Origin of the sequence: Pedobacter fastidiosus, assembly GCF_014306625.1 — a bacterium.
Classification (GTDB): domain Bacteria; phylum Bacteroidota; class Bacteroidia; order Sphingobacteriales; family Sphingobacteriaceae; genus Pedobacter; species Pedobacter fastidiosus.
Genome location: NZ_JACRYL010000010.1, coordinates 104313 through 161983, shown reverse-complemented (window position 1 = coordinate 161983; position 57671 = coordinate 104313). Strand labels below are relative to the sequence as shown.

The 57671-nt window shown below is 37.0% G+C and carries 41 protein-coding genes (2 of these 41 cut by a window edge); 21 read left to right on the top strand and 20 right to left on the bottom strand.

The annotated features are described in order from the left end of the window. Together H7U22_RS12920 and H7U22_RS12915 are read right to left on the bottom strand one after the other, a co-directional pair. Window positions 1-645 carry the start of a hypothetical protein gene (locus tag H7U22_RS12920; protein ID WP_187071770.1) on the bottom strand. The gene continues 3870 nt to the left of window position 1, outside the view, so only the first 645 of its 4515 coding nucleotides appear in the window; its start codon is at window positions 643-645; the stop codon falls past the left edge of the window. A gap of 492 nt (window positions 646-1137) precedes the next feature. Further along, window positions 1138-2529, bottom strand: coding sequence for a DASH family cryptochrome (locus H7U22_RS12915; RefSeq protein WP_187071769.1), 1392 nt, complete (start codon window positions 2527-2529; stop codon window positions 1138-1140). A 375-nt stretch (window positions 2530-2904) separates the two neighbouring features. Between H7U22_RS12915 and H7U22_RS12910 the strand changes: the two genes are divergently transcribed. The 5 genes from H7U22_RS12910 to H7U22_RS12890 all read left to right on the top strand — a co-directional run bounded on the left by H7U22_RS12910 (window position 2905) and on the right by H7U22_RS12890 (window position 8591). Then, on the top strand, window positions 2905-3876 hold the full coding sequence (locus H7U22_RS12910) for an aldo/keto reductase (protein WP_187071768.1): 972 nt from the start codon (window positions 2905-2907) through the stop codon (window positions 3874-3876). A gap of 2 nt (window positions 3877-3878) precedes the next feature. Then, complete coding sequence (locus H7U22_RS12905; RefSeq protein WP_187071767.1) at window positions 3879-4703, top strand: helix-turn-helix domain-containing protein; 825 nt, start codon at window positions 3879-3881, stop codon at window positions 4701-4703. 245 nt (window positions 4704-4948) lie between these two features. Then, on the top strand, window positions 4949-6784 hold the full coding sequence (locus tag H7U22_RS12900; protein WP_187071766.1) for an alpha-L-rhamnosidase C-terminal domain-containing protein: 1836 nt from the start codon (window positions 4949-4951) through the stop codon (window positions 6782-6784). A gap of 56 nt (window positions 6785-6840) precedes the next feature. After that, window positions 6841-7473 carry a hypothetical protein gene (locus H7U22_RS12895; protein WP_187071765.1) on the top strand — a complete coding sequence of 211 codons (633 nt, stop codon included), beginning with the start codon at window positions 6841-6843 and terminating at the stop codon, window positions 7471-7473. 17 nt (window positions 7474-7490) lie between these two features. Beyond that, on the top strand, window positions 7491-8591 hold the full coding sequence (locus H7U22_RS12890; RefSeq protein ID WP_187071764.1) for an acyltransferase family protein: 1101 nt from the start codon (window positions 7491-7493) through the stop codon (window positions 8589-8591). 10 nt (window positions 8592-8601) lie between these two features. Here H7U22_RS12890 and H7U22_RS12885 read toward each other — a convergent pair whose 3' ends face one another. Then, complete coding sequence (locus tag H7U22_RS12885) at window positions 8602-9438, bottom strand: PAS domain S-box protein (RefSeq protein ID WP_187071763.1); 837 nt, start codon at window positions 9436-9438, stop codon at window positions 8602-8604. A gap of 230 nt (window positions 9439-9668) precedes the next feature. Here H7U22_RS12885 and H7U22_RS12880 point away from each other — a divergent pair, with 230 nt between their 5' ends. Next, on the top strand, window positions 9669-10301 hold the full coding sequence (locus tag H7U22_RS12880) for a Crp/Fnr family transcriptional regulator (RefSeq protein WP_187071762.1): 633 nt from the start codon (window positions 9669-9671) through the stop codon (window positions 10299-10301). A gap of 23 nt (window positions 10302-10324) precedes the next feature. Here H7U22_RS12880 and H7U22_RS23090 read toward each other — a convergent pair whose 3' ends face one another. Both H7U22_RS23090 and H7U22_RS23085 read right to left on the bottom strand, forming a co-directional pair. Continuing rightward, complete coding sequence (locus H7U22_RS23090) at window positions 10325-10966, bottom strand: hypothetical protein (RefSeq protein WP_248284746.1); 642 nt, start codon at window positions 10964-10966, stop codon at window positions 10325-10327. 263 nt (window positions 10967-11229) lie between these two features. After that, a complete protein-coding gene (locus H7U22_RS23085) occupies window positions 11230-11697 on the bottom strand; it encodes a putative sensor domain DACNV-containing protein (RefSeq protein WP_248284745.1) in 468 nt (155 codons plus the stop codon). 150 nt (window positions 11698-11847) lie between these two features. Between H7U22_RS23085 and H7U22_RS12870 the strand changes: the two genes are divergently transcribed. From H7U22_RS12870 to H7U22_RS12860, 3 genes are read left to right on the top strand one after another with little or no spacing between them, the layout of a single operon-like run. Continuing rightward, window positions 11848-13029: a sensor histidine kinase gene (locus tag H7U22_RS12870; protein ID WP_187071761.1), complete on the top strand. Its 1182-nt coding sequence runs from the start codon at window positions 11848-11850 to the stop codon at window positions 13027-13029. A gap of 14 nt (window positions 13030-13043) precedes the next feature. Further along, entirely contained in the window at window positions 13044-13484 is a 441-nt protein-coding gene (locus H7U22_RS12865; protein ID WP_187071760.1) for a response regulator, read from the top strand. A gap of 8 nt (window positions 13485-13492) precedes the next feature. Then, on the top strand, window positions 13493-15103 hold the full coding sequence (locus tag H7U22_RS12860) for an ATP-binding response regulator (protein WP_187071759.1): 1611 nt from the start codon (window positions 13493-13495) through the stop codon (window positions 15101-15103). A 128-nt stretch (window positions 15104-15231) separates the two neighbouring features. On the opposite strand, the gene H7U22_RS12855 is transcribed toward H7U22_RS12860, so the two are convergent. The 6 genes from H7U22_RS12855 to H7U22_RS12830 are packed head-to-tail and all read right to left on the bottom strand — an operon-like array spanning window position 15232 to window position 27349. Continuing rightward, window positions 15232-19257, bottom strand: a complete 4026-nt coding sequence (locus H7U22_RS12855; RefSeq protein ID WP_187071758.1) for a hybrid sensor histidine kinase/response regulator — start codon at window positions 19255-19257, stop codon at window positions 15232-15234. A gap of 57 nt (window positions 19258-19314) precedes the next feature. Continuing rightward, on the bottom strand, window positions 19315-20391 hold the full coding sequence (locus H7U22_RS12850) for a glycoside hydrolase family 2 TIM barrel-domain containing protein (RefSeq protein ID WP_187071757.1): 1077 nt from the start codon (window positions 20389-20391) through the stop codon (window positions 19315-19317). A 41-nt stretch (window positions 20392-20432) separates the two neighbouring features. Further along, window positions 20433-21479, bottom strand: coding sequence for a glycoside hydrolase family 43 protein (locus H7U22_RS12845; RefSeq protein ID WP_187071756.1), 1047 nt, complete (start codon window positions 21477-21479; stop codon window positions 20433-20435). A gap of 1 nt (window position 21480) precedes the next feature. Continuing rightward, a complete protein-coding gene (locus tag H7U22_RS12840; protein WP_187071755.1) occupies window positions 21481-22572 on the bottom strand; it encodes a glycoside hydrolase family 43 protein in 1092 nt (363 codons plus the stop codon). A 56-nt stretch (window positions 22573-22628) separates the two neighbouring features. Further along, the gene (locus H7U22_RS12835; RefSeq protein WP_187071754.1) at window positions 22629-24164 is read right to left on the bottom strand and encodes a RagB/SusD family nutrient uptake outer membrane protein; all 1536 of its coding nucleotides are present in this window, start codon (window positions 24162-24164) and stop codon (window positions 22629-22631) included. 17 nt (window positions 24165-24181) lie between these two features. Continuing rightward, entirely contained in the window at window positions 24182-27349 is a 3168-nt protein-coding gene (locus H7U22_RS12830; RefSeq protein WP_187071753.1) for a SusC/RagA family TonB-linked outer membrane protein, read from the bottom strand. A 437-nt stretch (window positions 27350-27786) separates the two neighbouring features. On the opposite strand from H7U22_RS12830, the gene H7U22_RS12825 reads away from it, so the two are divergent. The 9 genes from H7U22_RS12825 to H7U22_RS12785 all read left to right on the top strand — a co-directional run bounded on the left by H7U22_RS12825 (window position 27787) and on the right by H7U22_RS12785 (window position 36560). Beyond that, window positions 27787-28608, top strand: a complete 822-nt coding sequence (locus H7U22_RS12825; protein WP_248284744.1) for an SDR family NAD(P)-dependent oxidoreductase — start codon at window positions 27787-27789, stop codon at window positions 28606-28608. A gap of 216 nt (window positions 28609-28824) precedes the next feature. Beyond that, window positions 28825-29631 carry a phytanoyl-CoA dioxygenase family protein gene (locus tag H7U22_RS12820; RefSeq protein WP_187071751.1) on the top strand — a complete coding sequence of 269 codons (807 nt, stop codon included), beginning with the start codon at window positions 28825-28827 and terminating at the stop codon, window positions 29629-29631. A gap of 2 nt (window positions 29632-29633) precedes the next feature. Beyond that, on the top strand, window positions 29634-29804 hold the full coding sequence (locus H7U22_RS12815; RefSeq protein ID WP_187071750.1) for a hypothetical protein: 171 nt from the start codon (window positions 29634-29636) through the stop codon (window positions 29802-29804). Then, window positions 29785-30477, top strand: a complete 693-nt coding sequence (locus H7U22_RS12810; RefSeq protein WP_187071749.1) for a CDP-alcohol phosphatidyltransferase family protein — start codon at window positions 29785-29787, stop codon at window positions 30475-30477. The genes H7U22_RS12815 and H7U22_RS12810 overlap by 20 nt, the downstream gene beginning before the upstream one ends. Then, on the top strand, window positions 30474-30947 hold the full coding sequence (locus H7U22_RS12805; protein WP_187071748.1) for a GtrA family protein: 474 nt from the start codon (window positions 30474-30476) through the stop codon (window positions 30945-30947). Before H7U22_RS12810 ends, H7U22_RS12805 begins: the two co-directional genes overlap by 4 nt. A gap of 10 nt (window positions 30948-30957) precedes the next feature. Then, window positions 30958-31554, top strand: coding sequence for a DUF4833 domain-containing protein (locus H7U22_RS12800; RefSeq protein WP_187071747.1), 597 nt, complete (start codon window positions 30958-30960; stop codon window positions 31552-31554). Window positions 31555-31786: 232 nt separating this feature from the next. Continuing rightward, window positions 31787-32134: a response regulator gene (locus H7U22_RS12795; RefSeq protein ID WP_187071746.1), complete on the top strand. Its 348-nt coding sequence runs from the start codon at window positions 31787-31789 to the stop codon at window positions 32132-32134. Between the two features lie 134 nt (window positions 32135-32268). Then, a complete protein-coding gene (locus H7U22_RS12790; protein ID WP_187071745.1) occupies window positions 32269-35256 on the top strand; it encodes a glycosyl hydrolase in 2988 nt (995 codons plus the stop codon). Between the two features lie 98 nt (window positions 35257-35354). Continuing rightward, window positions 35355-36560: a glycosyltransferase WbsX family protein gene (locus tag H7U22_RS12785; protein WP_187071744.1), complete on the top strand. Its 1206-nt coding sequence runs from the start codon at window positions 35355-35357 to the stop codon at window positions 36558-36560. An 87-nt stretch (window positions 36561-36647) separates the two neighbouring features. On the opposite strand, the gene galA is transcribed toward H7U22_RS12785, so the two are convergent. From galA to H7U22_RS22855, 7 genes are all read right to left on the bottom strand, one after another. Further along, on the bottom strand, window positions 36648-39044 hold the full coding sequence (galA, locus tag H7U22_RS12780) for a beta-galactosidase GalA (protein WP_187071743.1): 2397 nt from the start codon (window positions 39042-39044) through the stop codon (window positions 36648-36650). 42 nt (window positions 39045-39086) lie between these two features. Continuing rightward, window positions 39087-41630, bottom strand: a complete 2544-nt coding sequence (locus H7U22_RS12775; protein WP_187071742.1) for a membrane or secreted protein — start codon at window positions 41628-41630, stop codon at window positions 39087-39089. A 316-nt stretch (window positions 41631-41946) separates the two neighbouring features. Next, complete coding sequence (locus tag H7U22_RS12770; RefSeq protein WP_187071741.1) at window positions 41947-42999, bottom strand: glycoside hydrolase family 53 protein; 1053 nt, start codon at window positions 42997-42999, stop codon at window positions 41947-41949. A 155-nt stretch (window positions 43000-43154) separates the two neighbouring features. Beyond that, the gene (locus H7U22_RS12765) at window positions 43155-44270 is read right to left on the bottom strand and encodes a SusE domain-containing protein (RefSeq protein ID WP_187071740.1); all 1116 of its coding nucleotides are present in this window, start codon (window positions 44268-44270) and stop codon (window positions 43155-43157) included. A gap of 16 nt (window positions 44271-44286) precedes the next feature. Then, a complete protein-coding gene (locus H7U22_RS12760) occupies window positions 44287-45894 on the bottom strand; it encodes a RagB/SusD family nutrient uptake outer membrane protein (protein WP_187071739.1) in 1608 nt (535 codons plus the stop codon). 28 nt (window positions 45895-45922) lie between these two features. Then, window positions 45923-48862, bottom strand: a complete 2940-nt coding sequence (locus H7U22_RS12755) for a SusC/RagA family TonB-linked outer membrane protein (protein ID WP_248284743.1) — start codon at window positions 48860-48862, stop codon at window positions 45923-45925. A gap of 376 nt (window positions 48863-49238) precedes the next feature. Continuing rightward, window positions 49239-49433, bottom strand: coding sequence for a hypothetical protein (locus H7U22_RS22855; protein WP_222621859.1), 195 nt, complete (start codon window positions 49431-49433; stop codon window positions 49239-49241). Between the two features lie 337 nt (window positions 49434-49770). On the opposite strand from H7U22_RS22855, the gene H7U22_RS12750 reads away from it, so the two are divergent. Both H7U22_RS12750 and H7U22_RS12745 read left to right on the top strand, forming a co-directional pair. Beyond that, window positions 49771-53808 carry a hybrid sensor histidine kinase/response regulator transcription factor gene (locus tag H7U22_RS12750; RefSeq protein WP_248284742.1) on the top strand — a complete coding sequence of 1346 codons (4038 nt, stop codon included), beginning with the start codon at window positions 49771-49773 and terminating at the stop codon, window positions 53806-53808. A 394-nt stretch (window positions 53809-54202) separates the two neighbouring features. Next, window positions 54203-55090: a polysaccharide lyase gene (locus tag H7U22_RS12745; protein ID WP_187071736.1), complete on the top strand. Its 888-nt coding sequence runs from the start codon at window positions 54203-54205 to the stop codon at window positions 55088-55090. 46 nt (window positions 55091-55136) lie between these two features. Here H7U22_RS12745 and H7U22_RS12740 read toward each other — a convergent pair whose 3' ends face one another. Continuing rightward, window positions 55137-55799, bottom strand: a complete 663-nt coding sequence (locus H7U22_RS12740; RefSeq protein ID WP_187071735.1) for an NAD-dependent epimerase/dehydratase family protein — start codon at window positions 55797-55799, stop codon at window positions 55137-55139. Between the two features lie 324 nt (window positions 55800-56123). Here H7U22_RS12740 and H7U22_RS12735 point away from each other — a divergent pair, with 324 nt between their 5' ends. Next, window positions 56124-56357 carry a hypothetical protein gene (locus H7U22_RS12735; RefSeq protein WP_187071734.1) on the top strand — a complete coding sequence of 78 codons (234 nt, stop codon included), beginning with the start codon at window positions 56124-56126 and terminating at the stop codon, window positions 56355-56357. A gap of 10 nt (window positions 56358-56367) precedes the next feature. On the opposite strand, the gene H7U22_RS12730 is transcribed toward H7U22_RS12735, so the two are convergent. Beyond that, a protein-coding gene (locus tag H7U22_RS12730; RefSeq protein ID WP_187071733.1) for a CehA/McbA family metallohydrolase domain-containing protein crosses the window boundary here: on the bottom strand, window positions 56368-57671 show its 3' portion. It continues 775 nt past the right edge of the window; the window shows 1304 of its 2079 coding nt (coding positions 776-2079); its start codon lies off the right edge, out of view; it ends in the stop codon at window positions 56368-56370.

Genomic DNA, 57671 nt, shown 5'->3' with positions numbered 1-57671 from the left:
AACTGTTTTAAATGAGCCCGTAACTTTTTTGGTTTCATCCTTTATAATTTCACCTGTATTGTCACAAGGAATCAAAAGGTTTCGTGGAAAAGTAACTTCAGCAGCAAGTCCCAGCTCCTTAAATCCCTTACAGTCCATAGTAATATAGGTCAGATCGTCTATTGCCTGCCCATTGGATAAGTTGAAGCCGCCCTTTAATATAACCTTGCTATTGCCCCCGTTTATGTCTATAGGGATATCACCCAACAACATCAATTTGGCATCTCCTATTATTCCACCCTCATAGGAAAGCTTTAGCCCGCTGATACCGAAAAACAGTGAGCCAGGTTTTTGAGGAATCTCGACTTTGGCAAATACGGTAAGCTCAGCATAAGTTGAATGAAATACGGCACTGCTAATGGCTATTTTATAAGTTATATTGTTAACTGTTCGTTTTAGGCCAATGGGCAATTCATTTAAATCGGTGGGATTTAGGTATTCTGTATAATGGTTGTTTTGATCCAATTGCGCTACTGCGTTAATCGCAAAGCGCTTAACTTTCGCACTATCAGAATTTTTGCTCGACTGGGCGTAAGAAAATGAAATACATAGAAAAGATATAATGAAAGACAAAAGCCTTACACGTAATGTAAAAGTTATAGTCACAGGCGTTAATTTGTTTAATTTCCGGCTCACATTATTTCTAGTTAAGCCACATTGGGATAGCCAATTATTAAGCCAGAACGAAATGATTGATATAAACCACTTTCAAAACCTATAGAATTTTTGGGGTGGGGATTTTTGGGGAAAAATGCAAACAAAATATGGGGAAATGCCCCAACTTTTATAAAAGAAGAATGGCATCAACTTTAAATCTCACTATACTTATTTTATAAAAAATTTGAATAATCTTAAATTAAAATACAATTGGTTTGAACTAAAAAAGTAACCCTAAATGATTAAATTATTGTTCAATTTCCAAAACCTGAAGGTTCCAAAATTTCGTTTTGAATACTATGCTAATAAGTATTTTTTTATGGAAAGGGCATCCGGCAAACACAAGTGATGATTGGGAGCATCCAATGTTTGTCTCGTTTTAAATCTGAACACCAAAAGCCAACTGTTTTCTTTTCTAGATAAAAAAATTGGCATACTCAATCAAACTGTCAGTTTTTGGATTAAGCCAATTGCCCTGCCCCACTTTTTATATACTTCAATAGGTTTGGCATACGCTGGAATATCGAACGCCCAGGGGATTAGAACTTCGATGTTATTTTTTTCCAAAAGTTCTGGAACCCAGTGCCGGATAAAATCTTGTGCCTTGTATTTGTTGGATTGGTGCACAGGATTGGTATACCAAATTTCGAATGCCTGCATATGCCAGTTCATCCAATTCGAGGTGACATCATAATCGATCAATTTAGATTCAAAATAAGAAGCGCCCCAAGTCCAATCTATCTTTAAATCGTGCACGAGATAGCTGGCGCAGTTAACTCGCCCGCGATTACTCATATATCCAGTTTGGTTAAGTTGCCTCATGTGCGCATCGATAAAAGGAATTCCTGTATTACCTTGACACCATTTCGCAAACTTTAAAGGGTCGTTTTCCCAATCTATATTTTTATTTTTATAGCCTTTGGTTAGAAATATGGAACGTCCAAAACGCATTGCCTTAAATGTAAAGTAATCTCTCCACACCAGCTCAAAAACGAGCCACCAAGTACTCTGATTTTTTTTGACTTTTGCTTCGTAATCTTTAATCTTTTGGTATATTTCGCGTGGTGAAATACAGCCCAATGCTAAATATGGCGAAAATTTAGAGCTATAGTCCAGTCCATCAGATTTATTTCTGCTCCATCTATAACCTGTTAAAAGCTCCGATTTGAATGTATAATATTCTAATCTTTCCAAGGCGGCAGTTTCGCCACCCTCAACAAAAGGCTTTGCACTTTCAAATTCCTTTTTATCGAACCCGTAAAGCTTGTAAGAAGGAAAATCTTTAGTTTTTATTTTAGCAACAGAATTTAACTCAGCTGGGCGACTGAAGGTTTTACGAGGCTCTGCCTGATTTCCAACCGGAATCCGATAGGCTTTGCTTGTGAGGGGAATTTTAGAAATTTCAAAAGGGAGATCTTCTTCATGGTAAAGTGTTTTGCCCCAAAAAAAATGGAATCTTGTGTCTGGCAAAGCCTTCGCAACGCGATCAATTAACTCGAGTTCGTAAGTTGCATACTCCTTTTCGGCATATACATCTGTTATACCGTATTCCTCAATCAGCTCGGGCAAGGTAACAACCGCTGAAACATCTCCAACAATTAAGTGCGCCCCGAGAGCCTCAAGATTCTTCTTTAAATTAAGAACAGACTGTTGCATAAACTTAAATCGGATCACATCTACTCGTTGGAAGCCTAGCTGCAATTTCTCATAGTCACTTTTTTCAATGCAGTAACAAAAAAGTAGACCGTTACATTCCTCCTGCGCCCTTGTTAACGCCTCGTTATCATGCAGTCTCAAATCATTCTTAAACCAAACCAGACCGCGTTTTGCCATTTAAAATTTCTTTACAATTGTTTATGAGATAAATTTCTGTCAACATTTATTTCTTTTGATTATAGTCATTATGATATCTATAAAAAGTGAGGCGCTTATGTTAAAGTTTCGAATCTTGAAATAATATGTTGTACTAAAATAACATCGTACAAGAGTTAAAAGTTTTGGGTTGGATGTTCGCCGAAAAATTGATCTATTTTATTCCTACGGCAAAGAGAAACATTAACAGCTCAGAAAAATGGATATGTTTTTCGAAATATTATGCTGTAAATATTAACTCAACGGGTTTATTGCAAGCTTTAAGTGAGCCGTAGAGACAAGTAATTTGAGCTATACAAGAAACCCGTGACTCTTTTGAAACGAGATCTTTGTATTATGAAAAACAATACAAGAATTCAATTGGGCAAAAATGGCCCGTTAGTTTCCAGACTTGGTTTGGGCTGTATGCGAATGTCATCTATCTGGGGTGGCCCCACACCTAATGAGGCTGAAAGCATTGCTACCATCCATGAGGCTTTGGATAGTGGAATTAATTTTTTGAACACAGGAGACTTTTACGGCGCTGGCCATAATGAAATGCTGATTGGTAAAGCCATTAAGGGAAGACGTGACGATGCTTTTATCAGTGTGAAATTCGGAGCAATCTTTCACAACGGTCAGTGGCTGGGAATGGATCTTCATCCAAATGCCATCAAGAATTTTGTAAATTACTCGCTAACCCGTTTGGGTATTGAAGCCATTGACCTTTACCAGCCAAGCCGAATGGATGATAGTGTGCCAGTTGAAGACATCATCGGAACGGTTGCCGACCTAATCAAAGAAGGCAAAGTGCGTTACATCGGCGTTTCCGAAATCACACCCGATCAGCTTCGCAAGGCAAATGCTGTTCACCCCATAAGTGCTTTGGAGATTGGCTATTCGCTGGCCGATCGTGAGATAGAAAAAGAACTGCTTCCGACAGCGAGGGGATTGGGCATTGGTATAGTGGCTTTTGCCAATACTGCTGAAGGCTTACTAACGGGTGAGATGAAGGCTCCGCTTCCAGATCATGATTACCGCAATCATTTCTCTCGTTTTCAAGGAGAAAATTTAATTCATAACTTAGAAAAAGTAGAATTTTTAAAGCAATTTGCAATTAATAAAGGCTATACACCAACACAGGTTGCAATAGCTTGGGTAAAAGAGCAGGGAGAAAGCATTATGCCTTTAGTGAGTATGAGCCGAAGATCTCGCCTGCCAGAAAACATCGAAGCTATGAACATTGTATTTACGCCAGAAGAAATGCACAACTTAAACGCTACTTTTGCAAAAGGCGCTATACTTGGTGGCACTTACCTACAACGCTAAAAATGACCAGTCCAGCAGAAATTCTCCCCGGTGTAATCTTCTATTCTTATCTCTCTACAGAGCGGAAGGAGAAAGCATGCTTATGGAACTATCATACCCTGATATTGCAAGTTTCTGGGCAGTTGATACTGGAAACATCAGTGCAGCATATTTCTATGATTGGGGGAGAAATGTTGCTGATTGGCAAAAACCAATTGGGTACGCTTACCAAAACACCTTTGCCTGGCGGAAACTATGAAACCATCGTTATATCCCTTCAGGAAGATTTACTGCGCAAAATAGCATTGGAAGAAAAGCTCGAAGCAGACCAAAAATATGCTGGTCCTCCCAATATTTTAATTCCAACAAACGAATTCCTGCAAGGGTATTTTCAGTCTATTGTTCCTTATGCCCGAAGCTCTGGAGCAGAAATGACAGACGAAATGGGCATTCTTAAAGTAAAGGAGGGAGTTAAATTATTACTCCTTGCTTTACCCCAACTCCGCAACTTTTTATTTGACTTTTCAGACCACCACAAAATAGATTTGGAAAGGTTTATGCTCAGTAACTTTCATTTCAACATTCCCGTCGAAAAATTTGCACAGTTAACTGGTCGTAGCCTAGCGGCTTTCAAACGCGACTTTCAAAAAACCTTTGGCTCAGCACCACGTCATTGGTTGCAAGAAAAGCGACTAAATACCGCTAAATACTTTATTGAAACCAAGCGCCAAAAGCCTTCAGCCATTTACCTTGACTTAGGCTTTGAGAGCCTTTCGCACTTCTCGCATTCCTTCAAAAAAAGGTTTGGCATAGCGCCTACTGAACTTAATAGCACAATAATCGAATAATTAACTCAATATACATTGAGACATTTTCCTATCTAAAAGTTAAAAGGTTTCGTTAAGCATTTTTTATCCAATTGGATAAAAAAATATATCTTCGGAAATCATATCCCATATAAATGAGGCCTGAAACAGCAAATATTCAGGTTTGTAATGGTTATTTTTATTGCCATCTTTTACGGGGGGGGAAACCTAAATCAGATTGTAAAACCCTTTTTTACTTACTGAAATTAAAGAAAACCAAATAACCAATGAGCAATAGAAAACCCAAATTAATTATACAATTACCTTTCTTAATTGGCTTGTTGTGTCTTGGAATATCTGCGAGGTCGCAATTAAACATTTATCCTCCATTATCCGCCACTAAAACCGGAGTTATTAATCCGTATTCTCCAGACCCCATATTTCAATATAATTGGACAGAACCCAAAGCAACGGATGGCTTGGAGAGTTTTATACTACAACCTATTAGGTGGATCACTTCCAATCGAAATAGTTTTAACACAGTTAATTTTAAAAAAAGCAACGTAATTTTGGTCAATGGCGAAGGATATATCCGTTTTGATTTCGGCCAAACCAATGCGGGCTGGCTTGAGTTCGATAGTCCTGATTTAACTGGAAAAATAGAAATGAGCATTAGCGAATACAACCAACCACCAGACTATGCTCCAAACTATCAACCAAAAACAAGATCACCCAAAAAGTATGGCAATACTTACCGCTTGGAACTGAATCCGGAGTTGTATGAAGGGGTAAGATTTGGTTGGATTCATGTTAAATCTTTTGTAGGCCCATGGCATATTACGGGTTTAAGGTTGGTTTGTCAAACAAAACCCGTAAACTACAATGGCAGTTTTTCATGTAGTGATACTACACTCACTAAAATTTGGTACACAGGCGCTTACACGGTAAAACTAAACCTGCTTAAAGATTATCTTGGTGCAATTTTAATGAATCGTGGTGATCGATTTTCTTGGACAGGTGATGCACATCCGGCTCAGGCGGCATCAATGGTTGCGTTTGGAAACTATGACTTCATTAAAAAAAACATTGCATATACATCAACCCAGAGTAATGGCATTAAGAGCTATGCACTTTATTGGGTTTTGAGTTTAATTGATTACTATAAATATACAGGCGATAAAAATACACTTGCGAACTATTTAGAAAATGCCTGTGCTAAGTTGGATGATGCCTATAAAATTTATGGAACTAATCCCAATTTAGAGTTTTATGGTTGGGACGAACGTTTAGGTGCAGGATTTGAACATCCCAATTTACCAGAGCCACAAAATGCCTATAAAATGCTTTCTATTCGGGTTTGGAAAGAATTTGCTGAAGTGATGAAAGCCGATGGACGGATGGATTTATTTAAAAAGTACAGTGATTATACAAATGAAAAGTTAGTGGTACTTAAAAAAAATCCCCTTTGGTATCAAGAATTTGGTCTTCATGCTGGTGCGGATGCCGTAACCACTCGCCTTTTAAATCGCAATGAAATAAATGCCATCTACGAGAGCAGTTTCACGGATAAAATCAATCGGATTTCTTATTCTCCATTCAATCAATATTTTGTAATTCAAGCCTTTGCCGTGATGAAAAAATACGATGATGCATTGAGTTCGATCCAGGATTTGTGGGGTGGACAAATAAAATATGGCGGTACAACTTTTTTTGAGGATTACCGTCCATCATGGAATAATGCTGTAGGCATTAATGGCGTGGTACCGAGCAATCAATGTGGTTATACCAGTTTGTGCCATCCGTGGGGTGCAGGCGTTACAAAATGGCTGAGTGAGGAAGTGCTTGGGATAAAACCTACATCACCCGGTTTTGCAACATTTGATATTCTTCCACACCTGGGCAGAACGCTCACAAGCGTTTCGGGTAAAACACCAACTTTAAGGGGAGATATTAGCGCAAGCTTTGATGTTTCTACAGGATTGTGTTCAATTTCAACGCCTGCTGGAAGTGTTGGTAGGATAGGAATTCCGAAGGTTGAAAAAAATATTGTAAGCATAAAAGTAAATGGGAATCTGGTGTGGAATGGAACTTATCACCCGGTTAAGGGATTAACAATGCCGTAGAAGATGCTGAATTTGTTTACCTTAAAGATGTATTTCCAGGGAAATATTCGATTACTGTGAAGTACAAAGGAACTACGCCACGATATTATGAAGCTAAAGAAATTTTTGAATCGAAGTTTACCGGAATAGATACAACTACTCATGGAAACTGGGGAAAAACTTACGGAAAGGATGGTTATATACTTTGCAACTACGAAGGAAATGGGATTGATAAAAAATCTCTTCCCAATTACGTTTCTGCTATAAATTATTACAAAGTTAAAGGCAATAATCTACCATTAAATACAGTCTGGAATCCGGCAACAACCAGCCAGAACGCCCTTGCTCCCGATCGAAGAAACGGTTTTCCCAGAACCGCAGCCTGTTTATTTGCTATGGATGCAGATCAAATTGGAAATACTTTTACCACAACCATCGGCATAAAAGGGAATCAAGACTATAAGGTATCTCTATATTTTTTAGATTGGGATAATAAAGGCCGGAAAATTTCGGTGGAATTATTTGATGAAAAAACTTCAAAATTAATTGCCCCAGTTAAAATTGTAGAAAGCTGTAGCGGTGGCACGTATTTAACTTATGCATACAACAAATCTGCAAAATTTAGAATAAACCTAGTTAGGGGAGATAACCCCGTTTTGAGTGGGATCTTTTTCGATTCAGACCCGATTAAAAAAACCAGAAAAGATTAGCCCTGAAAATTTATTTTATGCACAAAACCTCCTCACAACCCGTAATTTTTACAAAGCCTCATTTTGAAATTCTAGATGGTCTTCGTGGCCTTGCTGCTGTTGCGGTAGTTATATTTCATTTTATGGAGATTGCCGTTCCAGATTATAAAGAAAATTTTATTGCACATGCTTATTTAGCAGTAGATTTCTTCTTCTGTCTTTCTGGTTTTGTAATTGCCTACGCTTATGATCAGAAACTGAAAAGCATTGGCTTGATGAACTTTTTCAAAATTCGATTGATTCGATTACATCCTTTGGTTATCATTGGCTCGATTATAGGGCTGGTTGCTTTTGCTTTCGATCCTATGAGCAACTTATTCAATGCTTACATAGGTAGAAGTTTTTGGATGTTTGTGGCTTCTTGTTTAATGATTCCATATGCGCTTGTTCATGAACGATATTTCAACTTTTTTCATCTTAACCCACCAACTTGGTCACTTTTTTGGGAATATGTAGCTAACCTAGTTTATGCATTTGTTTTAATTAAGCTAAAAAATAAAGTGTTATGGTTTTTAACAATTCTAGCTGCAATTTTGCTTGGATACGAAGCCTTTAAATCAGGAAATCTGTCTGTTGGCTGGGGAGGCGATAATTTTTTTGGTGGTGGAGCAAGAGTGTTTTTTTCCTTTTTAGCGGGTATTCTTATCTATCGTTCAAAATGGAAAATTCCTTCTAAACTTGGTTTTGCAACAATTGGCATACTATTGATTTTGGCCTTTCTTATTCCATTTTCAGAAAAATTCAATTTTATTATAGATCCATTGGTCATTGTTTTATTTTTTCCTTTCCTCATTGCTCTTGGTGCTGGAGTAAGCTTGGCGAAAAAATCGAGTTGGATCTGCCGTTTTTCAGGCGAAATTTCATACCCACTATACATGGTTCATTATCCATTTATATGGGTGTTTATGAGTTATGTAGAAAGCAAAAAACCAACGATGAATGAGATGATTCCTGTAATGGCAATTGGCGTTGTTGCACTAATCGCTTTTGCTTTTGTAGTTCTTATTTTTATTGATCTCCCAATCCGCAAAAAACTAAGAAAGATAATGGATTCTGGTTTAAAAATTACCTCAGGATAAATGCTCTGCACTAGATAAGTTCGCCAACATCTATCCCATAAACCTGTTCGAAAAGTTTTTTGAAGTACGCCCTAGAGCTGTAACCTGCTAAGTTAGCAATCTCCATTATAGTTCGGTATTTTCCAGTAGCAATAGCTTCCCATGCCATTTGCAACCTAATTATGCGGATTAAATTATTTGGTGTGATGCCCAAAATTCTATTAATCTGCCTAAATAATTGGCGTTCGCTAATGGCCATTTCACTACCAATAAAACTCAAGGTTAAATCATGCTTGCCTATATTTTTTCTTACAATAGTTTCGAAACCATTAAGCCAAGTTTGATCAGATTCTGATGGCTGACTTGTTACTTGGGAATTTTGCAGATTATGATCTTCACTTTTAGTTACCTCGCTTACACCGTGTGTACGAATTTTAAAGTTTTGAATTTGTTCCGTATTGAGGCGCATTAGGATCACAGAAATCCGTTCATACTCCTCAAATTGTTTCCTATAGGTTATGTCTTTCGCAATGGCAAAAACCACACGATCACGCTCTATCGGAATTGATGTCCAAGAGAGCCATACTGCAGTTCCATCTTTCGCTAGATATCTATTTTCGAAACGTAAAAGCGCCTCGCCTTTCCGCAATCCATCTCTACTTTTTCCGGTACGCTCCTTATCGGCAGGATGAACGAAAGAATTAATTGGAGCCGCCAATAGTTCTTCGTTGCTATAGCCTAAAGTTTTGGATACGGCTGGGTTAATTTTTTTAAAATAGCCATCATAACCTGCTACACAAAGCAAATCTGGCGATAATTCAAAAAAATATTCCAAATCAAAAGGAGCGTTATTGGATGGTTTAGGCATTAATCTTCTTTTCTACTGGGATTAGATGGGTAAAATACAAAGTTCCAAGTGAACATCTATGCCATCCTTTTTTCATTTTTTTAAAATGGAGTGCAACAAACCAAATTTTGTCAGGCTAGCACACTAATCGGGCAGTATTGTAAATGTAAAATAGTTGACTTTTGAGTGCTCTGCGCTCTGCTTTCGCCATTGCAATTTGTTCCCTTAAATTTAATTTAGACGAAATCCTCATGAGTTATAAAGACGAAGATCAATTGGCAATTTCCCTTCTACTTTCTTATTTAGGGCAATACCATGAATTATCTGAAAGCCTCGCTTCTGAATATCGACAACATTGCATTGTATCCAAAATAAAAAAAAGCAAGTACATACATTCGCCTCTAGATAATAACCTGTTCTTATATTATATTGTTACAGGCACAGCCCGTGGATTTATTAGAGACAGTGGTAAAGACATTACAACATGGTTTGCTTTTAAAAATCAAATTATTGGTACAATCCCAAATCTAAATGAGGGTGGTCTTTCTTCTCAAGAATATCTTCAGGCTTTGGAAGATTGCATCTTGGTTTGCATACCTCATTCATTTATCGATAGAATTTACAATCAATATCCTGAATCAAATATAATTGGCAGGAAAGTACTTGCACTTCAATATTTTGGCGCCTCGCAAAGATCTATTTTGGCAAGAATAACAAGAGCATCAGATCGCTACAAACAATTGTTGTTGGATAACCAAATCCTTCTGAGCCAAATTCCACTTCGCTATGTTGCAAGTTACCTCTCGATTAGATTGGAAACTCTAAGTAGAATTAGAAAAAGGGAAATTGATACTTCTTTAAAACTGATTGATAAAGTGGCCTAATTGGATTAAGCCGTAGAATTAAACTAAGAACTTTTTCTGATATTTTTGCGCCTTTGCGATTTGTTGGTTAGGTATTGCTGTGTTTTAATATTTTCCCACATAATCAGTTTATTTTCGATTTTTGAAAATGCCCGGATTTCACCATCTTGAGAAATGACCAATCCGAGAGACGAAGGATGGCTCCAACAATACGCTATCATAGATCTGTGCCTTGTGCCATAATGCCTCGGATCATGCGGACTTAATGATTTTGGAGTAGCGGTAGAAGTAGCGGAAATATAAATTTTTCGAGGCATTTTCTTCGCCCGCAATACGGCACCAAAGCCATTGGTTTCCATTCTTCGGTTAAAAAGCACCATACCATCAACACAGCTTTGGGAGGCTATAAAACTTATGGCGCCCTTTATTTCATCGGCTGTGCCCTTTTTATCGTAGAAAGAGTAAGATTCTGTTAAATAAAAATTTTTGCTAACCGATCTTTTGCCACCATTAAATTCATGTTCAATAGCGGTTTCAGACACAAAGTTATCAATAGAAGCCTTGGCATGTGAAACCATCGCTAAAGTAAGGCGCTGATAATTAATTCGGTACTTAACATCCAAATCTGCGCTATCATCGGCTATTAGTATCGCACCGCCGTGCTGGTAATTTTGAATTTTTAACACAATCTAGAGAAGGTCTGAATCCAAAGGTTATCCAAAAAATCTTCCCAATCCGCATAATTTTCTGAAGGATGTGCCTTTTCAATATATGCTCTCAACTCGAGCTTTAAAAAGTCTGCATTTTTCCTTAATATTTTTGAAATAGGCCCGATGGTTAATACATCCAAATAGCGTTTAACAAGTATATTGTGCTTTAGGGTTGCGAGTAACTCATAATCAAAAAGAACATTCAGCGTTCCAATATCGCTAATAGAAACCTGAAATAGTCAGGGCTGTTCAGAATCCGTATCCGATTCGTAGTTGAGAAAATTCTGATAATGCATCGCCTGATCTATCATGCCCCATATAAAGAGATTTCCGCTTTGATCGTAATAAACCGCCAAAGACGAACTCGAAGGATCGGCGGCTTTAGACAATTTGGCAAGTGATTTTGAAACTAATGGGATCTGTTTCTCAAAAGCAACACAACTCCACCTTTCGGGCACCTTATATTTTGGCGGATTTGGATCTGGGTTTGCAGGATCTATAAAGGTAACCGTTACTTTGATCAGTTCGCTTTCCTCTTTACACATGCTTGAAAAATATAAACAATCGAACAGGTTTTCGAGCACTGTAAGCTCTGGCACCTGCAATGCACTTATGGTAAGTTTAAGTTTATTTTGAACCAGGATGGCAAGATCCTGTGGCCTTGAATTTTCCAATTTTGATAGATATAACAATAAACAATTTAACATTAGATTAGTTTGGAGGAAAGTGCTAATGCTTGTATTTTAATATTAATGCAATAGATGAGAATATTATGTTAGCTTTATAAAAACTCCCGGGCAGTCATCTGATCTTTTCACATCTCTTTCCTTAAAATTCACTGTCTTTTATACCACAACATGACAAAAAATGATTCAGATAAGCTGATCATCGCAAATAAGGAAATTGCTTTTCAGAACGAGGAAAAGGAAAATAGAGCTGCAGAGCTTAACATTGCGAACAAGGAACTGCTTTATCAAACTAGCGAAAAAAAGAACAGAGCAGCAGAATTGGTAATTGCCAATAAAGAGTTAATCTTTCAAAATTCGGAAAAGGAAGATAGAGCTGCAGAGTTGGTTATTGCAAATAAAGAACTTGCGTTTCAAAATGAAGAGAAAGAAAAGAGAGCTCAGGAACTTATTATTGCAAACAGAGAGCTGATTTTTCAAAACGAAGAAAAGGAAAAGAGAGCTTCTGAACTCGTATTAGCAAATAAAGAACTTGCTTTTCAGAATAAGGAAAAAGAGAAAAGAGCAGTGGAGTTGTTAACCGCCAACCGAGAATTAAAGAAAGCTGAAGATGACATAAGGGTACTAAATGAGGAATTGGAACAAAAGGTAACTGAACGTACTGCACAGTTGTTGGCGGCCAATAAAGAATTAGAGTCTTTTTCTTATTCGGTATCGCACGATCTACGAGCCCCCATCAGAGCCATTAATGGGTACACAAAAATATTAGTAGAAGATTACGGCGAAAGCTTTGATGCAGATGGGGAATTGGTTCTACAATCTATCATCCATAATTCTAAAAAAATGGGTGAACTTATTGATGATCTCTTGGCTTTTTCAAAACTCGGCAGAAAGGAAGTTACATTCTCTACTGTTAATATGGATGAGTTGTTGGGAGAAGTAATTGCAGAAATATTGCCTACTGAAAATGAAAATATTCCAAAATTCGACATCAAATTACTTCCATCAGCTAAAGGGGATAAATCTTTAATTAAACAAGTTTGGATTAATCTAATTTCCAACGCGATTAAATACTCCAGCCATAAAAAAGAAACCCGCATAGAAATTGGAGCATCTTTAAAGGGAAACCAAGTTACGTATTACATTAAAGATGAAGGTGCTGGCTTTGATATGCAATATTACGATAAACTTTTTGGTGTATTCCAACGCTTGCATTCTCAAGAAGAATTTGAAGGTACAGGAATAGGTCTTGCCATTGTTCAAAAAATAATCCATCGCCACAACGGTACCATCTGGGCCGAATCAAAATTAACGGAGGGAACCTGTTTCCACTTTAGCTTGCATAAAGCATAAAAAAAATAGAAAATATGAATTACGATAATATTGAAATTTTATTTGTAGAAGACAGTACGGACGATGCAATTCTTACAATAAGAGCTCTTAAAAAAAGTGGGTTTACCAACAAACTCCATCATTTAACTGATGGTGCTGAAGCACTTGACTTTTTTTACTGCAAAGGAATTTACAGCAGTAGAAATAGTGCTGATTTACCTAAATTAATACTTTTAGATGTTAAAATGCCAAAGGTTTCGGGCATTCAGGTTTTAGAAAAATTAAAGTCAGATCCACAGCTCAGGTCAATCCCAGTTGTGATGCTTACCTCCTCAAACGAAGGTCCTGACGTTGAAAAATGCTTTGCACTTGGTGCAAATAGTTACATTGTAAAACCAGTTGATAGCGATAACTTCTTCAATGCGATTAAAGAAATTGGTCTTTATTGGATGATCCTTAATCAGCCTCCAAGCTAAACATGCCAATGCCCAATCCCTTAAAAATTCTAATTGTTGAAGACAACAAAAGTGACGCTGATTTGCTTCTCCGCGAGATCAAGAAATCGGGTATCACATTTAGTGCAGAAATTGTTCATACTCGTTCTTCATTTGAGGATGCTTTGTTATCTTTCATCCCCGATATTATTCTTTCAGATTATTCGCTACCTGCGTTTGATGCCGTAACGGCTTTCAGAATTAAGCAGAACAAATATCCTTCCATCCCTTTCATTATCGTATCTGGAGTAATTGGTGAGGAAAATGCGGTAGAGTTAATCAAAGATGGCGTAACTGATTATGTATCTAAAAATAAATTATTTACGCTCCCAATAAAGATTAATAGGGCGCTGAAAGATGTATTAGAACAAAAGGAAAAATTATTAACAGATGAAAAGCTTAGGATTCAGACTCAAGAACTTCTAATCTCAAATCGTTTATTGATTGCTGAACGGGAAAAAGTAGAATTGATAAACTTAGAACTTTTTCAGCTGAATCAAGATCTTGAAATTCGTGTAGAAAACCGTACAAAAGCACTGGCAGAAAGCGAACATCAATTTAGAAGCATGATGGAAACCATTCCGCAAATTGCTTGGACAAATACCTTGAAAGGCAAGATCATTTTCTTTAACAGGCGTTGGTTCGATTATACTGGTTTTCAAGAAAAAAACAATGACCTATTAAAAATCAATAGCTTAATACATAAGGCAGATTTGAAAATAAGTTTTGGTCTTTTTACTTCAATTCTTGATGGAAAAATTGGAGGAGAATTTCAGAGTCGCATCCTACGATCGGATGGGGAATATAGATGGCACTTAATCAGATTAATGCCTATTATGAATGAAACCAACGATATTGGAATGTGGATAGGAACGGCTACTGATATTCAAGAACTCAGATTGTTGCAACAGCAGAAAGATGATTTTATCAGCATTGCTAGTCACGAATTAAAAACACCTATTACAAGCCTTAAACTATCTTTACAACTGTTGGATAAAATTAAGGACGACCCCACCTCTCCTAGATTTCCGGCTCTTATCTCACAAGCAAATAAGGGTCTTGATAAGGTAAACGTACTTATTGAAGACCTGCTTAATACAGGCATGGCAAAAGAGGGACAGCTTCAGATCAATCAAAAAAGATGCAGTCTATCTGATTGTATTACAGATTCATGCAACAGCCTGATAAACGATTCGAGGTATTCCATAAATATTATTGGCAATGCGGATGTCGAAGTATTTTCTGATGCAATTAGAATTGGACAGGTGGTGACCAATTTCATTAATAATGCGATTAAATATGCACCAAAATCTTTTGAAATAACAATTAAGATTGAGCAAGAGCAAGACAGCGTAAAATTATCGGTTATAGATAAGGGCCCTGGTATAAGGGCAGAAAAACTTGCCTATTTATTTGATAGATATTACAGGGTAGATAATGCCGATAGTTCATATTCCGGCTTAGGGCTTGGTTTATATATATGTGAGGATATTATTAGAAAACATTTGGGCAAAATAGGTGTAGATAGCAAACTCGGCGTTGGTACTACTTTTTGGTTTACCTTGCCAATTTTTAAGAGTGCAGCAACCATTAGCATCTAAATTGGATGTTTTTACTTCAGTAAATAAAATTTTTGAAAATCCTCATTGAATCATATTGAGTTCTTAGCCATTTTCAAAATAAAATGAAAAAACATTAATCTGCTCAACTCGTATTTTAAAAACCACACCTATTCTGCATTACTGGTTTTTTTGTATTTATCTGCAAATTCGGTCGGGGTTAGTAGAAACTGCGTGTAAAAGCATTTACTGAAATAAGAATGCGAATTGAAGCCTACCATATAACCAATTTCCGAAATGGTATATTCTTGTTGCGCCAAAAGTTTTGCTGCCGTTTTTAATCTAATTAAGCGCACAAATTCATTGGGAACATGACCTGTTTTTGCTTTAATTTTTTTGTACAAACTCGATCTGCTCAACCCAACTTCCCTACCTAAATCTTCAATGGAGAGCTGAGGATCTGAAATTCTTTCTTCGATAATACTGGTAATTTTTTCCAGTAACTTCCTATCCCGATTTCCACTAATCAAAATATCAGTACTTTCAAAAGGGCTTTGAGCAAAACGTTGTTTAAGCTTAAGCTGTAATTCCAATAAATTTTTAATAATTAGGGAAAGCTGTTTCCATTTAAATGGTTTGGGAATATAGGCATCGGCACCACTTTCCAATCCTTCTATTTCTGCTTCGGTATTGGTTTTTGCGGTAAGCAAGATAACAGGCAAATGACTAAAATTAATATCGTTTTTAATGGTTTTGCAAAGCTCAACACCATCCATTATCGGCATCATTACATCAGATATTACAATATCTACATGATGTTTTTCCAACTGTTTAAGGGCTTCTACCCCATTTTTTGCTTTTACAATTTGGTAACCTTCAGCAGTGAAACTTTTAACAAGAAAATCAAGCAGGGAGGGATCATCTTCTACCAAAAGAACAGATTGCAAACCTTCCGTTTCATCTACAATTTCTTGTACATCAACAAGATTCTCCTCATTCTGATTAAATGGAATCAGCATTGTAAAAGTTGTTTTAACCCCTTCTTTACTTTCTACCCTTAACTCTCCGCCGTGTTTTTCTGTCAGTGATTTTGCCAAAGCCAAACCTATTCCTGTACCGCCCAAATTGGTGTACTGATGCTCTGGTGTAGAAACTTTAAAAAATTTCTTGAAGATAGAATCTATCTGTTCCTTCGGAATTCCAATTCCATCATCTTCCACACTGATGGAAATCATCTGCTCGCCATTCTCTGTTATGTAAAAATCATTAATTCTGATTTCGAGCTTCTTTCTAGCAAATTTGAATGCATTAATTAATAAATTGCTCAATATTTTCATCAGTGCTTCTGGATCTGCTTCGATATTAAGATGCTGAAAATGACTGCTTACAGAAAACTCAAGACCATTTTTGATCGCGATTGGCGAGAATCGATCTCTAATGCTATTCACCAAATAAATCAGTTCTAACGGTTCGGTATGGATATCGAAAATATCACTTTCTATCCGCCTAAAATCCAAGAGTTGATTAACGAGTGTAAGAAGGCGATCCGAGTTTTCTTCCATAACCTGCAACTGGTCTAAACTCTCGGGATCTGTTTGTTTTTTAGAAAGTAATCTTTCTAAGGGTGCAATAATTAAAGAAAGTGGCGTCCTTATTTCATGAGCCATTGCCGTAAAAAACTCAATCTTCTGTTTATAAAAATCCTGCTCACTTTTGTTCTTCAACCTTTCTAGTTTGATCTCGTTTCGCTTCCGTTCTTTATCATAAATGTATTTTCGCAATAAAAATGCGGTGATTATGAACACAATCAAATAAAAGAAATAGGCGATGTTGGTTTTGTAAAATGGTGGAAGAATGCGGACTTTAATGGTCGAAACTTTTCCATTATCGTGCAACAGCTCATCAGTTTCCTTCACTTTAAAAACGTAGTCTCCTGCCGGAAGATTGGTGTATGTTGCCTTTCTCTGGCTCCCAACATTATTCCAGTTTTTATCAAATCCCTCCATCTTAAAAGCATATTGGATTTTGTTGGGCGCAATAAAACTTAGCGAAGCGTATTCGATACTTAAAACCGATTGATCGTGATTTAAAACAATCTCATCCGTATAATTGATCGATTTTTTTAACGGACTATTTTCAGCATTTAAATCTAAATCCTTATTAAATAATTGGAAGTTGGTAAACGAAATTCGTGGAGTAGTCACCATACTTTTAACCTGATTAGGGTAAAAAGCATTAAATCCATTTATCCCTCCAAAATATAACTTGCCTGATAAATCCTTATAGTAAGCTTTGTAATTATATTGCTGACTTTGCAGATTATCCCATTTACCAAAACTCCTCTTCGTTTTAGATTTTGGATCGAATTCAAAAACTCCGTTATTGGTAGAAAACCACATTTTTCCAGAATCATCTTTTACTATGCCATAAACTACAGCACTTTTTACCCAGTTTCCTTCTTCGTAAACCTTAAATTTTCCAGTTTTTTTATTCAGCACATTTAAGCCTCCGCCGTCGGTTCCGAGCCATAAATTTCCGGCATCATCATCAAGCATACAGATAATTTTATTAGAGCTAATGGAACCTGCATTTTTGGAATAGGCGTATTGTGTAAGCTGTTTCTCTTGATCCATTCTAATCAAACCATTATCGTAAGTAGCTATCCAAATAACATGATCCTTATCTTGATAAACTTGATAGATACAGCTTTTCTCTAATTTTTTGCCCTTGATTCTAATAAAACAATCTTTCTGGGGATCGTAGAGGTTTAATCCAGATATGGTAGAGATCCAGATTCGGCCTTCTCGATCTTCATCAATAGAATACACACTGTTATCACTCAGCGTATTGGGGTTGGATGGATCGCTTTTATAGCGCTTAATTTTGCCAGTAATTGGGTTTAGAATGTTTAACCCACCAGTGTACATGCCAATCCAAATATTGCCAGCCTTATCTTTAAATAATGCATGAATGTTGTGATAAGACAGACTATCTTGATTGGCTGAAAAAGGAAATTTTTTAAAGGTTTTGTCAACCGCGTTAAAATAATTTAATCCTCCATCTTCCGTCCCCACCCAAATATTTCCGGGTTTTGTTTCTAAAAAAGCGCTAACGGCATTACCTGAGAGCGAATTCTTTACACCTGATGGGTAGTAAAATTCGAAGCCTAAGCTACTTTCATGGTAATAATTTAAACCACCAAAGTAAGTCCCGGCCCAAATGCCACCTTCTTTATCTTTAAAAACATTATAAACGGCATCATCATTTATGCTGAACGGATCATTATTTTTATTCTGATAAACAGTAAAGCGCTGATTTTTCAAATCGAAAATATTCAGTCCCTTTTCAGTTCCTAGATAAAGAAAGCCGGGTTTAGGCTCGTAAATTGCCCTAACAATATTATCACTGATGGAATTGCCTGCCGACTTTTGATAAACCTTGAAAGTATCATCGTTTTTTCGCCAAACGTTTAAACCGCCAGCCATGGTGCCAATCCAAATATCGCCCTGCCCATCTTTATATAAATCCAAGATTACATTGCTTGATAATTTTCCGTTAGCCGAAGATGCGCTATAATGCCTAAGTTGATGGTTGGTTGGATTTAGAACATCAATACCTTGCCCATAAGTTCCAATCCAGATATTGCCCGCATCATCTTGCAATAACTTAGAAACTTCATTCGATGATATTTTAGATGGTGATGAAGTAGAGAAATTGACGAGTTTTTTAGTTTTATTCTGAAACTGATAAACTCCTTTTTCTTTCGTGGCAATCCAGATATCGCCGTTTTTTGAACGAAGAATATCGTTAATAAAAAAATGCCCAAGCGGAGCAAATAAACTAAACTTTTCAGTTTCTAAATTGAAAATATAAATCCCCTCGTCCGTACCGATCCAAAATGTTTTTGCATTGTATTTAAATATTTTTCGGATGAAATTATTACCTAGACTTTCTGGAACGCCCTTTTGATATTGAAAGGATTTAAAATTATAGCCATCGAATCTGCTGAGCCCATATTTGGTTCCAAACCACATATAACCCTGCTCATCCTGTTCAATATCCCAAATGGTATTGGCACACAAACCATCAGTAACCGTGTAATGCCTAAAGAATATTTTTTGGGCAACAGTTGCCTGTAATAAAAACAGGCTAAAAAAAAGTAACAGGGCTATTGCCCTGCTTAATTTTTTAATCATATTAAATGGTTAGAAATACTTTAAGCCAAGATACTGATCTTTCGGTTGCTGAATGGCTTATTTTTTATCATTAAGTTTTTTAATCAGTTCTACTTCGTCCGTTTTATAAGGTGTACCATCTTTGTGGAAAACATCATGAAACCATTCTTTTGGTTCCTCTCCATTTTTCAAAGGCGTATCCCAAGCGTATTTTGTGTTCGATTTTCCATCTACAAGTCCCCAATTAATGGCGCCAATATTTTCTTTCTTCAACATGGGCATTACGTTTTCAAAACGGCTACCTCGAGTTCTGGCCATATATTCTGTACAGATCATAGGTCTTCCATGCGATCTTAACATATCAATTACCCTTTGATGCCATTGTGGTTCTTCATAATCGTGATAGGTAATTACATCAGAATTTAGTGCCTGAAAAGCATTCAGTTCTTTAAAATTCCACGCCCAAAGTCCTGCACTAATTGGCTGTTCTGGATTTACTGCTCTAGCCCAAGTAAAAACATTTTTTAATAGTGGCAACGAAGCTGTTAATTTACCCGAGTTGCCAGGTTCATTATACAAATCCCACAAAAGAATTCGTTTGTCTGCTTTAAATCGCGTTAAAACATCTTTAACATATTTTTCAAGCGCAGGAAAGTTAGCCTCTTCTTTAAAATCTGGATCTCCAGGATCTTGAACCCATCCAGAATTGTGAATGCCTAATTTTGGTTCTGGTTGCTTGCCAATTTTAGCTTGTTTATTCCAGCAATCATCAAAGAATACAAAAATGGTCTTAATGTGGTGTTTATCGGCAATGGTTAAATATTGATCCATTCTTTTCTTAAAGCCCGCCTGATCTTGCTTCCATGCCAAACTATGCAAATAAACCCTCATGGTATTAAAACCAATCCCTTCGGCCCACCCAAGTTCCTTATCAATGGTGGTTGGATCAAAACTATCTGCTTGCCACATTTCCAATTGATTAATAGCGGTACTGGGCAAAAAATCTGCTCCATTTATCCATTTATATTGTTTGTACCAAGCATTGGTTTTTTCTATTGACCATACTTTTCCAACAATTTCCGTTTTATCTTGTGCACTGGCTTCTATGGTAAAAACCGCAAGGAAAAGGAACAGGTAATTAAAATACTTTTTCATTTAATATCTTTTTAAATTATAGAATAATCGGCTTTGCTAATTTATTTTTTTTCTGACGGAATTTTTAATTTCTGATCTGTTTTTAATGGTTTACCAAAGTTTGGAGATCCATCTGCATTCCATGTAAATTTCTGTGCTCTCGGAGAACGCTGTCCGCCACAACCTTGCCCCGGGCCAGAGTTTGCGTGATAAAGAATCCAATCTTCCTTTCCATCTGGAGATTTAAAGAAAGAATTGTGTCCCGGTGCATAAACTCCATTTTCTGGCGATTGCTTAAACACTGGCTGTTTACTTTTTACCCAAGAAGAAGCATTTAAAAGATTTTTACCTTTCAAGGTTAACATGCCCAATGCATAAAAATCTGTCCAACATCCACTGGCTGAATAAATTAGAAAGACTTTCCCTTTGTTAATCAAAATCTGTGGACCTTCGTTTACATCCACATGTGGAGGGTTTTTTGGATCGTTTAAATCTCCATGTTTTTCCCAATCGAACTGTGGTGAAGATATTTTATGTCTTTCGCCATCAATTGTCCATGGATTTTTCATTTTTGCGATGTAGATTTCCTGCTTTTGATTCACATCACCTTCCCATCCTGCCCAGATCATGTAAAGCTGTTTCTGATAGATAAATACAGATCCATCAATAGCCCATTTATTGGTAACATCTCCAACTTTTCCCTTAAAAACCCAACTGCCTTTTAAAGGATCTTTATTTGAATTTTCCAATACATACATTCTATGGGTGTTATTATCGCCATCATCCGCAGCAAAATAAACATACCATTTGCCGTTTATAAAATGGATTTCTGGTGCCCATAATTCTTTCGAATACGCTTTACCAGCTGGAGGAAGGAAAATGGTCTTTTTCTCGGCCGTTTTTAAATCTGCCAAGTTTTTTGTTTTCCAAATTACCAGCTTACTCTGCATGGATTGGGTATAATAATAATATCCATCTTTGTAAATGCTCCATGGATCAGCTCCAGATGGCAATAAGGGATTTGTAAAGGTTTGAGCAAAAGAGATTGTTGTACCAAACATAGCCAGGCACATCAAAATAAATTTTAGGAAGATTTTATTGTTGCTCATTTTATTGTTCTCCGGAAGGTTTGTTTATCTGTAATCCAGTAGCTACAGGTTCCCCAAAATCGGGACTTCCATCTGCCTTGAAAGTAAATTTTTGCATCCTGATATTTCTCTTATCGGCACAGCCTTGGTTGGTTGCAGAGTTGGCATGATAAATTATCCAGTTTTCTTTTCCATCCGGAGATTTAAAAAATGAATTATGACCAGGGCCAAAAGCATTATTTTGAGGCTGTTTAGAAAATACTGGTTGTGCGGATTTTATCCAATCGGTTTTAACAAGAGGATTTCCACCTGCCTTAAGACTCAACATTCCCAATGCGTAATCATCGGTACCGCAATAACTTGCCGAATAAATTAAGAAGGGCTTATTATCTGAAGTAACCAACACTTCTGGACCTTCATTAACGCCAAAACCATTTTTCTCCCAGTTAAATTCTGGTTCGGTTAGTTTGGTTGCTGTACCTTCTAAGGTGTATGGATTTGTCATTTTTGAAATGTAGATATTCTGCGTTAGATTAACATTTGTTAAATCTGGTCTTCCACACCAAAGGAAATATCTACTTCCATTAAATTCGAAAACGGTACCGTCAATTGCCCAAAAATCTGCACTTGTGCTAAAAATACGGCCTTTATCTACCCAACTTCCAGTTGTTGGATCGGCACTACTATTTTCCAAAACCCAAGTTCTCTGACTAATATCTGCTCCATTACCGGCTGTGTAATAGATATACCATTTGCCATCAAAATAAAATATTTCGGGTGCCCAAACATTTCTTGCATTTTGTGCACCAGCTGTTGGCGTGTACACTGTTTTTGGAACCGCAGCTGCAAGTTTAGTCATTGCTGTGGTTGCATACAAAACGATTGAACTGCCATTTGTTTGCAAGTAATAATACACTCCATCCTTTTGAAAAACGGCAGGATCGGCACCATTCATTAATGGATTTGCAAATGTAGATGCAGTAGGGGGTGGTATAACTGGCTCGATTGGAGCTGGGCTACCAGATTTTCCACAAGATAGAAATGCAGAAATAACCAAACTTCCAAAAATCAAGTTTAAGGATCTGCGCTTTAAATATTTAAAATTGTTAATCATATCGGTATCTGATTAGTGGATAAGGCTAGTGGCTAAACGGCCACTAGCCTTTAAAATTAGTATTTTGGATTTTGCGTTAAATTTGGATTTAAATCTATATCGCTTTGCGGAATTGGATAAAGTTCATGTTTCCCAACTATAAAACCTGAAAAATCAGCATCTCTGGTTGCTAAAGCCGGGCCTAAATCTCCCCAACGGGCAAGATCTGCCCAGCGCCAGCCTTCGCCTGCAAGTTCGGTAAGGCGTTCGTGTTTTAATTGAGTTAAAAACTGAGCCTGAGATAAACCTGGTTTTGTTGCGGTTAAAGTTGCAAGCCCAGCACGCTGTCTCACTCTATCCACAAAAGGATAAGCTTCTGCGGTTCTGTTTAAACCGTTAAGACATTCTGCATACATCAAAAGAACATCAGCATAACGAATTAAGCGGTAATTATTTGGAGAACGGAATCCTTCCTGATTTTTCCAATGATCATTTAATAATTTACGGAACCATACGCCATTTGCATCTGGGCCATTGCCATAACGGCTTGCAAATGTTTGTCCGTAAACCAAAGTTGCTGTTGGTCCTGCCGGATTTGCGTTGTTAAAAATAAACGATGCGGCCAAACGTGGATCTTGAGCACCACCTACAGTTGTTTCTTGGAGAAATTCGTTCACCACCCATCTACGGGCTGCACCATCAGAATAACCAATTCCCGGAGGCGCAAAAAACTGAGCAATTGATGATCCAGTATTATTTATTCTCGATTCATCTACATCATCATCTGTACTTTCAGATTGATTTTCGCTAAACTGAATTTCAAAAACAGATTCGATGTTGTTCTCTTTACTAATTATAAAATTATCACGATAATCTGCAGTTAAGTTATAAGTAGAACTTCCAGGTCCTGTTACCAAATAAGCAAATGCATCTAATGCAGGCTGATATAACTTTTGTTGTAAATAAGTTTTTCCTAACAATGCATAGGCAGCGCCTTTAGTTGCTCTGCCAAGATCGCTTGCGGCGTAACTTGTTGGCAAATCGGCTATGGCTTCAGTTAAATCTTTCGCAACTTGAGCGTATGCCTGTGCTGAAGTTGCATTAGCTGGTACATCTTTTGGTTGCGATGGTTCTAACATTAGTGGCGGTCTGCCGAAATAAAGCGTAAGGTTATAATAAAACAATGCTCTTAAAAACTTTGCTTCTGCAATAATTCTCCTTTTAGAAGTTTCATCCATGTTAATGGCAGGTACATTGGCAATTACCTGGTTTGCCCTAAAAATACCAACGTATAAAGTAGACCAAGTTTGTGCCGTTAAACCATCATTATAATTGGTTTGGTTAAAACGCATTAAGTTATTTAAACCCCCATCTCCACCAGAACCGAAACCTTCATCCGATTTTAAAATTCCGTGGTAAAAAATCCAACGGGAATATAAACCTGCAGTACGATAAAACGTACTGTAAACCGCATTAATCCCCTTTGTTGCATCGTCGCTCGTTTTCCAAAAACTTGCAATTGTAGGTGCATTGGGATTAACAGCATCAAAATCTCTTTTACATCCCGATAGGGCGATAAAAGATGCAGCTAATATGATTATATATTTTTTCATGATTTCTTTATTGATAATTAGAATCCTACACTTAAACCAAATGATATTATTCTTGAAGATGGATAATTTCCGTTATCGACACCAGGCTCTAAATTTGGATTTGCACCAACCACATCCGGATCAAGACCACTATATTTTGTAATGGTAAATAGGTTTTGTGCACTCACATACAAACGAGCATTACTGATATTCGCTTTTGAAATTAATTTCGAAGGTAAACTGTAACCCAATTCTACATTACGCAATCTCAAGAATGATCCATCTTCAATCCAACGATCAGTGTTTCCTCTAGCGTTTTCATTAATGCCCCGATCATTAGCAGCAAACTGATAACCTAATCTTGGGAAAGTTGTATCGGTGTTTGTTGGGGTCCATGGATTAATTGCTTTTCTATAGTTAGAATTTCCATAACTATCTAGTTCTCTGAGTACATCGTTATACAATTTCTGTCCGAAGGCACCATATAATTGTAGAGATAAACTGAAGTTTTTGTAACTCGAATTGAACTGTAAGCCTGTGGTAAATTTTGGAAAAGGAGAACCTGCAAAAACACGATCCTTATCATTAATATCATCATTTGTACCACCATCTACAGTATTTACATAACGGATATCGCCTGGTTTTGCGTAAGCACTTTGCGCTTTATGTGCATTTATTTCTGCCTGACTTTGGAAAATACCATCTGTTTTTAAAACGTAGTATTCGCCAATTGAGCGGCCAACCTGTGTTCTGGTATTGCCAGATTGGATGTAATTTTTCGGTAGGCCGGTATCTAAATCGATCCCTAAATTACCCAGTTCCAAAACCTTATTTCTAACTACACTGATGTTGCCGGCAATATCCCATTTAAAAGCACCGCTCAATTTTGGGCGATATCCCAAACTTAGCTCAACACCTTTATTTTGAATAGAGCCGATGTTTACAATTGGATCGCCCTGTAAATTACCTAAGTAACCAGGTAAAGGCTGACTCAGTAAAACATCTTCAGAAACCGATTTAAAGACGTCGAAATTAACAGTAAACTGATCTTTTAATAATGAGGCATCAAAACCTAAGTTGGTTGTTTTTTTCTTTTCCCATCTTAAATCGCCCGAAGCAAGTTTTGCCTGTATTGCACCAGGATTTGAGGTTTGTCCTGTTCCAAATATGGCATCGGGCGCCTGATTTAAAAATCCAATGTATTGGTATGGACTTAAAGTATTAACACCTAATGCGCCATAAGATCCACGAAGTTTTAAATCGGAAATCCAATCTACCTTAAAGAAATCTTCTTTTGAAATTCTCCAGCCCAATGCACCGGATGGGAAATATCCAGTTCTAAACTGTGGAGAAAAGCGAGAATCTTTATCGGCACGGAAAGTAAATGTAACTAAATACTTATCATCATAAGTGTAGTTCAATCTGCCTAAATATGAATTTAATAAGCTTTTGTATAATTGTCCTGATGAGTTTCTTCCATCACCTGATGTTGAGGTTAAAGTTGTAAAATAATCGCCACCAAACTGAGCCAGCTTAATGCCACTACCCAAAGTATTATCTGTTTGCGTAGTTTGTTCTGTATAACCCACAACGCCATTAATGCGGTGTTTGCCAATGTTATAGTTATAGTTTAAAGTATGTTCTAACAGGTAACTTAAAAACTGATTGCGGTTATCGCTTAACTGACTAAAATCTGGAGATTGATTTTGATACCAAGAACCGTCCTTTCTGATGGCTTTACTTTTATCAAAACTGGTTTCTACACCTGCATTAAATTTATAGTTTAAACCTTCAATAATTTTGAAATCGACATACGCATTACCCAAAATTTTTGCAAAGTTTGATTTTACAGAAGTGATGTTCGCAATGGCTGTTTGGTTACGAGAAAAAGTATTGATACTGGCATTAGAGCCATATCCCCATCCACCAGGGTTGTTTGTGCTGATTAAGGAATTATCTTGAACGGGAATTAATGGGATACTGGTAAACATATCATACCAAGGATTACCGGCAAATGCACCGCCCTGAAATGGCGCTTTTGCGGTAGATGAAGAAATCGAAAGATTTTCTCCGAATTTAAATCTTCCTTTTGTCGTTTCTGTATTTACCCTAAAAGATGCACGCTCAAATTCTCGAGCAATTAATACGCCTTTATCCTTAAAATAACCACCAGAAATAAGATATTTTGATCCATTACCACCACCAGAGATGCTGGCATTGTAATCTTGAACAGAACCTGTTCTCAGTGTTTCATCAATCCAATCTGTATTTATCCGGCCATTATAAGCTGCAACACCTGGCTGAATAGCTACATTAGAGTTCTGATAAGCTCTTGTATTTGTGGCCGCATATTCGTTTGCATCCATCATTTCGTAAAGATTATGAACCTCCGAAACGCTATATCTAGAGGTAACAGATATTTTTGCAGGTCCTTCCTTACCCTTTTTTGTGGTAATTAAAATTACACCATTACCAGCTCTAGAACCATAAATGGCAGCTGCAGATGCATCTTTCAAAATCTGAACATCTTCTACATCGTTCGGACTCACAGTTGTGTTTGGATCTGCAATCATTCCATCGATTACATAAAGCGGACTTGCGTTACCAAAGGTTGCCAATCCACGGATGTTTACAACCGCTTCTTGCCCTGGTGCACCACCGTTTCTTACTGCAACACCGGGAGTTTGCCCTTGTAAAGCTTCTGGTAACGATCTCGAAACTAATTTTTCGGTGTTGCCAATATTTACAGAACCTGTGGCTCCCGTTAAATCTTTTCTTCTTACCGTTTGATAGCCAATTACGACAACATCATCTAAAGTAGTATTTGCAGATTCTAGAACCACATTTACTGTTGATGTTGCAGAAACCGTAACTTCTTTTGCGGTATAGCCGATGTAATTAAATACCAGAATAGAATTTTCGGGCACACTGATGCTAAATTTTCCGTTAACATCGGTAACTACGGTTTTTCCTCCTCCTTTTAAACTTACAGAAACACCCGGTAAAGTTTCGCCTGTTGATGCCGTTACCGTTCCGGTGATTACAACATCAGCCTTACTTTTCTTGATTTCTAAATTGGTTTTGTTAATTGCCCTTGCATAATTTGGAGATACCAGCGCCACGAAAACGAGTGGCAAAACAAGTATCTTTTTAAAATTACTTACCCGATGGATATTAAATACATTAAGTAAAATTTCTTTTTTCATAATTGGTTTACATTTGATTTTGGTTAGTTAATGGAATTGATGAAAAATCTTGTGGAAGATATTTCATTGGCATACAAGATTTGCTCCTGCTCATGAGACTTGGTTTTGGTTAATACTTGGTTAGTTCGCGGAGAATTTTTAGAGAAGTTCTCACAGAACAATTTTAGAGATTTAGCTTACTAAATAATATAAAAATTGCATCTAAAACTATAACAATTGTTGATTTTTGTAGAGACAAATGCTTATAAATCAGAATTAATAAACTGAAATACAATTAGTTATAACAATCAGCTAAGTTTATCCTGTTCTTAAACCGACTGCTAAATTATTGCACCCCCAATAAATATAAGCCCAACTTCAATCTCAGTTATAATGGAGGGCAAAAAACTTTTTAGTGATAAAAACATTTATAAAGGTGAGATGAAACTCAAGAATATATGATATTTACAAAAAAATCATCAAGAGCAAAAATGGCAGATTCAGAAAAAAAGTATGCGTTGATTACAGGAGCAAGTAAAGGCATCGGAAAAGCTATTGCAATTGCTCTGGCAAAAAGAGCATTCAACTTGCTTATTGTTGCTCGTTCTGAAAATGAACTCAGCCTTTTGCGTACCGAAATCATAAACAAATATGGTGTTCGTGTTGAGATGCTTGCCATTGATCTAGGCGAAACTGATGCTCCAACAGAAGTTGCCGATTGGATTTCGACCAAAGGATACCAACTCAATGCCCTAATAAATAATGCTGGCTATGGTATTTGGGGCAATTTTGCAGACCAAAAATTAAGTGAACAAATGAATATGTGCCGACTAAATATGGATGTCGTAACGGAATTTTGCCACCTATTGCTTCCAAATTTATTAAAGGCAGAGCAAGCCTATATCCTCAACGTTTCTAGCACTGCAGCGTATCAGGCTGTACCTACATTGGCCATATATTCGGCAACAAAAGCCTATATTTTATCTCTTACAAGAGCCCTCAGATTTGAATTAAAAGATACCTCCATTTCAGTTTCCTGTTTATGCCCCGGCCCTGTAGATACCGGTTTTGCCGAGCGTGCAGGTTTAGATCCGTTTAGTAAAATGGCGCAAAAGTTTAACATGCAACCAGATGAGGTAGCAGAAATTGCTATTAAAGGATTGCTTAAAAAGAAATCAGAAATTATTCCAGGCCTAACCAATTTGATTAGTGTAATTGGGGTTAGATTTCTTCCAAAGGCTTTAATCGAAAAAATGGCCGCTGGAATTTATAAAACCTAAAATTTATTTTTAAAAAAAGTAAACTAAATATTCTTTGAGATGTTAAAGAATTGTTATGTTTGTGTTAAACACTACTAAATCTATAGATAATGTCAAGTAAAACAGTTAGGTTTTATTTTACTCTAGTACAGAACCACTCGCGAATGCGAATGTGCTGTTGTTGCGCATAATTCTTCCCTCCAATTCTTCTTTTTTAAAATATTTAAACCTTTACCAATGGCTGCATCGTATCCTACCTTTACCCTATCTGATAAACTTACTCAAGAACAGCTTGATTTTTTTCATCAACACGGATTTATACATTTTAAAAACTTCATTAAATCAGAAACCGTATCATCTATTATCGAGGCCTCGAAAGAAGTTCAAGAAAAATGGGTTAATCAAGACATTAAAAAAATAAATGGTGTACCGATTAAATACGGCAAAGATCTTGATGGTTCTCCAATTGTACAGCGTTTTGCCTTTATCAACCAACATCACCAAACTTTAAGTGGGCTTTTGCTCGATCCACGTTTTAGCGCCTTGCTAGAACTTGCAGGAGACGGCGCCAGACTCGGAACTGAAGAAAAGGATGGCATGGTTTTCAATCACTATATCAACGGACCCGAAAGCAAATTCAGTAAGATGGGTTGGCATACTGATGGTTTACGAGACATCTTTTATGGCGGGAAATTAAACCCGATGCTTAATGTGGGCATCCATTTGAGTACCCAAAAACCAGAAAACGGTGGACTTAAAATTATTCCGGGAACGCACAAGCAGAGTATCTATCAGATGCTTTTTAGAAAAAAGTATTTCCTGGATAACAATCCCGATAATCAAGAGATATCTATTCTTCCAAATGCAGGCGATCTTACGGTGCACGATGGAAGATTGTGGCACAGAGTTGCGCAGTCATCGGTTCGTGGTGAGGAAAGTAGAAGACGTGTAATTTATGTTCCAATTGTTGCTGGAAAATACGCACCCAAAAACGAAAATAGTCCAACAGTTTTTTACCAGCGCTTTGCCGGAATTGTAAAATAAGTATGCTGGTTATCCTATTATTTAGTTATCTGATTAGATCGGGGAAACTGAAAAGACAGGTTCAGTTGGTTAAAAGCTTTCCGAAAAGAATCGCATTAAAACTTTATAGACCGGAAACAGCAATTATTTCAGGCATCATTTTAACAGGATATAATGGCATTGAACTTGGTTAGTGAAACGGAAATTGTAAATCGTAAAAAAGTATTTTCTGATCGGGAACGAACCAATATTTTAAAGAGAGGCGAGCAAAAGTTGATTCTTTTCTTACTCCAAAAAGTTCCTTCTTTTATATCACCAAATGGTATGACGGCGATTGGAATGATTGGTTCGTTTATTGTATTCTCTGCATTCATTCTTGCCATATTTTATGGGCGAGCTTACCTTTTAATAGGCATTTTTGGACTTGCGGTAAATTGGTTCGGCGATTCGCTTGATGGAAGATTGGCTTACTTTAGGGAAACACCTAGAAAATGGTATGGTTTTGCGCTTGATATTATGATGGATTGGCTAAGCATTATTTTGATTGGCCTTGGATACTACTTTTATGCAAGTATTGATTTCAAAGTATTTGGCTTCCTCTTCGTTGTGTTCTATGGCTGGTCGATGATTATTTCGTTGCTTCGATACAAAATTATAGGCAATTACAAAATAGATTCTGGCAACCTCGGGCCTACCGAACTCCGCGTAATTATTAGCCTTATTTTAGTACTTGAAGTATTTATAGAAGGATCAATTAGTTATTTGGCGATAGCGATTACGATTTTACTTTTCATCATCAATAGCATTGATTCTGTTAAACTTTTAAAAGCTGGTGATCTTCGAGATCGGGAGGAAAAGCGTTCATGATCAGCTGGAAATCGATCAAAACATTTTTAAAAGCTCAAGTTTCGGCTTTTTCTGGTGGCGTTACCGATTATGGATTGATGATTTTGCTTACCGAAATCCTTCATATCCATTTTACCATTTCTATCCTCATATCCGGAACCATTGGAGGAATAGTTAACTTTTGCATAAACAGGTATTGGGCTTTTAAAAGTAATGATGGTTATTCCATCCCTGCAAAAAAACAACTCTTAAGGTTTTTTAGCGTTGTAATGGGGAGCATCACATTAAAATCTGCAGGCACTTATTTGTTGCACAGTTCTCTTAACCTAGATTATAGAATAGGGCGACTTTTGATTGAAAGTATCGTATCGTATGGATTTAACTATCCCTTAATGAAATATTGGGTTTTTAACAATAAAACGTTTCAAACCAAAAAATGCCAGATTGCAGATTCTGGCTATCATTATGAGGGAAATATGCCTCTAGACTAATATCAAAAAAATGACTAAGAAATCAGTACAATTTTTAAATAGTAATTATAAAAATCTTTATTTGAGATCAGCAATTCTATCTTTAGTATCTATCATGTTCTATTCAGGATTGTGGGCGCAAGCAAAAAATCCATCTCCAATTAATTTCCCTACCCCAAAAAATGTAGAAAATTTGTTGTTTTATCTCCAACGCGATCCCAACACAAACACACTTATTTACGCCCTAAACTTAAAGGAAAACGGAAGTATTAATAGTGCTAATCCGCTTCACATTTATTGGATTCGTTACGCAGAGAAAGGTGAGAAAAAAGATCTGGGCTACATTCAGCGAAAATTTGCTTACGGAATGGACGTAAAAGATTTAGGTAAAGACCAGTATGAGCTGAGATTTGTTTCTCATAAAAAACTGCCTTTTATCCTAAAAAAATATAGTGATAAAAGCTACCATGCATCAGTAACGGTAAACAATAAAACGATCAGAGTATCACGCCTTTTTGTTCGAATTGAGGGCGGTTCTTTTTGGCTTCCGAATGTTAAATACGCAGAAATTGAAGGAATTGAAGAATCTACAGGCAAGCCGATTACCGAACGGATAAATGTAAATTAATTCTTTTTTTACCAATCCCTATCCTTAAAGCCTCCAACAATTCCAATTTGACTCTAAACATGTTATACCAAAAGCATATTTAATTTTACCCTTAATTAACTTTTTCCCCTAAAACTCAATATATCAGTAAATTACCTCACAATATTATTTAGAATCGCAAAACCAAAGTGATTTTTTAGATGTTGTTATCTTAAATTATTCTAAATTAATTTCGGTTATGCAAAAACAGATTATGATCGTGGAAGATAATGACGAAATCCGCGAGATGCTAGAGTTTTTGCTCCAAAGCGAAAAATACGCCGTTCGCTCTTTCGCTGATGCAGCCAGTTTTAGAGAACAAATTGCTAATGTTCGTCCGGATGCATTGATTTTTGATGTTACGCTGCCTGATGGAAATGGCTTCGATCTTTGCAAAGAACTTCGTTCTAACCCCGCAACGGTTCATCTTCCAGTTATTATTATGTCAGCTTCTGGAGATCTTTCTGCACTAAGTCGCGAGTGCCAAGCAGATGATTATATTAGCAAGCCTTTTGATATCTACGATTTTATCTGTCGCGTTAAAAAGCAGATGGTTGGATAATGGCATCTATCACACCTAATTGCTGACCATAAAATGCATTTCTATTATCAAATTATCTATTTATAACAGAATAATTTGTCGTATTTTGAGATTCCCGTGTGCACGTTTTAGAGTAACTGTAACCAAATCTTAAAATGAAATTTAAACTTCTATTCGTTGTCCTATTATTTATTTGTTGCATAAATACAATTTCAAAGGCTCAATTAAAAAAGCTTAAATCAGATTTCGAAAAGCCTGCCAATATTTATAAACCTGGCGTTTATTGGTATTTTATGGATGGCAACATGACTGCCGAAACCATAACCAAAGATTTGGAATCGATGAAAAAGGCTGGCATCGGTAATCTTATTTTTTTAGAGGTTAATGTTGGCGTACCTCGCGGAAAAGTTGATTTTTTAAGTGATGAATGGACAACACTTTTTGCCCATGCAGAAAAAGAAGCTCGAAGATTAGGCATAGAAATTACCTTGGGCATCGGCCCAGGCTGGACAGGCAGTGGTGGCCCGTGGGTTAAGGGCAACCAATCTATGCAACATTTGGTTTCTAGTCAAGTTATCGTTTCATCAAAAGATAGGAAGATTATTACGCTTCCAGTTCCGCCTCCAAAAGCACCGTTTTTTGGTGAGGGTGGTTTTACGCCAGAATTTAAAAAGGAATGGCAAAACTATTATGAAGACGTAGCCGTTTTAGCCTTTCCAATGATCAAAACTGATGAAAAAATAAAAGATATCGATGAGAAAGCTCTTTATCAACGTGCACCTTTTAGCTCAGGAACGGTTAAAGCCAATTTGGCTCCGCCAAGTGGTATTAATGGAAATCCACAATCGGCCATTGCCAAAAATCAAATTATCGATTTAACCGGAAAAATGCTCCCCAACGGAACCTTGAATTGGACTCCACCAACGGGAACTTGGAAAATTATGAGATTTGGCAGTCGAAACAATGGCGCAATTACTCGCCCCGCTCCTTTCCCGGGAATTGGATTCGAATCCAACAAAATGGATACCACAGCGCTAAATGCACATTTAGATTTTTATCTCGGTAAAATATTCAGCAAAATCGGGAAGATAGAAAAAAACCAACCTGGCGGATTAAAGCGTTTACACATGGATAGCTGGGAAATGGGTGCTCAAAACTGGACGCCCAATTTCCGAAAGGAATTTACCAAACGACGAGGTTACGATCCATTGAAGTATTATCCTGTTTATGCAGGAAATGTAGTTGGAAACTTAAAGGAAAGTGAAAGGTTTCTTTGGGATTTAAGGCAAACTGCGCAAGAACTTGTTTTAGAAAATCATGCCAACCACGTTAAGGAATATGCTAAAAAACATAACTTAACACTTTCTATCGAACCTTATGATATGAATCCAACTTCCGATTTGGAACTTGGTAGTGTAGCAGATGTGCCAATGGCTGAGTTTTGGAGTAAGGGTTTTGGATTTAATTCAACCTACAGCGTAATTGAAGCCACTTCGATTGCGCATGTTATGGGCCGTTCTTTGGTTCCTGCTGAAGCTTTTACCGCTCAAGATAATGAAGGTTGGAAACAACACCCAACTTCGATGAAAAATCAGGGAGATTGGGCTTTTGCCTCTGGAATAAATCGTTTTGTTTATCATACTTTTCAGAATCAGTTTTTGCCAGACTCATTAAAACCAGGCGCAACTATGGGGCCTTATGGTGTACATTGGGATCGCAGTCAAACTTGGTGGCCAATGGTCGACAGTTATCACGAATACGTAACCCGTTGCCAATATCTTTTGCAACAAGGCCGTACCGTTGCCGATATTCTTTATCTGACCCCAGAAGGTTCTCCCAATGTATTCGAACCGCCATTATCTGCCATTGTTGGCGATACAATTGGCGACCGAAAAAGCTATAATTTTGATGGTTGTGCGCCCGGCCAATTAATGAAAGCATCGGTAAAAAACAATAAAATAGTTTTCCCGAGTGGTGCCTCTTACGAAATTCTTGTTCTGCCAATTTATGAAACAATGACTCCAGATTTGCTCGAAAAAATAGGTAGTTTAATTAACCAAGGTGCTACTGTTTTGGGTAATCCTCCGCTCCGCTCTCCGAGTTTAACCAATTATCCACAATGTGATGTAATGGTAAAAAATTTAGTTGCTCAAATTTGGGGTAAAGGACTTTTGGCTGATCAGCTCGTACCTCGAAAATATGGAAAAGGACAAATTATTAGTGGTAAATCTATTGATAATCAGAAAGATAAACTCTATCCAAATTATGAGATCACGGCGAAAATTCTAAAATCGAAAGGTATTCAAGAGGATTTTACAACCGATGCCAAAATAAGATACACGCATCGCACATCTGATGATTGGGATATCTATTTCATTTCGAATACAACTAAAAATCCAATCAAAGCAAACGTTCATTTTAGGAGTTCGAAAGGCTCACCAGAACTTTGGAATGCCATTAATGGAACCACGAAAAGAATCACTCAATTTAAAGTAGAAAAAGGAGTTACAAGTTTGCCGATGGAACTTGATGCCTATGAAAGTGCGTTTATCGTTTTTGACAAGGGAAATAATTGGCAATCGAATAACAATCCAACTGCTCAGATTAATCAAGATCTACAAACACTCAATGCCCCATGGAAAATAAACTTCGATGAAAAATGGGGCGGTCCGAAAGAAGTGGTTTTCAATAATTTATTAGATTGGACTAAAAGTGATGTGGAAGGAATTAAATATTATTCAGGATTAGCCACTTACAAGCAAGATTTCGAGTTTAAAGGCAAAAATAAAAATGCGATTTATCTTAATTTAGGTGAAGTTAAAAACATGGCTAGAGTTAAATTGAACGGTAAGGAAGTTGGTGTATTATGGACAGCGCCTTGGCAATTGAACATTTCAGATTTTGTAAAAACCGGCAAAAACGAGCTCGAAATAGAAGTTGTAAACTTATGGCCGAACAGACTTATTGGTGATGAAAAAAAACCGTACGATGGGGTTGTTAACGGCCAATGGCCAGAATGGCTTTTAAAAAATCAGCCACGAACAAGTGGTCGTTTTACCTTCACAACCACACAACAATACAATGCAAATTCACCCTTGCTCCCGTCAGGATTAATTGGTCCGGTAAAGATTGTTCAAAAATAGAAAGCTCAACTAACATTTTGCATGATAGAACAGGATGCATCAATTGATGCTTAAAGTTACATTTGATTTCTTCACAGAGAAAACTAACCAGATATATTATGAAAGCTAACCAACACTTTAAGGTTTTATTTTTAGTGCTTTTTATATTTTTCAATAATGTTTCCTTCGCACAAACAAAAGTAGTAAAACCCAAAAGAGCTTATGATGTGGCGGCGTTTTTATATCCGGCTTATGTGAGCGATGATCCAAGATTACGACCTTTTTGGCCAGATGGAAATGGCGAATGGGAAACCGTTTTAAATATGCAACAAAGATTTCCGGGCCATTATTGGTATAGAAAACCATTGTGGGGACCAGTGAATGAGGCAGATCCATCGGTGATGTCGATGGAAATTAATCAAGCGGTAAAACATGGCGTAAACGTTTTTATTTTCGATTGGTATTGGTATGATGGGCGACCATTTATGGAAACAACGCTAGATAATGGTTTTCTGAAAGCAGATAATTCCAATCAAATGAAGTTCTATCTAATGTGGGCAAATCATGATGTGGTAAATACTTGGGATACTCGCCTAAATAAGTACAATGAAAACAATGTAATTTGGACTGGCAAAATCAATCGGGCAGAATTTGAAAAAATCTGCAAGCGCAATATTGAAAAGTATTTTAAACTTCCTCAGTATTATAAAATTGATGGAAAACCTGTTTTTATGATTTACGATATGCCACAACTTATTGATGGATTAGGTGGTGTTGATCAGGCCGCTGATGCGTTAAAATGGTTTAAGGAAGAAACCAAGAAAGCTGGTTTTCCGGGTTTGGAATTGCAACTCACTATGTGGTCCATTAATATGAACCACAGTGGTTTTGATGGAAGCAAAACCAAAAATCCAGAAAATTCATTTGTCAAGAAACTTGGTTTTACCAGCGCAACGCACTATCAGTTTTGCCATTTCGCAAACGTAAATGATGATTACTTAAACATTCTTGAAGGTGTGAAAAAAGAATGGACAAGAATAGATACCACCTTTGATTTTGTCTACTATCCACACATTAGCGTGGGCTGGGATAATAGTCCACGGACAGGAAAAAGTGCCGTAGTTAGAAACAATACGCCAGAAAACTTCGAAAAAGGATTGCGCATGGCTAAGGCTTACGCAGATGCCCATCCAAAACAAGTTCCGCTTATTACCATTAACAGTTGGAACGAATGGACAGAAACGAGCTACCTTCAGCCAGATAATGTTTTTGGTTACGGCTATTTAAATGCAATTAAAAAAGTATTCGTTGATGAAAAACCTTAATCGCAATAGGCTATGATTATGAGCCTGTCGAAGAACTTAAAAAAAGACTTCAACAGGCTCAATTCCATTTGGATAATTATAAAAAAACTACTTTGCAGTAACCTCAACCTGCGCAGGTTCCAAGCCATCGGCAGTAACAGCCAATCCAATTTTACCGTTTGTTTTTCCGGCTTGAATAATCACTTGAGCATGGCCATTAAACAACGACCGTTGCCAATCTCCATTTAAAAATTTATCCGCCTCGTGGCTACTTGGATCACCATTACCTACGCCAATTATTTTTCCATCCCCAATCGGAATGAAGTGAATTAAATGATTATCTGTTGGCACCGTTCTTCCTCGTCTATCCACTACGCTAATGTTTACAACCACAGCATCCTGACCATCGGCCATAACAATTGTTTTATTTGGAGTAGCTATAATTTTATAAGCTTCAGCTGTGGTTTCCACTTTCGCCGTTAACTTTTTACCGTTTTTATAAGCAATGGCACTCAATGTTCCTGGCTTGTAAATTACGCTCCATTGCAAATGACTATTTCTTGGCATTACTTTTTTTCCTAAGCTTTTACCATTGAGAAAAAGCTCTACGTTATCTGCATTTGTATTTACCCAAACATCAATCGCTTTGCCTTCCTTACCTTTCCAATTCCAATGAGGCGATAAGTGCAAAACATCTTGATCTGTAAACCACGATTGATAATAGTAATAGATGTTTTTCGGAAAACCACAGACATCCATCACTCCAAAATGACTGTTGATATTAGGCCACTCGTAAGGCGTTGGTTCTCCGCGATAATCGAATCCTGTCCAAATAAAACCGCCCATCCAATATGGATTTTCCGCAGCAAGTTTCCACCAGGTTTCCGCTTTACTCGCCCACCAAGGCGCCGTGATATCCTGATCTGGAACATATCCTGCAATAGAATCTTTAACATAAATCCCTCTTGTAGTTACCGTACTGCCCATTTCTGTGCCAATTAAGGGTTGTTTTGGATGCTCCTTATGATAATCGCCAAAAGCAAACTGGCGATAATTGAAACCTCGAACGGGAATTACCTCGTTTACACCATTAAATTCTGTCGCCAAATCTGCAGCATAAGTACTTGTTCTGTATGGATCTAGTTCTACTTGTTTGGCCAATAAAGTCTGTGCAATTCTTTTCCCTACACTTGTTTTCTGAATCATACCTTCTTCGTTCCCAATCGACCATAAAAATATACTTGGGTGATTACGATCACGTTTAATTAATCGCTCAAACTGTTCGATATATTCTGGGCTACTGTTTAATAAACGCTGTTCATTTAATACCAGCATTCCCAAACTGTCGCAGGCTTCTAAAAGCTCTGGTGTGGCCGCGTTATGACTAGTTCGATATGCGTTTGCGCCAAAAGCCTTCAATAAGCCGATTCTGTAATATTGAATCGCATCTGGCAAGGCAGAGCCCAAACCTGCATGATCTTGGTGGTTATTTGTTCCCTGAATTTTTAAATGTTTACCATTGAGAAAAAACCCTTTTTCGGCATCCATCAAAATGGTTCGGAAGCCGTAACGCGTAATTACGCTATCCACAACCTTCCCTTTTGACATTATAAGAGAAACCACTTTATACAAATATGGGTTGTCTAAATCCCATAGTTTAACATCATTTAAAGCAATGGATTGTTTCACTACCGTACTTTCATTTACCGCTAGTTTTATTGCTGTCGATGTACTTTTATTTAACTTTTTACCATTTCTATCGGCAACATAACTGTAAACCTGAAGTTCATCTTCATTTAGGTTTTTATTTTCTACCGTAGTTTCTATGGTTACATTGGCTTGGTTTTTATTGACCTCGGCATGCACAAAAACACCATTATCGGCAATATGACTATTACTTTTTTGCTTTAGCCAAACGTGGCGATAAATACCTGCACCTTCGTAAAACCACCCTTCAGATTGGGAAGCATCTGCTCTAACGACAATTACATTATCTTTTCCAAAGTTTAGGTAATCCGTTAAATCATAACTTGCACCTAAATAACCGCTTTTGTTATTGCCCAAATAAAAACCGTTTACCCAAAACTCGGCATCTCTAAAAACACCATCAAACTGAATTTGAAAACGCTGACCGGAATCTGCCTTTGAAACTGAGAAATGCTTACGATACCAGCCAATGCTTGTTTCTGGGAACAAACCACCAATTGGTTTATAACCATGGGCCATAACATCGGCGTTAGCACTTTTTGCAAAAGGTAATTCTACTGCCCAATCATGCGGAACAGCCAGTTTTCTCCATTTGCTATCGTCAAATTTCCCATCAATTGCTGTACTATCTGCCTTCCCAGATTTTGAAAATATATTCGCTATTTTGTAATTGAAATCTTTTGAGGGATTACTCGCATTGCCTAAACTAAAACGCCAATCTTCATCAAAATTTATTTTTTTTGGAAGCGTGTTTTGTTGAGCAAAACTATTAAAGGTAAGGGTTAAAAAACCCAGCATCAGAATAAAAAATTCTTTATATCGGCACATCATCTTGGCGGTTTATTTTATATAAATAGATTCTATTTCTATCGAAGTTGGTTTAGTTAACTGACCATAACCAAACGTAACTTCTAATTTTTCAGTATTTTTTAATTTGAAAAGTGATTGACTTGTAGGCTTATAATAAAGAGGCAAAAAACCTGGGTACGGACGTGGCAACAAAAGTTGAGCATCAGATTTTAATTGGTTTAATGGAAGTTCGATTAACTGAAAATCTTTGTTGGCCAAAATTTCAGCAGAAAAGAAATGTGCATCAGCATCTATCAATCCAATTTTAACCTTTGTATTTTCTACATTCGCCCTAACTTTAATCACCAAAGTTTTTAAATCATCTATTTCTCGTATTCTTCCAGCCATCTTATCGGCAAAGTAATATTGAAAGCCCAATAATAGATTATTCTTTGGCTGGTTCATGGATAACTTCAAATTCAAATGAGAAGAATTTTCTCCAGAATTATATTCTACCTTATTGTTTTCCCAATCTGGATTATAAACGTTGATGGTTGAACCATCTAAGCCAGCGTTAAAAATTTCAAATAAAGCATTTTTTCCTGCTACATAAGTTTGATAACTTTCGGTTTCTAATTTATCCCAAGCATAAGGATTGCCTTTTACATTCGCAGGAAATGAGAAGTACTCGCCATTCGCCTTGTGAACGATAATTTGATACTTTAATAAACCCGATTTTACAACATCCGAAGGAATAGAAGCAGAATATTGATATTCTTTTACCTTAGTTAAGGGAATGTTTTTCCATTGATTGCTAGAATTATTAAGTTGCACAAAAGCAGAATCATTCGCATTTAAACCTACAATCTCTGCATTGACATTGAAAGCGATATTTTCAGAAATCGTAGTCAAAGCTTGATTCTTCACAAACACATTTTCTGTTGATGATTTTGGCGCCACAAATTCTCCTAAAGCGATATTTTGATAAATACTTTTAGCATTAACCTTGGTTTTAATACTTTTGCGAACCAACAAATACGTTCCTGGAGATATCTTAAAACTTCCTTTTTCTCCTTTTGATGAGAAACTATTACCTTGATTTAAGCCAGTAACTGAAAAATCGGCTCCAAGATCTGGAAGACTAATATCCATTGGCAAATTTGCCCAATTAATTCTTGTAACTTCTCTTTTTGGAGATGCCTTTCCGAATGGATCTCTGATCAGAATTGCATCGGGCATTACTTCTAACCGCCAAACACCAGCCTCAATTTGATCAAGAAAATATGCACCAGTTCCATCATACTTCACTATTTTAGAACTTCCAACACCTGCAATATGCTTCAGTTTTTTAGGATTTGATAACTTTGATTCCGTTGAGTTTGAATAATAAAATTCATCATCGGTATTCATTTCGCTTAGCGAAGTTTTGTAGTCTATTTTAAAAGGGCCAAAAGAATCGCCTGAGTTTAATGTATCCAACCGACCGATTTTATGAAAGATTTTTGATGCGATTAAAAGACTTATTGCTTTAGATGGCGTGTAAGCTAAATTTAAATAATGCGTTTGATATTCGGTATTTGCGTAAGCCGTAGCCATTGGATCGTAAGCAAATTGCGTTGCCCATTGAAAGCCCGCAGCTCTGAAACTTCTGGCCATTGCCGGATACATAATTGGCGCCATAACATCACCAGCATCAAATTCGTAAACTGCTTTTGCCCTATTTTTAAAGGCCGGAATGCTATCAAATGGGATTTTATATTTCGCCACATTTGGCAAATAATTTCCTTTTAACGTGTGCCCTGCAACTAATCCGGTTGGGTACCATTGAAAACTATGCCCCTGAACATTGGCTTTAACAACGGCATCCGCATATTTCGGCGATTCACTTATATTATAAAAAATGGGCTTTGTCCACCCAGCACTTTTTATGGCAACAACCATTCTGTTAATATATTCTGTCGTTCTTTCTTTTGATCCGCTGTGCTGAGGTTCGTTGTTTACTTCCGCCGCAATAATATCTACATCCTCTTGATAAGTTAAACCTGTATATGGATTTTTGTGCTTAAAAAATTGCTTTAAATAGTTTTCTTGTGCCTTAAAAGCATCTTCATTAATTAGTGCATTGTGTTTTCCGTACTTACTGGAAAAGCTTCCTGTATTTTCATCTTTCTCTGGATAACCGTTTCCCCAAAAAGCAATCGGCGTAACCAAGGTTTTTATTTTGCGTTTTTTAAGCTCTGCGATTAAAAAGTCGAAAAGGCGCAAATGCTCATTATTGATTAAATTTCCTTGAGCATCAGAAATTTCCTGATCCCAAACATGCACTCTAAAGGCATCCAATCCTAATCTCGAAAAATGGTAAACATCATCTTTTATGGCTTGTTCGGCAGTTTGACCCATTCTTAAAATAGCCCGATTTCCATAAGCAAAAGGAGCAGTGTAGTTTGTACCAAAGAAAGCAGCTTCCTTATTGTCTTTTTCCCAGCGGATTACGCCAGATGCATCAACATAAATTCCCTGTTTGTTTTGGGCATAGGTAACAATTGCCAGAAAAGCAAAGGCAACGAAAAGTAAAAGCTTTTTAAATGATATCATAAATAAATTTAACTATTAAAATTACGTTTTTTCTGCGTTACCTCTTGCCATCTTTCCAACGCAAAGAGGAATCTAAACCCACCCAAGGCATTATCCCAGAGGGACTCCTGCCGAGCGATTTCCATCCGATAGCTATCGGATCAAGTTGGGAATGACGGCCGACTTATATTCCTTATCGAATTAACCCCCCAACCCCCTGAAGGGGGCTTTGACTTTCTATCGTTCATATAAACAAGATAACTGTTAATCAATTTGAAAAATAGCTACATCGCCTACCGCATGGGTTTTAAAAGCCCCCTTTAGGGGGTTTGGGGGTTTAAGGCAAAAACCCATCCATGGCAACCGTTGGTTTACCAGAATCATCAAATGCTCCAAGTTTGTAGCCACTCCAGCTATTATAAGATTGTGGTTCCCAATAGAAAACGCCTAATCCTTTGTTATTTGGCAATGATTTATTTTTTGCAATTAAATCTTTGATAAAAGCTTTACAGGCAACGGCTTCAGAAACTGGCATTCCCAATTCGCAAATCATCACTTCCGATCCATAACGCGAAACCATATCCGTCATATTGGCTAAACATTGTGTATTTTTTGCAGACCAATCTGTAGCCGAAGGATACATGGACATTCCGATTACATCCCACTTTGCACCATTGGTTTTCAATCCATCAAAAATCCATCTAAACAAGCTATTGTCATATCCATTAGAAATGTGAACAACAACTTTCGAAGTTGGGTTGACGGCTTTAACACCATTGTAACCAGAAAGCACCAAGTCTGCATAATTTTTCATGTTTACAGATGCTTTTCCATCATTCCACAACATTCCATTATTGGTTTCGTTACCCACCTGAACCCATTCTGGAACAATTTTATTGTTTTTTAACGCGGTTAAAACTTCTACCGTATGGTTATAAACGGAGGTTTTTAGGGTAGTAAAATCTTGCGATGCCCAGGCTGCAGGTTTGTTCTGCTGCCCAGGATCTGCCCATGAATCGCTATAATGAAAATCAATCAAAATTCTCATATTCATGGCCTGTGCTCTTTTCGCTTTTGCTAAAACATCAGCAGTATTACAATATCCGGCAGATGGATTTACCCAAACTCTAAGTCTAATGGTATTAATGCCTTTATCCTTTAATATTTTAAATAAATCTTGTTGCTCACCAGCTGCATTATAAAATTTCTTACCTGCAGCTTCCATTTCAGTAATCCAACTCACATCTGCTCCTAGCGCATAGGTGCCAACTGGATCTGGTGATGGATAAATTTGTGTTTCGCCTTTTACGGTTTTTTTGCAAGCGCCAAACGTAATGGTTAGCAACAAAATAAGGCCTAGCCATTTTATGGTTTTTATCTGTTTAAACATTTCTGTATTCTTTTAAGCAATCTCTGAATTTAATATTTGAATCTCAATTATTCTTATTTCCATGCCGATCCGATAGCTATCGGATGGGAATCTTAATGCACTCTATGTTTCTATTTAAGGTTCTCGCCTATCCGGAAATAGCGCATTGGTCAATATTATTTAACTGAATAGGTGTAATTACCGTCGCCAGCACTTAAATCTAAAGTAACCGTAAATACGCCAGTTTTTGCAACTGGTATATTAATTCCTCCCCATGTTGGTGCTCCAGCATAAACCAACGCACCCGTTGCATCTACTTTATAACTAATATCATAACCACCGTTACAGGTAAAAACAAATGTTTTACCAGCTGTTAAGGATACATTCGCAGCAACCAATTTCCCTGTGGTAGCGTTGTAAATCATTGGTGTAGACGATGTGCTCCAACCATTATCATCACCCGAGATAAAAAATTTAACAGCAGTATAATTTATGGTTAAGGCATCTACATCAGCATTTACTTTCATATAAGCAGGTGCTGGCGAAAGGTACAGATTACCGCCAGTTAAACTCATTGTTGTTGATGTGCCACCCCAACCGTAAACTTTAGTTGCATCTTTTGAAGAAACCAATTGGAAAGCATCACCGCCATATCCATCTGCATTTGGTAGGTTTAAATAACCTTCGTATTTTGAATTAAATTTAGCAGAAGTTAAGATAAATCCATTCGTTCTAACGGTTGGTGTTTTCCAAGAATTTCCTCCTTTTAACAGTAAAGCCGGATATTCGATTGTTGCTTTGTAAGGATTAACCGTTATGCTTATACTCGAATAAATGGGTTTGATAACGGAGGCTGTTCCGGTATTTTGGTTTACTTCGGCTTTAAGTCTAACCGCTAATGTACTTACCGAACCTGTAGGCAACATCAATTGATTTGCCAACAAAGAGTTAAAATCGGCACCTAAATATGCTTTCTCCAATATACCAGAAGGTAATTTAACTGCAATCGCATTTCCCCATGCGTTTATTCCCGAGGTATCAGATGGCAAATCGAATTCTAAAGAATATGTTGGAATAATACTAACCCCAAAATTAGCAGCTTTAAAACTGAAGGTAACCACATTGGTTGCATCAGTAGTTGCTGATAGAACAACATTTGAAGCCGAGCTTTTAAAAGACAGTGAACCTACACTTGGCGAGGTTACAATGTTTGTACTTGCATCTTTTTTACAGCCGAAAAACAGACTGGCAATGAGCAAGGTAAATATGATCTGAATAGATAATTTTTTCATAATTGATAATGCTAGATTAGTAACCTGTATTTTGACGAAGATTTGGATTTGCAGAAAGATCTGTAGGAGGCAAAGGGAACAGATTATACTTGCTGTTAACGGAAGTGCCGCCTTTAACGCCACCTTTCCATGCCCATAAATATGCACCTGTAGTAAATTTCCCGAAACGGATTAAATCAGTTCTTCGAGTAGCTTCATACCATAATTCACGACCACGTTCATCTAAAATAAAATCGGTTGTTAAGGCGCTGGAAGTAATGTTTCCTGTTAAACTTCCGTTGTAAGCACGTGTACGCAATTTGTTTACATAATCTAAAGCGGTTGCTAAACTTCCGCCAGTACCTCCACGCAAAACAGATTCTGCATAAATTAAATAGGTTTCGCCCAAGCGGAAAAGAGGGAAATCAATATCCGAAAAATCTTTTGCTACATCTTGATGCGGAGCTGGCCCACCAGATCTGGTTTTGTTTCTAAATTTTGTGCTTGAGTAGCCATCGTTTGATGTGTATAAATCATTCACATCCATATTTTGTCCAGACATATAAAATTGCGCCCGAGTATCTGTTGCGCCAGTTTTATCAGCAAATAAATTAACAAATTGTTGGGTAATCCTTAATCCTCCCCAATCTCCACTAGATCCAGAAACATCAGCCGGAACATGCGCTGGCCCGTGCATTAAATAAGTTGTGCCACCGTAATTTTGTGTACTTGTACCATCGTAATTGATGGTTAAAATAAATTCGTCTTTATTTAAATTGTTATCGGCAATGGTAAGTTCGCGGTAATTTCCATGTAAGCTAAAGCCTGCTCCAGTAATTTTATTGCAATAGGTAATCGCATCCGTAAAGCGGGCAGTACCGGTATAAACTTCTGCATTTAAATAAATTCTGGATAGTAAAGCCCAATCTGCAGCTCTATCAGCACGACCATATTCATTGGCTTTTGGAGCAGCCAAATCATTTTCAATGGCTTTAAGCTCTGATTCTATATAAACGAATAAATCTTTACGGGCAATTTGCTTAGGTAAATCCTTACCTCCAATTTCTGTAGTTTCGGTAACCATCGGCGGATTTCCATAAATATCCATCAGCACAGCATATTGATAAGCTCTGATGAAACGAGCCTCAGCCCTAAACTTGCGAACCTCATCTGCATCCGCTCCAGAAATCCCTCTTTTGCTCAAATTATCATCAGATGATTGATTAATAAAATCATTACAAAGCGTAATCTGGAAAAATGAACGATAATATAATCCATTGATGATAGAGTTGATTGAACCCCAGCTCAACTCATGTAAGCCTTGGATACCGGCATCATTTTGCCAAGACCATACCGCTTCATCAGTCGTTATTTCTTGAAGATTCCAATACAAACGAAGAAAATCTGAATTCCCCTCATCCTTAATAATTTCTGCAGGGATATCCGGCTGACCAACAGATGCATTTCCGGTAAGGGCAAAAGCACCATAAACTTTAGCCAAAGCCTGTTTATAACCGGCAGCCGAAGTATAAACTTTATCAGCAGTTAAATCATTTGTCGGACTTAAATCCAACTTATTGCAAGACACCGTAAAAATCGCAGTAGTGCAGGCGAGGATTAATAGTTGTAAAACACGTGGTTTCATATATTTTTTGTTAAAGCAGTTCATAATTTTAGAAATTAGCGTTTAATCCTAGAGAAAATATGCGTGGTCGTGGATAGATATTGTTGTCTACTCCTGAGGCAACTTCTGGATCTAATCCTTGATATTTTGTAATTACAAATACATTTTGTACGCTGGCTGTAAGCTGTAAATTTGCCTTTTTCTTTAAAATTTTCCCGAAAGAATAACCTAGATTGATGTTATCCATTCTCAAGAAAGAAGCATTTTGCACATAATAATCACTAAGGAGTTGTTGCGTTTTAAAATTGGTGGTTAGGTAATTTGGCGATCCATTCAAAATTACCGCAGTACCTAAAATCTGAGTTAAATTTCCGCTTTGGCTAAAGTTATTGTTGTAAACGTAATTGCCCAAGTTCGCTCTAAGGGTGAAAGATAGGTTCCATTTTTTATAACTTAAGTTGTTGCTAAAACCTAAAAACACCTTTGGATCTGCCTGTTTTCCCTTTTTGAAATCGTTCTCATTAATTACGACATCACTATTTTGATCAACATAAACACCCTCAATTGGATTGCCGTTTGTATCGTAGGTTTGCTCAAATAAATTGAAGGTATTTTTTGGTCCGCCTACCGCATTTATAAAAGCATTTTGTCCGCCAATACCGCCAGCAATTGTTCCACTCGGGAAACCCGAATAATTCGGATCGTTCGGAACAACCGTTAAATTGGTAATGGTATTTTTGTTATAAGTAGCGTTGAAACTGAAATCCCAGTTAAAATCTTGCTCTCTAACCGGATTAAAACCTAATGTCAGCTCTACACCTTTATTTTCCATATCGCCAACGTTTACAATTGCTGTTGCGGCGAAATTTGTTCCGGCAGGCTGAGGAATTCTATTTAATAAATCGGTAGTTTTCTTTTTATAAAGATCTAAACTTCCAGTGATGCGATTATCCAGAAAACCGAAATCTAAACCAAGATTGGTTGTTGCTGTTTCTTCCCATTTTATGTTTGCGATATAAGCACTTGGGCGATACATTTGATAGAAAGTATTTCCAAATTGGTAAGAAGCATTTAATGAACTCAAACCATAAGTAGACATATATCCATAATTGTCAATTCCATCTTGTTGACCAGTAATCCCGTAACTCACACGTAATTTAAGCGCTGATACAGTTTTGCCATCCTTTAAAAAAGATTCATTTTTAACTGTCCACGCTAATGCTACGGATGGAAAAACACCATATTTATAAGCTGGTCCGAAACGGGATGAACCATCTCGACGAATGGTACCTGTTAGTAAGAATCTTTCATCGTAGTTGTAATTTAATCTTCCGAAGTAAGAAATTAATCTGTATTGAGGTTTATTGAAAGCGAAGGCTGGGTCAGAATTGGCAACCTTATTTCCATTCGCATCAAAGCTTGGATAGTAATATTGAGTGGTTAAATAATCATTATAAGAATAACCCGCTGTTGCATCTACCCTACTTTTAATCGATTTAAATTCCTTAACATAGTTTAAGTAAAAATCGAGAACAGTATTTCTTCTATTCTGTTTGTATTGATTGCTAACCCCATTGTTTAAAATGGTTTCCGCTGCATTTGGATCAACATATACAGTTCCTTTTCCTGTTGCCACATCGTAACCAGCGTTTAAGTTGGCGTGTAACTCAGGCAAAAAATGAAATTTATAATCTAATTGAATGTTACCAATACTGCGTAAAGGTTTCGCACGATCTTCTCTTTGCTCCAATAAACCCACCGGATTACGACCAACCAAGTTAACCAAACCAGTTGGTGTAGTTGGATCTAGCCATTCCCAATAACCGTTATAATTTGGTCGGTTGGTATAAGTGGCCTGCGTTGGGTCGAAGCTTACTGCACCACCGATAGCGGATGTATTTGCAAATCGCGTTTTCTGCATACTTCCTTTTAGGTTGATATCCAATTTCAAATGATCATCAAAAAACCGTGGATTAAGTACAAAGGCTGCAGAAGTTTTTTGAAGCTGATCCGTTCTCAATACGCCTGTTTGATTTTGGTAACCAAGCGACAAACGATAAGGCAGTTTTTTAACACCGCCACTAATGCTTATGTTGTTATCTGTAGAAAAACCATCTTGATAAATAAGATCTTGCCAGTTGGTATCGAAACCACCCAATTGAGCTTTTTGCGCTGCTGTACCTTTTGAATTTACAATAGAACGAATTTCATCTGCACTTAAAACTGCAAGCTGTTTGGTATTTTTAGAGATTGAGTTTACCGAATTGAAGCTTACTTTTAAGGCGTCGCTTAACCCTTTTTTGGTTGTAATAATGATTACACCATTTGCAGCTCTAGCACCGTATATTGCTGCTGCCGATGCATCTTTTAAAACGGTAAAGGTTTCAATATCATTAGGATTAATAAAACTTAGAGGATTTGATGCGCCAGAAACTCCACCATTTTCCAAAGGAACGCCGTCAATAACGAAAAGTGGATCGTTACTTGCATTTAACGAAGAACCACCACGAATTCGAATAGTACTTCCGCTGCCCGGCTGGCCACTATTTGAAGTGATGGCAACACCAGAAACTTTACCTGATAACATTTGCTCAGGCGTGCTGATGCTTCCTTTTTGGAAATCCTTTACGCCTACAACAGCAACAGAACCTGTTAAATCTTGTTTTCGAGTTGTTCCGTAACCTACAACAACCACATCGTTTAATGTAGATGCATCTTCGGTTAAGGTAATATTTAGAGTTGTCGATTTTGAAACCGTAATTTCCTGAGTTTTATACCCCACCGATGTAAACTCTAAAACACCTGCATTGGCTGGGATTTTTATGCTAAAGTTTCCGTTCGCATCCGTTGATGTTGCAATTGCCGTTCCCTTTAAGCGAATACTTACGCCGGGCATCCCTAAATTATCGGGTGCTGTTTTTACAACACCGGTGACGGTTGCCTGCTGTGCAAAAAGATATCCATGGGTAAAAATCAGAAGTAAAAGCATTAGCATTCGCTTGTTACTCTTGAGAAAAGATGTAAAAATGTGCATAGAATATTTTGGTTAGAATTAACTGTACAAATCACGCTTATATCTGTAATTTCCTTTTGTTCTATCGTTCATTTCTTTTGTGCTAATCGACATATTTTATAGCCACGATGTCATGCTGCATGGGTGGGAATCGCTCTGAAGGAGTTCCTTTGGGATAATGAGAGAGAAAGAAATAGCCAATCTCACAGCCACCCGTCATTCCCGCGCAGGCGGGAATCGCTCCGTAGGAGTCCCTTTGGGATAATGCGAGAGAAAAGAATAGCCAAAGCTTTAAGATTCCCAATCAAGTTGGGAATGACGACCGTTCGTGTTTGTAGTTCAATTAATCGCTTTAGCATTTTGCAATGCGAGAGAAAGGAATAGCCAAAGCATTAAGATTCCCAATCAAGTTGGGAATGACGACCGTTCGTGTTTTGTCTTTTAACCAATTGTCTTGCCATTTTGCAATGCGAGAGAAAAGAACAGCTAATGCATTAAAATTCCCAATTAAATTGGGAATGACAACCGTTCGTGTTTTGTAGTTCAATTAATTGCCTTAGCATTTTGCAATGAGAGAGAAAGGAATAGCCGATCGCACAGCCACCCGTCATTCTCGCGCAGGCGGGAATCGCTCCGTAGGAGTCCCTTTGGGATATTGCGAGAGAAAAGAATAGCCAAAGCTTTAAGATTCCCAATCAAGTTGGGAATGACGACCGTTCGTGTTTAGTAGTTCAATTAATTGCCTACCGCTTAGCACCGCCACTTGTCCATACTGCGAAGGCATGAATAACGAAGCGCAGAGAACAGAAAAAATTCTGTTATATTTATCGCGTCAGACCAATCCCTAAATGACTACCCTAATCAGAAACTGTTTTATAATTATATTGATTTTCTCAATAGGAAACTGCTTTGCTCAAAACTTAAAGTTTAAGCACATTGGTATAGAAAACGGTTTATCAAATAGCACAATTGAATGTATTTTTCAAGATTATAGAGGGTTCATTTGGTTCGGTACAAGGGATGGTTTGAATAAATATGATGGTAATCAGATTACTGTTTTTAAACATGATAAAACGGCCAACAGCTTAAGTGATAATTTTATTAGATGCATTTTTGAAGATAAAAGCCACACACTTTGGATCGGCACTTCTGATGGGCTAAATAAATTCAACTCAGAAAAAAATAACTTCACATCCTATAAAGCTAAAGAAAAAACCAGCGACAATACCATCACTTCAATTAATGAAACCAAAAAAGGAATCTGGATTGGAACCTACGGTGGTGGACTTAATTTAATCGATAAAAACAAAAATACTTTTAGTCGCTATACTTACAAATCGGATTCAAAATCAAACCGAAAAGATTATATTAATGATGTTTTTTGCGATTTTTCTGGAAATATTTGGATGGCTAGCGATGCCGGAATTCAAGTTTTAAACTTAAAAACAGCCGAAGCAAAAACCATTAATGGATTAGAAAACTATACCATTAGAGCGATTAAAAAATTTAACGACAATAGTTTTTGGTTAGCAACTGAAGAGAGTGGAATGATCCATTTGGAAACAAAAACTAACGCCATAAAAATTTACCAGCATCAAGAAAAAGGCAAAAATAGTATTGGGAGCGATTTGGTTAGAGCAATTGCTTTTGATCAACAAAGAAAATTATGGGTGGGTGGCATAAATGGCGGATTGGATTATTTTGATCCTGCTACAGAAAATTTCAGTCACTACCAAAACGAACCCGGCAATGCATCAAGCTTATCTCAACGAACAGTATCTGCTCTTTTTGTTGATAAACAAGGTAATTTGTGGGTTGGAACACATCGTGGCGGCGTAAATTTGTATAGTCCGCAGGCAGAGAAATTTAAATTGGTTCGGCAAGAACCTAATAAAAATAGTTTGAGTTATAACGATGTAAGATCTTTCTGCGAAGATTATCAAGGCAATATTCTCATCGGGACTGATGGCGGTGGATTAGACACTTATAATAAATTAACCAAAACATTTACGCATCATCGATATAATCCGTTTGATTCGAAAAGTATCGGCGCAGATGCCGTTCTGGATATTACGCAAACCCAAAACGGAACAATCTTGGTTGGCACCTGGGCAGGTGGCTTAAATTTAATGAATAGCGATGGTTCATTTACCCGCTTCAATCATAATTCGAACGCGAATTCTATCACTTCAGATTATGTTCAAAAAACATTCGAAGACAGTAATAAAAACATTTGGATTGGCACATATTATGGCGGACTGAACCTTTTCAACCCTCAAACTAAACAATTTAAAAGAATTATTGAAGGTAAAAACGGCACTAAAATAATCGGGAACAACATCGTTTCTATTAATGAAGATCAGCACAAAAACCTTTGGATTGGAACAGATGATGGTGGACTAAACTGTTATAACTTAAGTACTCAAATTTTTACGCACTACTTTATTAGTGAAGGCAAACAGCCAGATTTAAGAGTGATTTTTGTAGATAGCAAAGGTAATTTGTGGATTGGCCAAGCTGGACTTTATCGTTTTGATCGAACAAAAAACAAGTTTAATCTCTATACAACAAAAGCTGGGTTAGGTAGCGAATTTATAAAAGGCATAACTGAAGACGAGAAAGGTAATTTCTGGATTTCGACTTCAAAAGGATTAACAAAATTTAACCCACAAAATCAAAGCTTTAAAAAATACAATACTGGCGATGGCTTACAGGGATTAGAATTTGAGGCGAATGCTTACATGAAGACGAAAAATGGGGAGATGTTTTTTGGTGGCGTTAATGGTTTCAACTCTTTTTTTCCAAATGACATTGAAACGAACAGCTTTGTTCCACCCGTTTACATTACCGAATTTCAAATTTTCAACCAAAAAATTTCGCCTAATACCGACGCTTCTGTACTGGAAAACGACATTAGTTACACCAAAGAAATTAAACTCGATTACGATCAGGCAACAATCTCTTTCCGCTTCGCGGGATTAAATTACGTTTCGAACGAGAATAACAACTACGCTTATAAATTAGATGGCGAGGATAAAGATTGGATTAGTATCGGAAATGTGAAACAGGCATTTTACACCAACTTAGATCCCGGAACTTATACTTTTCACGTAAAAGCATCTAACAACGATAACATTTGGAATAACAAAGGAACATCGCTAAAAATTATTATCTCTCCCCCTTTTTGGGCTACTTGGTGGTTTAGATTAGGGGCAATTGCTTTGGCTATTTATGTCGCTTACATCGCACTCAGCTTTAAACGCAGATTAGAGCTAAGAAAGATTGAAGAAGAAAAGCGGGAAGAAATCCACCAAACACAGCTTCAATTTTTTACCAACATCTCCCACGAATTCCGCACTCCACTCTCTTTAATATTAGGGCCCATTGAACGCCTTTTGAAAGAAGACACGCATGATTCTTTCCAAAATTATTACAATACCATCCATCGAAATGCAAACCGTTTGTTGCGGTTAATTAATGAGCTGATGGATTTTAGAAAAACAGCATCGGGAGCATTGAAATTGAATGTAATCAACGGAAATTTAAATCTTTTTATTGATGAAGTAGCGGAAGAATTTTCAGAAATGGCGACCGAAAAAAACATCAGTTTTACTGTAGAAAAAGATAATCTTCCAGAAAATATTTGGTTCGATCGGCAGGTAATTGAAAAGATTATCCTCAATTTAATCAACAACTCTTTAAAATATACAAAATCTGGCGGAACGCTAAAACTGCAAGTGCTTACTTCACTAGATAATTTTTCGCCAACATTTGAGAATCAACTAACGGTTAAAAGTGATTACGAGGCAAATTCGTACATCTATTTTCGGGTAATCGATAGTGGAATTGGCATCTCAAAAGAATCCATCGAACATCTATTCGAACGTTATTATCGCATCACCGAAACACATTTAGGATCAGGTGTAGGCTTGGCTTTTGTAAAAAGTTTAACCTTACTACACAAAGGATTAATTAAGGTATCGAGTGAAAGAAATGAGGGAACTGAAATTATTATCGGCATTCCAAATGGTAAAGAAGATTACAATCTTAGCGAACAGTTTAGTCAAACTACCGAGCAGGGCGGAACGAGATTGGAAAGTATTATATATAATTCAGAATCACAAACACAGAAAATTATAATTGAACAAGTAACCGAAAATTTAGATACGCGAATTCTTATCGTAGATGATAATGAAGAGCTTAGAACTTTTTTAAAGGAAACTTTAAGTCCGTTTTACCAAATAACAGAAGCCTCTGATGGCCGTTCAGGGTTGGAACAAGCTAAAAAAGATCTTCCCGATTTAATTATTAGTGATGTTATGATGCCGGGAATGAATGGAACTGAATTTTGCAAGATCATAAAAGATGATATCGAAACCAGCCATATCCCGTTTTTAATGCTTACCGCCAAAAACAGTATCGAAGCAGAAATTGAGGGTGCAACATCGGGCGCAGATTTATATTTTACTAAACCGATCAACATCAGTTTGCTCCAAATTACAATCAAAAATATTTTTGAGCAGAGGCAAAAGCTTAAAGATCATTACCTAAAAAACAAAGAAATAGAGCCAAGAGAACTCGCTCATTCAGAAAGAGACAAGGTTTTTATGGCTAAACTTATATCTATTATCGATGCACAAATGATTAATCCAGAAATGGATATCGATTATTTATGTAGAGAAATTGGGATGAGCAGAACCAAACTTTACCAAAAAATAAAATCCATTACTGGTCAATCCATTGGGGAATTTGTAAGATCGGCTAGGTTGAGAAAAGCCATTGAAATAATGAAAACCGAAGATGTTTTAATGACTGAAGTAATGTATAGAATCGGAATACAAACACAATCCTACTTCACCAAAGCCTTTAAAAAAGAATTCGGGGTAACGCCATCTAATTATATCCAAAGCCTAAGTAAATAACAGCAAGGGTAATCTTTAAGCCACAATCATATCAGGTATTATTATATAAATTTTGCATTTTTTTCTTGTGTACCAAGCGTATCAACCAGAAAATAACAACTCCGTTTATACATCAGTAAATCAGTTGTTTAGCAATTATACTGTTGCGAACAAAACGTACAAAATAATATATAACTATTTATAAATCAGATAATTATAAATTATTTAATTTGGATTTATGGTTTAACACCGTCTATATTTGTTTAATCAGATAATATAAGGACTAACCAAATTCTTCTCGAAAGGCAACATATGCCTTAAAAAAACAGAAAATCACAAAAGACTGCTATGGATAGTCTAGGACTTGACATTGCTTTTGAAAAACTAACCAAATCCCTAAATTAAAATCCAAGTTATGATGAATCAAAAATTTAATCTTTTGAAATTAACAGCTATTGCATTGCTTTCCATTTGCGTTTTCGAAAGTTGCCAAAAAGATAATGAGCAACCTATTGAACAAAATCTTCAATCCCCCCAAAAAAGCAGTTCAACTCAGGCACAATCCGTTGCGGTGGCCCAAGCTTACCCAAGCAATATTAACACACAGTTTACGCATCCAGATGGAACTTTTACCTATGGCGAAGCAAGTTCTGATTTTGGACAGGCTGCTATAACAGGTTGGAATGAAGGAAGAGCGTGGATTTCTGGAAACTGGGCTCGTGCTACAATAATGCCAAATTCAGTATCGAACGGGCTAATTGCTGGTGTAGATATTTCTGACGGCTCTGCTTACGAAGCCACTTACAAAGTCCGCTTTCATAGCCAATTTGATTGGAGCCGTGGTGGCAAAGTTGGGTTTGGTTTTCTTATTGGAGAAGGAAATACAGGTTGCGATATCGCATCAGATGGTAATGGTGGCAGTTTACGTTTAATGTGGTATAACACTGGAAGCAGAGTTTTCTTTCAGCCTTATGTTTATCATAGAGACATGGCTGGTCCTTGTGGAGATACTTTTGGAAAATCTTATCCGTCTAGCGGAAGTTTGGTACAAGGTGATACCTACACAGTGCATATGTACATTAAAAGCAATACCGGCTCTAATAAAAATGGATGGGTACAAGTAATTATTAACGGTACAACGGTTTTAGATCAATCTATCCGTTGGACAACTAATGATGCACAAAGGCTGATCAACAGATTATCATTCCATAATTTTAGAGGAGGAAAAGATGTTTCTGTATGGGGATCGGATCAAACCAGCTACATTTATTTTGATGATTTAGTTGTAAATAAGATACAGTAAAATTAAGTGCTATGGAGTTAAATTAATTCCATAGCCTTTTTCTATATTAAGCTTTTGCCAAAATTTTAAGATCTGCAACTTCCAAAACCTGTTTTGGATAACCCTTTAAAACAGCGTTAATCATTGCTAAACCTAAATCATGAATGGTATTGCCCTGCTTTGGAAATATCAGTGCCAGTAGTGGATATAAAAAATTAATCGCTTTGTAATAACCTCGAATATTTTGCTGGCCTTTGCTTGGCTTCATAAATCCTGGTCTAAAATTATAAACATTTTTAAATGGCAAACGCATTAAAGCATTCTCCGCTCTTCCCTTTACTCTAGCCCACATTACTTTTCCCTTTTCAGATCCATCTGTATGTCCACCCGAAATGTGATTAAAAACCATATCTGGATTTAATTCCAATAATTTGTTTGCAAAGTGCAATGGCGTATCATAAGTAATTCGACTGTAATCTGCCTCATTCATCCCACTCGAGCTAATTCCAGCACAATAGAAACAGGTATTATAACCCTTTAGTTGATCGGTAAAATCATCAATCTTAAAAAAATCTTGAATAATTAATTCTTTTAACTTAGGATACTTTAGATTAAAATGTTTCCGATTTACCATCAGCACTTCGCTAACATTTGCGTGTTCCAAACATTCTAGTAAAACACCTTCTCCAACTAATCCCGTAGCGCCCGTTATAATGACTTTTATATCCATAGTCTCTGCATTTTTTTACATTATTTGATCAATTTACTACTTTGAATTAAAAACCAATCACAAAACCATTTGTTACCCTAATAATTCTTTCATGTTTGAGCGCATGTTTGGGTTTAGATGGAACGGGCTTTTTGGGCTCGTTCCTTTTTTTTAAATCGATAATTCTAAAAACAATCCACAATATCGCTTTCCAGCGCATTTAAAATACCTAAATAAACCAACGTCACAATTACGTTACCAAACACAAAAGGGTAAAATTACTGTAGTATTAATTAGAGCGAAATGGGATTCTTGGTTATGGAAAATTCAAGCAAGATTAGCAAAATGAGTACCTTTTTACAAAAGGTTAAACAGCTTAGGGGTTTTGGTGATATGGATTCGTACAGTTTAGTTAGAGAGTTTAAAAATTTAGGCAATGTGCCTGATGAAGCCATCCATGGAATTATTGAAGATATGGCATCACCACAAACTTGGAACTTTGGCAAAATTGCCTTTATTCAAAACGTAGAAAATTTTATTCAGGATATCTCTACCAACAAAGTTGCCGAGCTTTCTTAACAGAAAACATTTAGTCTAACCAAATCATCTGTGTAAATGCGCCATTTGTGGCAATGTCCCAAGCTTCTACCCTCACCCATTTTCTACCCTTCAAATTAATCGACCACTTAAAAGTCTGCTTTCCAAAGGCCTGTGTAGCATTTAAATTAATACGATCCCGATAAACTTTATTTCCATCACCAGAAATTATTTCGACAAAGTTTAAAGGGAAAGTCCAGTTAAGTTGCATATTAACCGTTGCTTTACCCAATTGATCTAACTTTAAACTTTCGCCAGCACCTTTTCCATTAATATTAAAGGAAGGAATTAATACCTCGCCGGTAGAAACAAAAAATTTCCCACTTTTAATTACATCTAAAACCGGTTGCCAACCATCTTCATACTTTGGAATTTTATCCATTTGAAGATAGTTTACGTTTAAATGTGCATACATTTCGTTCTGCTCTGTTATGGTAAAAATATCTGCTTCAGAAATTACGTGTTTTTTCAAGCCCCAATTGGCCATGTCATCCATTAAATCGAGTACGCGTTTGCTTAAAGTTGGCAATGATAAATCTGCAGGAATCGCCTTCCATGCAGCGCCCATATAGGTGTCCGATTTAAAAAAAGCTTCTTCTTTGTACTTATCTGGATATCCTGTTGATGCTTTCGTACGAGCATGTGCAACCCAAGCCAAACCTTTTTCCTGTTCTAATAATTTCAGCATTTCATTCTTATCGCCAACGTGATAAACTTTTCCATACTTGGCATCGTTCATTTCGAACGGGGTATTTTCGTTTTTAGACATTACCCAATAAACAGGTTTTGGAAAAAATGCAAGCCAATGCCCACCATAAAAATTGTTGGCTTCTTCTCCAGGGAGTAACAGAAAATTAGCATCCGATAATCTTTTAGTTTGTTCAAATAACGAACTTAATTCTTTTAACCTCGTGCTATCTGGTCCTTTAGGGTGCCCCGGCCCATGAAATTCTGCCAACTTAACAATATTCAAACCTGTGTTTTTTAAAACTTCTACAAACTCCGGTTTTTCTGGAATTGGTTTTCCACTAAGGGCAACATCAGAAATAAATTCGTTGTGGAAATGGCTTGCCATTGTTTTATAACCAGGTAAAGGAATATAAGAATCGTTATGTGTAAATTTCTTTACCTCGGCCAAGGCAGTTTCAGCTTGCTCCGTACTTATCAAACAGAAAAAATTAAGGCGTTGCTTTGTATCCGGTTTTGCATTAAACCAAGGCACATAACGTTTATCGCCTAATGGATCTTGACGAATGCCGATGCCAAAACCAGGAATTAAGTTTAGATAATTGTTAC

Excerpts from the sequence above, each read along its gene's own strand:
- H7U22_RS12745 (WP_187071736.1), top strand. The coding sequence starts at position 54,203 with ATGATGAATCAAAAATTTAATCTTTTGAAATTAACAGCTATTGCATTG.
- H7U22_RS12850 (WP_187071757.1), bottom strand. The coding sequence starts at position 20,391 with ATGAAAAAGTATTTTAATTACCTGTTCCTTTTCCTTGCGGTTTTTACC.
- galA (WP_187071743.1), bottom strand. The coding sequence starts at position 39,044 with ATGCTGGGTTTTTTAACCCTTACCTTTAATAGTTTTGCTCAACAAAAC.
- H7U22_RS12845 (WP_187071756.1), bottom strand. The coding sequence starts at position 21,479 with ATGAGCAACAATAAAATCTTCCTAAAATTTATTTTGATGTGCCTGGCT.
- H7U22_RS12840 (WP_187071755.1), bottom strand. The coding sequence starts at position 22,572 with ATGATTAACAATTTTAAATATTTAAAGCGCAGATCCTTAAACTTGATT.
- H7U22_RS12900 (WP_187071766.1), top strand. The coding sequence starts at position 4,949 with ATGAGCAATAGAAAACCCAAATTAATTATACAATTACCTTTCTTAATT.
- H7U22_RS12860 (WP_187071759.1), top strand. The coding sequence starts at position 13,493 with ATGCCCAATCCCTTAAAAATTCTAATTGTTGAAGACAACAAAAGTGAC.
- H7U22_RS12785 (WP_187071744.1), top strand. The coding sequence starts at position 35,355 with ATGAAAGCTAACCAACACTTTAAGGTTTTATTTTTAGTGCTTTTTATA.
- H7U22_RS12865 (WP_187071760.1), top strand. The coding sequence starts at position 13,044 with ATGAATTACGATAATATTGAAATTTTATTTGTAGAAGACAGTACGGAC.
- H7U22_RS12740 (WP_187071735.1), bottom strand. The coding sequence starts at position 55,799 with ATGGATATAAAAGTCATTATAACGGGCGCTACGGGATTAGTTGGAGAA.
- H7U22_RS12890 (WP_187071764.1), top strand. The coding sequence starts at position 7,491 with ATGCACAAAACCTCCTCACAACCCGTAATTTTTACAAAGCCTCATTTT.
- H7U22_RS12815 (WP_187071750.1), top strand. The coding sequence starts at position 29,634 with ATGCTGGTTATCCTATTATTTAGTTATCTGATTAGATCGGGGAAACTG.
- H7U22_RS12880 (WP_187071762.1), top strand. The coding sequence starts at position 9,669 with ATGAGTTATAAAGACGAAGATCAATTGGCAATTTCCCTTCTACTTTCT.
- H7U22_RS12910 (WP_187071768.1), top strand. The coding sequence starts at position 2,905 with ATGAAAAACAATACAAGAATTCAATTGGGCAAAAATGGCCCGTTAGTT.
- H7U22_RS12790 (WP_187071745.1), top strand. The coding sequence starts at position 32,269 with ATGAAATTTAAACTTCTATTCGTTGTCCTATTATTTATTTGTTGCATA.
- H7U22_RS12915 (WP_187071769.1), bottom strand. The coding sequence starts at position 2,529 with ATGGCAAAACGCGGTCTGGTTTGGTTTAAGAATGATTTGAGACTGCAT.
- H7U22_RS12775 (WP_187071742.1), bottom strand. The coding sequence starts at position 41,630 with ATGATATCATTTAAAAAGCTTTTACTTTTCGTTGCCTTTGCTTTTCTG.
- H7U22_RS12760 (WP_187071739.1), bottom strand. The coding sequence starts at position 45,894 with ATGAAACCACGTGTTTTACAACTATTAATCCTCGCCTGCACTACTGCG.
- H7U22_RS12770 (WP_187071741.1), bottom strand. The coding sequence starts at position 42,999 with ATGTTTAAACAGATAAAAACCATAAAATGGCTAGGCCTTATTTTGTTG.
- H7U22_RS12825 (WP_248284744.1), top strand. The coding sequence starts at position 27,787 with ATGATATTTACAAAAAAATCATCAAGAGCAAAAATGGCAGATTCAGAA.
- H7U22_RS12835 (WP_187071754.1), bottom strand. The coding sequence starts at position 24,164 with ATGAAAAAATATATAATCATATTAGCTGCATCTTTTATCGCCCTATCG.
- H7U22_RS12810 (WP_187071749.1), top strand. The coding sequence starts at position 29,785 with ATGGCATTGAACTTGGTTAGTGAAACGGAAATTGTAAATCGTAAAAAA.
- H7U22_RS12805 (WP_187071748.1), top strand. The coding sequence starts at position 30,474 with ATGATCAGCTGGAAATCGATCAAAACATTTTTAAAAGCTCAAGTTTCG.
- H7U22_RS12755 (WP_248284743.1), bottom strand. The coding sequence starts at position 48,862 with ATGCTTTTACTTCTGATTTTTACCCATGGATATCTTTTTGCACAGCAG.
- H7U22_RS12735 (WP_187071734.1), top strand. The coding sequence starts at position 56,124 with ATGAGTACCTTTTTACAAAAGGTTAAACAGCTTAGGGGTTTTGGTGAT.
- H7U22_RS12820 (WP_187071751.1), top strand. The coding sequence starts at position 28,825 with ATGGCTGCATCGTATCCTACCTTTACCCTATCTGATAAACTTACTCAA.
- H7U22_RS12795 (WP_187071746.1), top strand. The coding sequence starts at position 31,787 with ATGATCGTGGAAGATAATGACGAAATCCGCGAGATGCTAGAGTTTTTG.
- H7U22_RS12870 (WP_187071761.1), top strand. The coding sequence starts at position 11,848 with ATGACAAAAAATGATTCAGATAAGCTGATCATCGCAAATAAGGAAATT.
- H7U22_RS12765 (WP_187071740.1), bottom strand. The coding sequence starts at position 44,270 with ATGAAAAAATTATCTATTCAGATCATATTTACCTTGCTCATTGCCAGT.
- H7U22_RS23085 (WP_248284745.1), bottom strand. The coding sequence starts at position 11,697 with ATGTTAAATTGTTTATTGTTATATCTATCAAAATTGGAAAATTCAAGG.
- H7U22_RS12885 (WP_187071763.1), bottom strand. The coding sequence starts at position 9,438 with ATGCCTAAACCATCCAATAACGCTCCTTTTGATTTGGAATATTTTTTT.
- H7U22_RS12855 (WP_187071758.1), bottom strand. The coding sequence starts at position 19,257 with ATGATTAAAAAATTAAGCAGGGCAATAGCCCTGTTACTTTTTTTTAGC.
- H7U22_RS12800 (WP_187071747.1), top strand. The coding sequence starts at position 30,958 with ATGACTAAGAAATCAGTACAATTTTTAAATAGTAATTATAAAAATCTT.
- H7U22_RS12905 (WP_187071767.1), top strand. The coding sequence starts at position 3,879 with ATGACCAGTCCAGCAGAAATTCTCCCCGGTGTAATCTTCTATTCTTAT.
- H7U22_RS12830 (WP_187071753.1), bottom strand. The coding sequence starts at position 27,349 with ATGAAAAAAGAAATTTTACTTAATGTATTTAATATCCATCGGGTAAGT.